Origin of the sequence: Desulforhabdus amnigena (assembly GCF_027925305.1) — a bacterium.
Classification (GTDB): domain Bacteria; phylum Desulfobacterota; class Syntrophobacteria; order Syntrophobacterales; family Syntrophobacteraceae; genus Desulforhabdus; species Desulforhabdus amnigena.
This window is the reverse complement of the sequence record NZ_BSDR01000001.1, coordinates 3610172-3667842: the sequence shown is the minus strand read 5'-3', so window position 1 is coordinate 3667842 and position 57671 is coordinate 3610172. Positions and strand designations below refer to the sequence as shown.

Sequence of the window (57671 nt, the reverse complement as noted above, 5' to 3'; positions counted from 1 at the left end):
TCCCCGACGAAATAGAGGCTTTCTCCTTGACGATTCCCAACCATGTACAAATCGTGAAGGTAGAATGGATCATTGACGGCAAGGTATGGGGAGTGACGGGAATAAATGAGCATCGTTTTGTCTGGCCCGTTTCCAGAGGGGTTCATTTCGCACAGGCCCGGGTGTGGCGCTCCGAAGCGGTGGAACCTTCAATGACACCGAAAGTGAGATTCTTTGTGAAGTGAAGGAATTCTACTTTAGTGGTTGTGCCTGTAACACTCTGTTCACTAATCCTTTACATCCACACTCGATCTCCCGTAAATTAGCTGCCATGCGCAAATACAGGAGCCCAGCGGGAAAGGCAATGAGGCAGATTCGCTTGTCCGGGGAAAAATTCTTGCTCTTTTGCCACGCCGGGTCGGGACTCGAGACGCAAATGCCGGAGCATCCGGACCCGTACTCCGTTTCATTGTCTGGAACCGAGAACGGATCAGTCAAAGAAGGAACTAAAATAGAATGACTGCAAAAAAACGCCCGTGGCAGGAAACTGCGGGAATACATCTTATGGTGGGCTTCCACGGCACCAACATGGACGAAGAGTTGAAATTCATCATTCGCGATTTCAAAATCGGGGGAATCGTCCTTTTCAGGAGAAATATCGAAAGCCCTGAGCAGCTCCGAACCCTGCTGACGGAAGCCCAGTCATTCGCCGGTGAAACTTTGGGACGATCCCTGCTGGTTTCCATCGATCAGGAAGGGGGGCCGGTGCAACGCCTGGAGGCGCCGTTCACTCAGCTTCCCTCCGCGCGAGATCTGGCTTTGGAAGGCCCCGAAGCCATCGTCCATTGGACGACCAGAGCAGCGGATGAACTGCGGCAAACAGGCATCCAAATCAATCTGGCTCCAGTCCTGGATGTCTTCTCCGGCACCCCCTCACACTTCATGGAAGCCCGCTGCCTGGATTCAAACCCTCAAAAAGTGGCCGCCCTCGGAAAAATATGGATTCAAACTCTCCAGAAAAACGGCGTTTCCGCAACGGCCAAGCATTTTCCAGGATTGGGGCTGGCGGAATCGGACCCTCATCATTTCGCACCCGTCATCCATTGGACTGACGATGCATCCATGCAACGGGACCTGTTACCCTTCAGGGAAGCCATCCGGGATGGAGTCCACTGCGTCATGACATCCCACGCACTCTACCCCTACCTCGATCCAGATTGGCCGGCAACTCTCTCCCCGAAAATCAACAATGAATGGCTCCGCGGCAAGCTGGGATTTGAGGGAGTGCTTTTGAGCGACGACATGGACATGGCGGCGGTTTCGCAAAGGTATAGCTGGGCCGAAACGGTCTTCCAGGGAATGGCATCCAGTATCGACTTTTTCCTCCTCTGCCAGCAGACGGAAAACATCGCTCCCTTCCATCAGGCTCTGAGCAGCGCCTTGGAAGGCGACACAAACCTCCAGGATCTGCATTACAGGTCCCTCCAGCGCATAGAACGGCTGCTTCAGCGCCATGTACGGGAATGCTGATTCATCACGAAGGTTAAAATTCCTATCTACCACGGAGGCACAGAGGAATCCTTAAGAATTCCAAAATCTTCTCCGTGTCCTCCGTGGTAAATAACAGGATATTGGAATCCGCCAAATCCCTAAGCGGTTTGAATTTTTCTGAAATCAGCCACACCGGAAAAGAGATTCCGGATGCGGGTGAGGAGAGCCAACCGGTTCCGCCGAACGGCCTCATCCTTGTCCATTACCAGGACGGAATCGAAGAAGGCATCGATGAATCCCTTGAGGCGGGACATGCTCTCGAGTGCAGCGTCGTAGTCCGCATTGGCCAGGCAACCGGAAACCACCCCTTCCGTATCCCAGAGGTTTGCAAAGAGCGCCTGTTCTTCGGCGTTCTGGAGGAGCTCCGGAGCCACAGGGATCGTTTCGGGCTCTTTGATGATATTCACCACCCGCTTGAAGGCGACGGCCAGGCTTTCAAAATCCGGACGCAACTTGAATGCGGCCAGCGCCCTGGTGCGCGCCACGGCATCCACCAGATCGTCGATGCCCACCGCGAGGGAAGCCTCCACCACATCGGAGCTGAACCCTTCCTGGCTGACCAGGTAATGGTGCAAACGCCCCTGAAAGAATTCCAACACCGCCTTCTTGACCTCTTCGGCGGGCGAGGTCAGTTTGCTGCTGAGAAGGGGCAACGCCTGATCGATCATGCCCGAAAGGGAGACGATGAAAGGTTTCTCCAGAATGATGCGGATGATTCCCAGGGTCTGGCGGCGCAGGGCAAAGGGATCGGCCGTTCCACTGGGGATGAGTCCCACCCCGAAACAGGAGACGATGGTATCCATTTTGTCCGCAATGCTGAGAAGAGAACCTTCCATGCTTTCAGGAACGGGTCCTCCCGCGCGATTGGGAAGGTAATGTTCGAAAATCGCCTGCGCCACCGCTTCCGGTTCACCCTGCAGCCGCGCGTAGGCCCGGCCCATGACGCCCTGAAGTTCCGGAAATTCCCCCACCATTCCCGTCACCAGGTCCGCCTTGCTCAAATACGCCGCCCGCAGGAGGCTGTCCAGGCACTCGGGTGCCAGCTTTTCGCCGAGCCACCGGGCCAAGGCGGTGAATCGCTCCACTTTTTCCCAACTCGTGCCCAGCTTGGAATGAAAAACCACGCCCTTCAATTGCTCCGTGCGGTCCTCCAGGCGGACCTTCTGGTCTTCCTCGTAGTAGAAACGGGCATCTTCCAGGCGAGCCCGCACCACGCGCGCGTTTCCCGCCGCCACCACTTTCACGTCCCGTGGAACCGTGTTGGCCACTGTGACAAAATAGCGGAGCAGGTTCCCTTTTTCATCGGTTACGGCAAAATAACGCTGGTGCTTCTTGATCACCGTAATGAGGAGTTCCGGGGGAAGCTTCAAGAATTTTTCTTCGAACTCTCCCACTACAGGCTGCGGATGCTCCACGATCTGAGCGACTTCATCCAGAAGCTCTTCATCTTCCAGAATCCGCCCCCCCACACTGCGGGCCGCCTCTTGGATTCCCTTCGCAATGAGGTTCCTGCGCTCTTCCCGGTCGAGGATGACAAAGTGCTTTCTGAGATTTTCCCGGTGGCTCTCGTAATCCGACACGGTCACCCATTGGGGACTCAGGAACCGATGACCGAAAGATTGGTTTCCACTCTGAATGTCGCCATACTGGAAGTGGAGGACTTCTCCACCCAAAAGCGCCACAATCCATCGGATGGGGCGGGCAAAGGTCACATGCAGGCTCCCCCAGCGCATGGACTTGGGAAAGGGAATGTGCGCCACGAAGTCCGGAAGCATCTTCTCCAGAAGTTCCCTGGTGGGAACGCCTGTTTCCTCGCGCACAACGCAGAGATATTCCCCTTTGGGGGTCTTCTTGATCCGAATATCCTCCACCGCTACACCCTGCCCCCGGGCAAACCCTTCCGCAGCCTTCGTGGGGCGGCCTTCCGCATCGTAGGCCACCTGTCTGGGAGGCCCCATGATTTCGGTGGTGCAGGCTTCCTGATGCAGGCCCACTCCGGCTACCTTCAGAACCAAACGCCTTGGAGTGCCGGTGGTGAACGGTTCTCCATGGGGGATACGGTTTTCGTCCAGGAAGCGCACCATCTGCGTGGACATGGCTTCCAAGGCCGGCAGGATGTATCCCGCGGGAATCTCTTCACTTCCTATTTCAAGATAAAGTGCTTCTGCCATGGTTTCCTCTATTCGGTTATTTCCGGTCCCATTTGTGGAGCATTGGATACCCCATCCCTTCACGCTGCGCCGCATAGGCATGCGCCACCAACCGCGCCATGTTGCGTACGCGGGCGATGTAGTTGGTTCGCTCCGTTACACTGATGGCCCCCCGGGCATCCAACAAATTGAACACGTGGGAACACTTGAGAGTGTAATCATAGCTGGGAAGAACCAACCCCTTTTCGTTGAGGCGCAGGGACTCGGCTTCGTACATGTTGAAAAGCTGCAGCAGCATGTCCACATCAGCTTCTTCAAAGTTGTAATGGGACCATTCCACTTCACCCTGATGGTGAACATCTCCATAAGTGATGTCCCCCGTCCAGGCCAGGTCATAAACGTTATCGACCCCCTGAAGGTACATGGCGATCCGTTCCAGTCCGTAGGTGAGTTCGACGCTCACGGGGCTCAGGGAAATTCCCCCCACCTGCTGGAAGTAAGTAAACTGAGTGATCTCCATACCGTCGAGCCATACCTCCCAGCCCAGCCCGGACGCTCCAAGAGTGGGGGATTCCCAGTCATCTTCCACGAAACGGATATCGTGTTCCAAGGGATCGATCCCGAAGCTCTTGAGACTTTCCAGGTAAAGCCCCTGAGAATCGGGCGGAGAAGGTTTGATGACGACCTGATACTGGTAGTAGTGCTGAAGCCGGTTGGGATTCTCCCCGTAACGGCCGTCCGTCGGCCGGCGGGAAGGCTCTACGTAGGCCACCTTGTACGGCTCGGGTCCCAACACTCTCAAGAAGGTGGCAGGATTGAACGTACCCGCTCCGACCTCCAAATCGTACGGCTGTTGGATAACGCACCCGCGCTCGGACCAAAACTTATTGAGTGCAAGGATCAGTTCCTGGAACGTCATGGATAGCTCCTTCAATAAGGATTTGAAAAAGAAAAAAGTCAGATTCCAAAATCTGAATCACCGAAAGGCTGTCTGAAAATTCCTCTGCTTGGGAGCCGAACCTGCTTCGATTCCCCCCTTGAGGGGGGGCAGGGGGGTGTTTTCGGACAACTTCTGAAAGAACATATGAAACTTCAGCCGAAAAACCGGCTGATCTCATCAAAAATAGCTGTAAATTTCGGTGTATAGACGTTGAGGCTTTCCATTGTCAAGAAAAAATACGGGGAGGATGCTCATTGAAAGGCCGGTTGAAAATGAAAGAAACCGCCGGCCCGGAGAGTCACTCAAATGGGAGAAAGCCGGGCAAAATCTTTGTCACCCTCCTTTTCCTGCAGCATGGAGCATTGACAATGGATGTCTTGTGATTAAAGTATCTTCGTAAAATGAAAGGATTGGGAAATAAAAAATAATGACTCTCACCAAAAAGAGAGGAGTTCAATATGTTCGAAGTAGATATTTCCGAACTGAGAAAGCAGGGTCGTCCTCTTTGGATGAGCAACTTCCCCCATGAGTCCTATGCCGATTTGCTGGGTGGGGGAGGTGACATTTACACCGATCGTCTCCATCCGGAATGGATGAGGGATTTCGGCAAAGAGGAAGAAGAAGAAAAATAAAAGAGCCGGAAAAATCCAAAGTTTAATTTATTTGGATTTTTAAATATATACAGTACAAAAAAAGCAGGGAATTTACCCTGCTTTTTTTGTATCCTTGAACTCCGAAACCTGCATATTCGAGACAGCCCTCTCCATTGCAACCACTTCCCGGAACAAAACAGGGGGCCGCCGCAAGAGTAAGGGGCGGTATTCCGGCGACTCCATCCAACCGGACCGCCTGGAATGAAGCACCATCATTCCGACTGTTTTCAGCCCTGCCTGAGACACACTGCCCGCACATAATATTGGCAGGTGAAATCCCCCCAGCCTGCAAACCCCAGTTCCCCATCCACATACCATGCAGCAGTGAAAGAACGCCGATCACAGCTCCAGAGCCACTTTTTGCTCCGGTCAAATACCGGCTCCATGCAATCGTCCTCTCCATGGGCAACGGGCTTTATGAGAGAAAGCAATTCATTTACGGTGGGAAGCCGCCATGTGGAACATCCCCCGAAGTGTTCCTCGTTGAGGTTTCGCACGTAGTCATGCGCATTCTCCCACTCCAGGGGATCAGGGGACCCTCCTTTCTGCCAGAAGAGATTCGTTGCCCTGTCGAGAACGATTCCTTTATTTTCAAGGATCTCAAAATCATTGGCAAGGGAATGAAGCGGACGGTAAAGACTGTCGCACCGAAAAATTTCGGGAGCCTCCCGAGGGCCCACCTTGGCGGGGGCGGCGCGCAGCGAGGCAATCATTTCCTGTTTCGGCTCAATCACTTGCGTTGACCTCTCGGGAAACGAGCGGCAGATATCCCGTTTTTTTTCCTCCCAGGCTTTGCTCAGCACATCGAGCCTTCCCAGCATCTCTTCAGCACGGTTGAAACGATTTTCCCTCAGGGGCGCAATGGCTTTCCACACAAAATCATCCCAGGAAGGATCCACGTCCGGATGGCATTCGCTCGGCGGGAGCATTTCCGCTTCAGGCAACCTCCCCGTCAGCATGCGATAGAAAACTACCCCCACACCATAAAGGTCCGCCCTCCCGTCCACTGTCTCGGGGTCCCTTTCCTGTTCGGGAGCGGCATAATAGGGAGAACCCACCATGACATTGGGCGGATTGCGGAAGTCTTCCCCCCGTAACTTGGAAAGGCCAAAATCTCCGATCTTCACCTGATCTTCATCGGTAATGAACAAATTATAGGGTTTGACGTCACGGTGCACCATCCCTGCACGATGCATTCTCCCCAGCCCCAGAAGGATCTGGCGCGTATAGCGGATGGCCTTGTCGAGGCTGAGCATACGGGTGGGCTCTTCCACCCGGGCACTCTCCCCGATGAGCATCCCCAGATTCTGATAATAGTATTCCATCGTGAAGAAAGGTGAGCCTTCGTCATAGTCGAAGTCCAATACTTTCAATAGATGCGGATGGCGCAATGCCGCCATCGCGACCGCTTCAGCGATGAAGCGCCGCTCGACTTCCTCCCTTCCCAGGGAATGCAGGAGATGCGGATGAGGCGCCAGCAGTTTCAGCGCCACCATTTTGTTGACGACGGGAAGGCGGGCTTTGTAGACCACTCCCATTCCACCTCTTCCCAGCAAGCCGCATACTTCATATTTGCCAACGGTCTTCATTCATGTTTCTCTTTTTCTCGCGTGCTACCAGAGACGCCGGGCATTGATCTCGGGAAACCCTAGGTCCAGGATTTTCTTCACCGTTGCTGCGATATCGTAAGGGATAAACCGAACATCCAGTGTCCGCGCTTCGCCGTCCCAGATGACGTACTTGGCCCGATTGTCGCCGTCCCTTGGCTGTCCGACACTTCCCACGTTGATGATGTACTTTTCACCTTTGGGCAGGAAAATAATCCCTTCTTCCAGGGGGATTGCATGATGTTTCAACCCCTTCGAAACGACCAGCGCCAGTTCATGAGTGTGCCCCACGAAGCAGATCTCCTGCTGAAGTTCCAGAAAGGCGCGGTGCATGAGGCTTTCAGAAACCTGGAAGAGATAGGTATTGATGGAATCGGGAGGAAAACCATGAACGCACAAGCAATCACAGACGACGCGAGAAGCCTTGAAGGTCTTCAGGTATTCGATGCTCGCGGGTGAAAGGAGCCTCCGTGTAATCTCCAGGGAGAGGCGCGCGGAAGGGTTGAAACGGGGAAGAAAAGATGGATCGACAATCCCCAGTTCGTGGTTCCCCATGACGGAAGGGATGTTCCGGGCTTTCAGAAGTTCCAGAACCTCTTCCGGTTCGGGGCCATACCCGATGTTGTCCCCCAGGGAGGCCACACAATCCACCCGGGTCTGATCCAGGTTTTTCAGGACCTCCCGGAACGCTTCCAAGTTCCCATGAATATCGGATATCACCGCGATGCGCATCTCTTTTAACATCCTGCCGGCCGGATATTCTCATACCCGATGTTTAAGTACCTGAGCAGAAGTTATTTAACATTCTTGAGCCTTATTGATTACGTCATTCCGGCATGCTTTTAGCCGGAATCCAGCCCCACGGCAAATTCTCTGGATACCGGCTTTCGCCGGTATGACGGTATGAAAATGCCAAAAAATATGTGCTCAGGTGCTTAAGGGTTCAAAGATCGTGATGGCTTCCAGCAAACGATCGACTGCACCACCCCCACAGGAAAGCCTTGAATCGTCCTGAGAGTGTAGAACGATCGAACTGTTTCTTGAACTGTTTCCCGGGGTACGGCATGGAATCGTAAGCCGGATCACCGGGCCCATGGAGGGACGTGGCTTTGTGCAGCGTTCACACCGGCGTCCAGGACTCTATAGCGAGGTTCCAGTTTGGCAACGGAGGCCCAAAAGCTTGGCGAGTGATTGAGATGGATGGTGTGGCAGAGCTCATGAATCATGACATATCGCACCAATTCCGAAGGAAGAAAAAGCAGCTTGCAGTTGAGGCTTATGGTTCCCTTGCTGGAACAGCTTCCCCATCTGCTTTTCTGTTCCCGGACCTGGGTTTTTTGAAAAACGAGGCCTGTTTCCTCACCGATCCTGTGGAGCCATGGAACGAGGTGCCGATGCCCCTGGTGTTTGAGCCAGAGGCGCAAAAGTTGCCTGCACATTGCGGAGTCATTCACATTGCCTATGAATTCCAAATGTGAATCGGGTGATTCGATGAGTTCCATCCTCGAGGCTGGCCCCGGTCTGTATTGGACGGTGATGAGTCGGTCGACCGCCTTGAGGTTCACCACTTGCGGCAGGCTCGGAGCGCTTTCCGCCAGGTATTGCCCCCGCATCCGAAACTTGTTGAATACCTCTTCAATCCATTCCTTTTTTTCATGAATGATGGAAGGGATGTGTTTGCGGTCAAACCCCTTGGGAATCACCACTTCCAGGCCCTTTCCCGGGAATATTTTAAGGATCACTCTCCGGGCCCTCTGGCTCTCCCTGACAGAAAACGGCGGCAAATGCTCTGAATCTTTCATGGATACAATATTCCCCTTCGCTGCACACAAAACGGAACCTGATCCGTCTCAGAAATTAACTCCCATGACCGGAACGACCACAACACAAAATAAAAAAAGCAAAGAGACAAGGGGGATGGAGGATTCCAATATCCCGTTATTCACCACGGAGACATGGAGGACACGGAGAAGATTTTGGAATTCCTCTGTGAGCTCTGTGCCTCCGTGGTAAATGGGGATTTCAAGAGCGGCTCACTCCCTAAAAGCCAACAAGAGAAGCGGGAAACGCTCTTGAAAAACGATGTTATCACGAGCCATGAACTATGAACCATGAGCCCTTTTTCATATAAAAAGGTCACCGGTGCTCAAATTCCGACGTTTTCATTGATCAGGACCACTTTGATGCGGCCCTTGGGGAAGCTCTTTTCGGTGATCGCCCAGGAATTGCATATGCGCTCGGGGCTCTTGCATTCTTCGCAATAGGAAGTCTTCACACAAGGGGTCTTCATCTCCAACCGCATGGCGTTCGTCGGAGCCACATAATCCTTGATGCGCAGCATGGCGTCTTCCAGGTCGGGCACGATTTTATTGCGTCCCAAAAGGATCACCACGTTTCTCGGTCCAAAGGTGATGGCCCCGACGCGGTTGCCGATCATATCCAGGTTGACAAGCTTTCCCGTTTCCGTCACGGCATTGGTGCCGGTAATGAAAAGGTCCACCAGGAGGGACTGCCGGCGGCGTTCCATCACCTCTTCCCTGGAAATGGTTTTATCAAAAGTATCGATAACTTCCAGACCGGGTTTCGCCTTGACGGCCTCGATGAGTCCCGAAGACACAAGGGTCATGGACCCTCCCCAGGAAACACTTTTGGCGCCGGATTGGGGCAGAATTTCATCCAAAACGATCTTCCTGGCTTCACCGAGATCCTGTGCCATAAAAACCTGGAAGTTGTTTTCTTCCAATGCTTCCTTAAGATTTCTCAATCGAATCTGCCAGTAATTTTCTATCGGTTTTTCCATGGGTCATTTTCCTCCTTTGGAAACGAAAAGAAAAATTCCGGTGCCTCCCCCAGACATCTTTTTTATCCGGCTATCCTCCTGCGCCGGTCTTCCAGAAGTGCAATGTGCCTGCGCTCCTCATCCTGGATCCTTTGGACATGTTTGAGCGTTTCCGCATCGCTGACAAAGGATTCCATAATCTCGTAGAACGCAATGCTGTCCTGCTCAAACCCTATCGCGATCTTCAGCAACTCGTCTTCATCGGAAATGGAACTGAAATCCACTTCCTCCAGTGAAAAGGCATGATCCGAAACAGCATCCTGCAAAATAAAGCCACTCATTTGATCCGCCAAATCATCTTTCTCCCTGAGTGCGATCATTTTTTTCATTCGAATGAAATAATCTCTATGCGCAACTTCTTCATCGGCATTCCAGCGTAAAAGTTCTTTCAAAGACCTATCGGCAACATTCTCGATGGCTTCCCGATAAAAGCGCTCACCGTTTTCCTCGATGCGAATGGCAAGATCGAGAATTTCAGCGCCAGTAAACATAAAACCTCCTTTTTTGTTTCTATTGATATTCCAAGGAGATGCTCCCTTATCCTCTTTCCCCCATCAACCCGAGCATCACGATGAAGCATGAAATCCCGGCACAGCAATGAATCGACTTTAACATAATTTCCCGCACCGTGTACTTCCCCTTTTCTGAACCCTTTCGCCCGCTGCCAAACTTTTTTCTTACCCTTTCCTCAACAGCCAAGGCCCACACCCCTTTTTCAGCCATTCTCTTTTCGAAAAACTTTAAATACCCAGGTGTAAGTTCTTTATACTCCGCACAGGGGAAAATTCCCGGGAGAAAGCCCCCCCTTTGTGAAGGTCGCAAATATAAATATTATCAAAAGCATCCAATATTGAAATCACTGCGATATTTCCCGCATACCTTGATTTTTGACAAAAAATTTATAGAATTTCGCCCGTATTGCTTTCGGCACGGTCAATCGACTTTGCACCAGGCATACATGGGAGACTCACTGAGAATCTTTTGCGGAGGAAGAAACTGAAAATGGCAGTCGATGTGAAGAAAATCGGCGAAAGGGTTCAAGAAGAAAGCAGGACGATTCAGAGGCTTCGGTCCGAAATTCAGAGCGTCATCGTGGGCCAGGCGGAACTCATCGACCGCCTGCTGGTGGGCTTGCTCTGCAACGGACACATTCTCATCGAAGGAGTTCCCGGGCTGGCAAAGACCCTCACGGTCACCACTGTGGCAAAGGCCATGCAGACTTCCTTCCAGCGCATCCAGTTCACCCCGGACCTCCTGCCGGCCGACCTTGTTGGTACGCTCATCTACAATCCCAAGACCGGGGATTTCAACGTCAAGAAGGGTCCCATTTTCCACCAGATCATTCTGGCCGATGAAATCAACCGCGCTCCAGCCAAGGTACAAAGTGCTCTGCTGGAAGCCATGCAGGAACGTCAGGTCACCATCGGAGACACGACCTTCCCCCTGGAAGAACCCTTCATGGTCCTGGCCACGCAAAACCCCATAGAACAGGAAGGGACATATCCTCTTCCCGAAGCCCAGGTGGACCGGTTCATGCTGAAGATCAGGGTGGCCTATCCCACCATGGCCGAAGAGCACCAGATCCTCAAACGCATGGCCAAATCGTCTCCGGACACGCAGGTCACTCCGGTCCTTTCCCCGCCGGACATCCTGCGACTGCGGGAATTGAGCGACGAAGTCTACATGGATGAAAAAATTGAAGAATACATCATCAATATCGTTCAGGCGACCCGGACCCCCGGCGACTATGGAATGCAAATGGGGGACTTGATTCGTTACGGGGCTTCACCACGGGCGAGCATAGCCCTTTGCATGGCCTCCAAGGCCTATGCTCTGCTTCAGGGCCGCGGGTATGTGACCCCTCAGGACGTAAAGTCCATCGGCATGGATGTACTTCGACACCGGGTCATCATCAGTTACGAAGCCGAAGCCGAAGAGAAGACATCGGAAGATTTGATTCAGCAGATCTTCGGCACAGTTAAGGTTCCATGATTCCCAGAGAACTCGCACAGAAAATCCGCTATCTGCAAATTTACACCAGCAAGGCCGTCAATGATGTCCTGGCCGGTCAGTACGAAAGCGTCTTCAAAGGCCGGGGGATGGAATTTGAAGAGGTGCGCGAATATACGCCCGGGGACGACATCCGCGCCATCGACTGGAATGTGACCGCACGCACAGGAAAGCCCTTCATCAAACACTTTCGCGAAGAGCGGGAACTGACGGTGATTTTCCTCGTAGATCTGAGCGCATCGGGGAACTTCGGAAGCACCCGGCAGCTCAAGAACGAAGTGGCCGCAGAAATTTGCGCCCTGCTCGCTTTTGCCGCCATCAAGAACAACGACAAGGTCGGGCTGATCGTTTTCACCGACCAGGTGGAAATGTTCATCCCTCCCAACAAGGGGACGCGCCATGTGTTGCGAGTCATCCGGGAAATCCTTTCTTTCAAACCCAAACGCGGCAGGACGGATATCGCTCAAGTCTTGGACTACCTGGGACGTGTGCTCACCAAGCGGGCCGTGGTGTTTCTCATCAGCGATTTTCAGGCGAAGGGGTTCGAGCGTTCCCTGCGGGTGATCGGACGCCGCCATGACGTGATCGCAGTCACCGTCAGCGATCCCAGGGAAGTGCAGCTCCCCGATGTGGGGCTGATCGAACTGGAAGACGCCGAAACGGGTGAAACGGTGCTCCTGGACACCGGAAGTTCTCATGTCAGAAAAGAGTACGAGCGCCTCAACGAGGAAGGGCTCTCCAGGCTGCACGAGCTTTTTCGTTCTACTCGAATCGATGAAATTCGCATCCAGACAGGTAAAAAGTATACACTCGATCTGGTGCGGTTTTTCAAGAATCGAGAGAGAAGAAAATAGGTTTTTCTCATAAAATGACGCAACCAAGACATGTATCTACGCAAATTCCATTACGGCGTCCTGGGTCGATTTGGGGATTTGAGATATTTCCCTTGAAATCAGTCCTGATCATCATGTCCGTACTGTTGTCTCTTCATGCCTGTAAAAGCGCCGGGTCCGAAGAATCCCAAAAGCCGCCCCAGCCGGTGAAGACAATCAAGAGGGTATACGAGGAAAAGCCCCTCTACGTGAGGCTTTCTGTCGATAAGGATACCATAAGCGTTGCCGAACAGCTACATCTCACTCTCGAAGCCGACGCACCGGAGGGATATGAAGCCCGGTTTCCGGATCTCGGTCAAAAGCTGGGTGAATTCAGAATCACAGACTATAAAATCGACCCGCCCCAACTCAGCGCGGAAAATCTTGTACGAACAAGAAGATTTTACACCCTGGAACCCTTTCTTGCAGGGGAATACCACATTGCTCCCATGGAAATCGTTTTCCTCACCAAGTCCAATGCCAAAGCTGATTCCTCAGATCTGGAAACCCATACCATTCGCACAGAGGAATTGACCGTCAAGGTCCATTCCCTGCTCGGTGAAGATCGAAACAAGCTGGAGATCCACCCCATCTACGGCCCGGTGGAGCTTCCCCGCTCCCCGATACCCTTGAGTTACATCCTGGCAATGCCGGCAGCTATCCTCTGCATCGGCGGATGCGGGTTCTGGTGGTTGAAGATGCGCAAGAAAAAGAACGGAGGCGAGGCATCACCTCCCATTTCACCTCATGAGTTTGCCTACCGGCAGCTACAGGAAATCCTGGAGGAGAATTTTCTGGATCGCGGCGAATTCAAACTGTTCTTCTCGCGCATTTCAGATGTCGTTCGATATTACATTGAAAACCGTTTCGGATTGCATGCCCCAAAACTCACCACCGAGGAGTTTCTGGCAACCGTCCACAGAAAGAACCCTTTTTCTCCGGAACATCAAAGACTGCTGGATGATTTCCTGAATCATTGCGATCTGGTCAAGTTTGCAGAACATCATCCCACTGGAGAAGAGGCTCAAAAGAGCATCGAGGCCTGCAAGGCTTTCATCGATGCGACCAGACAGGAGAAAGTGAGAGATGACTCGGAGTTCATAGCAAATCGATGAGGACTGCTCACTTCCGCTCAGACAAAGTATTTTATGGCTGCAGGCACAAACGCATCGGATGAAATGCGATAAGGCTTATGAGATTTGAATTTCCATGGGCTTTTCTTCTTTTGGCAGCCCTGCCCTTCTTGATCCGGCAGGCCCGCCATGGCAAGGGAAGCGCCGCATTAAGATTCTCTTCCGTGAAAAATGCACGATCTTGTGCGCCGTCCTGGAAAATGCGTTTCAGACATCTGCCGCTCCTGTTGCGCATCCTGGCCATTCTCCTTTTAACGATCGGCCTTGCAAGGCCTCAAGAGGGGAGAGAGGAAGTGCGGGACGTGCGCCAGGGCATCGCCATCGAAATGGTCGTAGATCGTTCGGGCAGTATGGGCCAGGAACTTTATTATGAGGGACATCAGTTCAACCGCCTCGAAGTTGTAAAGAAAATCTTCAAAGAGTTTGTCCTGGGGAACGAAAAAGACCTCAAGGGACGCCCCAACGACCTTATCGGCATGGTGACCTTCGCCCGCTATGCGGACACCGTATGTCCCCTGACCCTGAGCCATGGCGCCTTAGACCGGTTTATCGAAAACATCCGGATCGTGACTCGAAAAAACGAAGATGGAACGGCCATCGGAGATGGACTGGCTCTGGCTGCTGCGAGGCTCAAAACCGCCGAAGACCGTCTGAAAAAGGGAAATGCAGCCCCTTCCTCCGAGACATCGGACCATTCGCTTTTGTCACAACCCGCAGACTCCGCAGCGGACAAGGACTATCGGATCAAAAGTAAGGTCATCATTCTGCTGACGGACGGGCAAAACAATGCGGGCAAGCGCTCCCCGGAGGAAGCCGCCCGTTTGGCCAGGGAATGGGGAATCAAGGTGTATGCCATCGGCATAGGCGGCCGGGAGTCTTTCGTGACCCTACAGACCCCCCTGGGCGCCTACAGGGTTCCCGGCGGCCCCGGCGTCGACGAAGCCACTCTCAAGGCCATCGCGGAGGAAACCGGCGGCAGCTACTGGCTGGCTGAATCTGCCGATAAGCTCCACTCTATTTACAAAGAAATCGACAAGATGGAAAAGACCGAAATCGAATCCGTTCGCTACATGGATTATGCTGAAAAGTTTTCCCCTTTCGCTCTTTCGGCACTTTTGCTGCTTTGCTCAGAGCAGTGGCTGCTGAGCACCCTTTTCAGGAGGATTCCATGAACGAAATGCATCTGGGAAGCCCTGAAATGCTTTACCTGCTCTGGCTCCTTCCCTTCCTTGCTGGAATATACCTCTACAGATTCCACAAGAAGGACGAGGCTCTCAAAAAGTTTGCCGAAATTCCTCTTCTGAAGCACATCAATGCCGCAGTCAGCCGGGGCCGGCAGTGGGGAAAAGGGGTTCTCGTCCTGTTCGCTGTGCTCTTCATTGTCGCGTCTCTCACCCGCCCGCAATGGAACCCACGGCCGGAAAAAATCGAACGCAAAGGCCGGGATGTGGCCATTCTTCTGGATGTTTCCAAGAGCATGCTGGCTGAAGACCTCAAACCCAACCGTCTGGAACGCTCAAAACTCGCCATCCAGGATCTCTTGGATCGCCTGCAAGGAGATCGCGTAGCTCTCATCGCCTTCGCTGGCAACGCGGCGGTGAAATGTCCCCTCACACAGGATTATGGTTTCTTCCGCCTCATGCTCAACGACATCGGTGTCGAAAGCATCGAACGGGGGGGAACGCATATCGGTGATGCCCTGCGGAAGACCCTGGATGAAGTCTTCAGCGATCGCCTGAAGCGATTCAAAGACGTGATCCTCATCACCGACGGAGAGGATCACGACAGTTTTCCAGTGGAAGCCGCCAAGGAAGCAGGAGAGCGAGGGATTCGCATCATTGCCATCGGCCTCGGAGACGAGAAGGAAGGCCAACGCATTCCCATCCTCAACGAAAAGGGAGAGCGTACCTTTCTGCGTTATCATGGGCAGGAAGTGTGGACCAAACTCGACGCCGAAACCCTGAGAAAGATGGTAGATGCAACTCCCGGTGGACGCTATCTCAATGTGGCGACCGGGACTTTCGACCTGGGAAGCATCTATGAAAAACTTGTGGCCGGCGCAGAAAAAACACAGCTGGAATCTGTCACCATCAAACGCTACGAAGAAAAATTTCAGATCTTTCTAGCCGTGGCTCTCGTGCTGCTCTTCCTGGAACCCTGGATCAGCGAACGCAGAAGAGAGGATCATAAATAGCTCATGGCTGGAGGGTTCATTTCCGATGAAAGAATTCCTTTGCAAAGATAAATGTGGATCAAAGATATGGCAGACATTCGGCAGATGCTCGCTGGGATGCGTGCAAAAACGGTAGGGAAAAGAAGGAATTATTCTGGAAAGTTGTTCCCGCACCTGACGATTTGTTTCGGGCTTTTGCTTCTGGCTGCCCTCTTTCCCGCGCATGAGGGGTACCCCGAGTCGGCCCGCAGCCTGACGGCCGATGGAAACGCCCTTTATTCGGCGGGAAAATATGACGAAGCCTTGAAGGCTTACGAACAGGCAGCCCGGGAGCGACCCGAAGCGGGAGAAATTTTCTTCAACAAGGGAAACGCCTATTTTCAAAAGGGGGAGTACGAAAAGGCGAAAGAAGCCTATGAGGCTGCAGCGATTCATACCCGAGACCCATCCCTGGAAGCCAGGTCCCAGTTCAACCTCGGGAACACGGCCTTTCTCCAGGGCAGCCGGAAGCTGCAGAGCGATCCCAAAGAGGCTCTCGGTCTCTATGAATTGAGCATCCGTCACTACCAGAACGCTCTGAAAATCGATCCGAAGTTTGAAGACGCAGCGGAAAATATCGAAATCGCCCGGTTGAAACTCAAGGATCTGATGGACCAGATCGAGAAGCAGAAAGAGGCGGCCAAAGAACGCGAAAAACTTCAGAAAGAAATGATGCAACAGCTTCAGGAAGCGGTCCAAGAACAGGAATCGGAAATAAAAGACAATCAGTCCCTGAGGGGGAAAAAGGCCCAAAATCCAACCCAGAATTTCGGGAAGGAACATGAGAGGCTATCGGAGCGTCAGCGGAAGACCATGGAAAAAACCGGCGAAGTGGCACAAAAACTGAGTGAACTGCAGCCCCAGGACACTTCCTCGGGACGGAAGGCTCAGGAGCAGTCCGTTCAGGAGCATCTCAAAAAAGCCATGGAAGCACAAAAGACGGCTGCAGAAGAAATCGGAAACCAAAAACTGGACAGTGCGCAAAGCGAACAGGAAAAAGCCCTGGAACAGATGAAAGAAGCTCAGTCGAAGCTGCAGGATTCTCGACAAGAGAGTGAATCCAAATCAAAACCCGGGCAGAATGAGGAGAATAAGGGGGACAAGGGATCTCAAACCCAATCCGACCAGGAAAAGAATCAGGGGCAGGGATCCTCGCAACCCGAGTCGCCACAGCAGCCTGAACAGCAGCAGACTCGGGCGGGAGAACAACAGAAGAGTCCCGCTTCTCTGCGGGAAGGCAAAGAACAGCCGGAAGATCTCCGGAACGGCCGGGCCGTAATTCAGGAACAGGCACAAGATATCCTCCAGGAAGAAAAGGAGAACCGGCTGCTGTTTCAAGAGTCTCACAAAGGAGAGTATCGAGCTGTGGAGAAGGACTGGTGATGACAATTCAAAAGAGCCGCGCATTCGGTATAGCGCTGGGATGCTGCCTGATCTTTGTGGCGGGAGCTTTTCATTGGGCTGACTGCGCTGAGAACATTTCAGTGAGGGCCATGGTGGAAAAGGAAACCGTCGCCCTCGGCGAGTCGTTCATGTTCCAGATCGAAGTGGAGGGGAATGACTTGTCGTCAAGCACGACGCCCCTGGATATGAGTCCTCTGAAAGACTTTACGGTGGAATCCATGGGGAACCGGAGCAACAGCAGCTCTTCCATCACCATCATCAACGGACAGATGAACAAAATCGAAACTCATGGATATGTCATGAGCTACCGACTGACTCCGAAAAAGCTGGGACAAACAGTCATCCCTTCTCTTTCGGTTCCGGTGGGCTCCCAGGTCTTCAAGACAGAGCCCATCGCCCTCCAGGTCGTTCAACCCGAGACCACGCAAGATTTTCATCTCAAGGTCTCTTTTTCCAAGACGAGATTCTATACGGGGGAACCCATCCTCATGACGGTAACCTGGTATCTCGCCAAAGACATTAAAGATTTTACTTTTCATCTGCCGATTCTCGAAAACCCGTCCGTAACGCTTTCCGATCCCGAGGTGGACCAGAATTCCGGCCAACAATACTATCAGATCCCTCTCGGCCAGGGCTCCGCTATCGCACAAAAAGGGACGGACAGCTTCAACGGCAGGGATTATACGACACTCTCTTTCACCAAAGTCCTCTCAGCCTCAAAACCCGGCGTGCTCGAAATCCCTGAATCGACCATCTCATGCAAGGCATTGGCGGGATTTTCCAGAACACAGCGAAGGCGGAACAGCAGTCCCTTTGACGACTTTTTCAACAACGATTTCTTCGGTTCCGGTATCAGGGAAGTCTACAAGACGTTTGTCGCCCGCTCGGAACCCGTTTCCCTCACGGTACTCCCTCTGCCGGAAGAAGGGAAACCGGACGATTTTTCGGGATGTATAGGCCACTTTCATATTGAGGTGACTGCCACTCCGACCCAGGTGAGCGTGGGTGATCCCATCACTTTGACTACATCCATCAGGGGATCGGATTATCTTGAAAACGTTCAGCTGCCGCCCCTTTCCAAAAATGCGGAACTGGCAAAAGATTTCAAGATCCCCAACGAAATGGCTGCGGGAATCGTAAAGGACGGAGCCAAAGTATTCACTCAGACAGTCAGGGCAAAAACCGATACCGTAACGGCCATTCCCCCCCTCCGATTTGCCTACTTTGATCCGGACCTCGGTAAATACCAGGTCGCTCAAAGCCGGATGATCCCCATCGAAGTCAAGGCGACGCGTATCGTTACGGCCTCCGACGCGGAAGGACCTACATCCCCTGCAGTGAGGAACGAACTGGAAGCCTGGTCTCAGGGCATCGCGTACAATTACGAAGGGCCCGACGTTTTGGAGAACCAGCGCATTAGATTTTCATCTCTCATTCGCTCCCCCCTCTGGATGGGTGCTCTCCTTCTTCCTTTTTCGATTTACCTGGTCCTGCTGCTTTTTGTGCGCATGCGTCAGGAGAGAATCGCCGACCCGGATAAATTTAGATCCAAAAAGGCGTTCACGACATTCAAGCAGAATATGAAAACCCTGGGGAAGGAGCAGGAAAATGAGGCTGAAACTTACGAGCATCTCCTCAGAGCCATACGCAGCTACCTTGGAGACAAACTGAAGATCGAAGGGGCGGCTTTGACATTCAAAGATGCCCAGGAATTCCTGAAGGACAAGGGAGTTGATACCGAACTCATTCAAAGTTTGGAAGAACTCTTCAGCCGGTGCGAACAGGGGCGATATGGCGGAGGCAGTGCCGCTCCGGAATTTTTCGATGCTTTGGAGAGCAGGGCTTTTGAGACGATTCAGGCCCTGGAACGAAAAATCTGAAATAGAAGGGATTGGGCGGGAACCAGGCATTTCATGTTCCTGCCCTGAGGCTTCGGGAAAAAATAAGGTAATAGAAACCATATGGTTGTTTCACAAAAAAGAATACAGCGTAACATCATGGGAAAGTATCTTTTTCTAATCATGGTGATATTTTTTTCTCTGCCAAATCCGGTGAGGAGCGCAGGGTTGGACCAGACAGGTCTCTGGAATCTATACCGAAACGGAGAAGCTGCCTTCCGGCGGGGAAACGAACTTCTCAAAAGCCGGCCGGAACAGGCAAAAGGCCTCTTTCAGAAAGCGGCTCTTTCTTTTGAAAGCATCGTGAGGGAAGGCGATATCGAAAACGGAAAGCTCTATTACAACCTGGGAAATATTTACTTTCGCCTGGGAGACCTGGGAAAGGCTGTTTTGAACTATCGGAGAGCGGAAAAATTCATCCCAAACGACGTCAATCTTCAGCAAAACCTGGCGTTCGCCAGGAGCCGCTGTTTGGACAAGATCGATGCAAAGCCCCAGACCCGGCTGTTCCATGCTCTCTTTTTTTGGCATTACGACATGAGTTTATTCACCAGGGGCTTGATTTTCCTTGTTTTTTTCAATCTGATCTGGCTTTGCTCTACCATCTATCTTTTCAGAAAATCCACCTGGCTAAAACGCAGCGTTTCGGCTTTTGCCGTTTTGAGCATCCTCCTCGCCGGTTCCATCGGAGTGGAAGCTTTCGAGCAATCCCGCATTCATTCGGGCGTCGTCCTTGCTGAGGAAGTCATCGCCCGCAAAGGAGACAGTACGACCTTTGAACCCACATTCAAGGAACCGCTGCACGCAGGAACGGAATTCAAACTCATCGAAAAGCGCATCGGTTGGTATCACATTGAACTCAACGACGGACGGCGCTGCTGGATTCCTGAATCAGCCGCCGCCCTCGTGTGAAAATATCGAGTGCCTCTCTGCCCCCCCCTTTTACTCTCTCAGGCGCTTTTCTGTTCCTTGTCTTTTTCCGCCTCCCAGTAGGGATGGCTCAGATCTTCGTAGATAGAGAGGGCCGCTTCTGTGCCCTGCCCTATGGCGGTGACGATCTGCTTGTAACCGCCCTCCACGTCGCCCGCCGAATAGATTCCTCTTATGTTGGTCCGATGATGGGAATCATGTTTGATAAATCCGTCGGGAGTGAGTTCGATCCCCGTTTTTTGAGCCAGATCCACGGTGGGGTTGTAGCCGATGGCGATGAACACTCCGTCGGTTTCAAGGCTTTTGGTTTCCCCCGTTTTGTTGTTGTACAAAATGACTTCGCTGACCCGCTCCCTCCCTTTGATCTCCTTAACCTCTGTATTCCAGAGAACAGGAATATCGTTGAGTGGAATGTTGCGGGCGAGATGCTCCTGAGCTCGAAGCGTATCCCTTCTGTGCACCAGCGTGACTTCCACACCGATGTTACGCAGATACAGGGCTTCCGTGACGGCGCTGTTTCCTCCCCCTACCACAACGACTCTTTTCCCCTTGAAAAGGGTGCCGTCGCATGTCGCGCAATAGCTGACGCCACGTCCTGAAAGTCTGGATTCTCCGGGAATTCCGAGATGCCTGTAAGTGGCTCCCGTAGCGAGCATCACCGCACGGGTCAGGAATTTTCGCCGGCTCGTTTTCACTTCTATGGTTTCCCCCGGGTTGATTTCCAGGACTTCTTCTCCCTGAAAGATTTGCACGTACTCCAGGGCATGACTCACCATGATATCCACAAGAGTCTTCCCCGGAACGCGTGTGAATCCAGGATAGTTTTCCACGATGGGCGTCGTGGCCACCTGCCCTCCCAAAGGCCCGCGCTCCACCACAGCGGTCTTGAGCCCGCTGCGAACGGCATAAATTCCCGCAGCAAGGCCTGCGGGCCCTCCGCCCACGATGACCAGATCGGTTTCGATGGTTTCCCCCTCGATGTCAGGTATGAAAATGGTCTGGGGTTCCAGTTTCTGCAGGGAGGAAACAAAAAGCTCTTCCGGTTGAGCCCCCTGGGCAATGAGGATATCGTTGGCAAAAACCTGGGGCACACTGAAGGCCGAATACTTTGTGGCCAGATCGGGATTGGCTTGGATATCGATGATTTGCAGGGAAATCAACTCCGGCTTTTCGATGGCCGCCTTTACGGCATGCAAGGCCTGGTCGGGACAATAGGGACAGGTAGGGCTGACGAAGACCTTGATCTCTCTGGGAGCATCAATTTTATTCACGACATTGATGGACTGTTCCGAAAGATTGCTCATCTGGAGCCCCAACAGGATGAGCATCTCTAGGAACGTTCGTCCCTCCTCCCCGTAGGGCGCACCTAAATAGCGGATGGAATAACGGTCGGGAGCGAAAACAATGGTCGGAGAACCATGCACTTTCCACTCTTTGGCCCGTTTGTCACTCAGTTCCAGTTCTTTCAATTCCACCTTGGAAGAGAGTTGCGTGAAGGCTTTGATGACCTCTCTTGCCGCCTGGTTGAGAATGTCGTTCTCCCCTTTTCGGGTAAAGAGATATATGGGGATGCTATGAGGCAATCCTTTGAACATTTCCTTGAGCTGTTTTTCGAGTTCAGCCCCTAGAAAGCCTTCATTTCTCGAAGACACATTTTCTCGCCTTGGCATGATGTCACCTCCCAAGAATTCGTCTATTTCGTCATTCCCTCAGCCCGGTCGCAGGTGCTCTTAAAATTCCAAAGCCCCTTCCCCGAGGGAGGTATTATTGACAGTGACAGAATGTCCAGTCATTCTATTTATGAGTGCCCACCAAATGTGTCAATGCTCAACACTCCGTGTTCCTTTTTCATCTGATTGTGATCTTCCAAATCGGTGGAGGACAGGATGATGAAAAGTGCCCATTGCGTTCAAAGCTTCAAACCTGGATCAAGGCATCGTATCACAATGTTTTTTCGAAAATATCTCAAATAAAAATAATGCGATCAGTGCGTGTGACCGATTATGAAAAAACGGGATCCCTGGCATGACCGGCTGGGAATCTCCTTATCAGCTTGCGGGTCGAATTCATTTCTTGCTCCTGTTTGGCGGTTTCCACCGAATAGTGAAAGATTTCCGGGAAGCATATTTTTCGCATCGAGATCAATGGAGTTATCGGCATGAGATGGTTTTTCAAGAAGTCCACACCCGTTTTACCCCCCTCGATCTATGAACTGGGCCCCCAGGAAGTCCATATCCTCCACGATACCGGAAAAATCAAAAATTATGAAACCGGTGAGTTTCTATTCAGAGAAGGGGATAAAGATTCCACCATCTATCTGGTGCTTAAAGGTGCTTTCAGAGTCACCGGCGAGAGCAAGGACGCTCCGCGGCAGTTTGTGACTTTCACAAAGGGAGATTGGATCGGCGAGGGAGTCTTCCTGAAAACTCCCAAGAAGGTCGCTTCCGTCATTGCAAAAGAGACTTCCACGGTACTGGCCCTGGATGATACCGCATTGAGGATGCTGGACCGGCCGCTTGAGACGTATATCCGGAAGAAAGTCAGCGACCTGGCGCACTCCGAAAATCACAAGTTGAGCCGCGATCAGGAAACTCTTTCCACAAGAAACGAATACCTGGCAAAGTACATCGTCACATATATGGATCAGCAGAGCCGACCGTATGACAAGTCTGAAATGATTCTGAACATGTTCAAGAACTTGCCCAGCCTGCCCCTTTACACCAACAGAATCATTCAACTCATTACCGACGATGAGAGCTCTGCACGGGAAGTGACCGAATCGGCCAAGGAAGATCCTTCTCTTGTAAGCCAGATCCTGAAGACCATCAATTCCGCATATTACAGCCTGAGTCAGAAGATTTCAGACATTCAATACGCCATCACTTATCTCGGGTTCAACCAGGTGTACCAAATCGTCGTCTCCAACGGCCTGCGCAAAACGATGCCCAACACCCCGGAATTCCGGCAACTGCATGATCACTCGGTCATCATCTCCCACCTGGTCTTCCTGATCGGCCAGCATTATGACCGCAGAAAAGCATCCACAGCCAGTACGATCGCACTGCTCCATGACATTGGAAAAAGCGTCACCCTTTTGTTGAAAAAGCAAAACCCCAAAATGGCTTTTTTCGTAGATATGCTGGATACTTGTAAAATTGGAGCCATTCTGTTGAGAGCATGGAACCTTCCTGAAAACATCTGCCAGAGCATCGAGTATCAACGATTTCCGGAATTTGCCCCTCCATCGTCACTCCCCACGGAATACAAGGAAAACATTGCCCTGCTCTATATAGCTCATGCAGCCTACGAGTACCTGGATGGAAACACGGAGAACTCCTTGAAAAACCCCTTCCTGGCCGAATACATGAGGTTGGTAAGATTTTCAGGCGTCTCTATTGAAGAATTGGTGCAAAGATGTATCCTGTCGAATACCGATGCAAAGGTGAATACCCTACCGAAGCATGTTCGTTCCTTTATCATGGCCAGGCAAAAAAATCCCTTGCAAAATATCGCCTAGCACCGGCGGCCCCCCCTCTCCCCGGCATAACCGGGTGAAGCAATGGTTGAAAGCCTTGAAAATTCGTTCTGAAAATGCTAGGTCTTCCAAGCATTTCACCTTGGATAGCATAAATACAAGTAAAAGAACCCAAAAGGCACCACCGTTCATACCCAAATACGGTGCGAGAGCAAGCGCCCCCTCTAATCTATGCGAGGTAAGATAGACTCATGGCAGAAATCAAAAGCACCCTTGACCTTGTCATGGAACGGACAAGAAACTTGACCCTGACCGAAGAGGAAAAGCGGGAGCAAGCCCTTTCTGAATTCAGGGACAATCTGAAGGGACTGCTCCAGAAGTACCAGGATAAAATCCTGACAGTGGAGCAATTCAAAAGAGAACTGCATTCTCTCAAGGAATCGTCAACGGCTTCCGACAACACCACAGTCATCCGGCTGATAGCGGGTCGTCTGGACCCGGACCGGGACAATCACATGCTGCTGACGCTCCTCTCCGATGTTTGCAGCCTCGATGTTCATGGAATAATATCCATCTTGGAGGATTACCGGAAGCATCTTGAGTCTGCAGCTCATGACATCATGGCCGGTATGGTGAAAGCCCTCTCCACAAAAGGGATTTCCGGGACAGCCGTCGTCCCCAATCTGGATGCCTCTCCGGAGTGGCCCAAAGCACAAATTGAAGGCCGGAAGAGGTTTGAGGCAATGCTCGACAGGGAGATCCGCCGGTTGAGCAGCATCACATAATCCGTTTCGCTGCTCGCGGATAAACCCGGCCGACATGAAACATGCGTAAATCCGACAACATCGCCCATGCTTCATTGTCTGTTGGGTTTCATTCCATTCAACGCAACCTACGGACTCGATGTAGAGAAGACGGGATCTTGGAAAGCACGCAGGTCGCGTTGAGCCTTGAAACGCGACATGTCATTCCAGGAACAGGGTTCGCTCCCGTTCTTGCCTCAGATAAAGCCGAACCAGTACTTCTCCACCCGCTCAAAATTCGACTGGACCCGGTCGGCGCCCGAAATGAATCCGCCGTGGCCAGGAAACATCCATTCAGCATCCAATAAAGAGAGCCTTTTGATGCTTTGCTTGAGAGTCTCTCCGTTACCACCCGGAAGGTCCGTACGTCCAAGACCATCCTTAAAAATCACGTCTCCCGTAAAAAGCGCCTTGTGTTCCGGCCAGTAAAGAGAAATGGAGCCGGGAGAATGCCCGGGCGTATGAACCACATGAAATTCCATCCCCTTGACCTTCAGATCGCCTTCCGTCAGAAAAAAGTCAGGCGCATAAGAATCCACGTCCGAAACCGCACCCAGATAGGCCCCCATCTCTTTCACCAGGGCCCAGTCCTTTTGGTGAATGGCGAAAAGTGTGGGGTAATTTTTGAACAGCTTTATGGATTCGAGATGATCGGGGTGAGCATGGGTCGTGATCACCAGATCAATATCACCAAGCCCCAGCCCTGCTTCTTCGAGCCCTATCGCTACGTGCTCAAACAAACGCAGATGCCCGGGATCGATGAGCACACGGGCAGGACCGTCAATGAGGTACGTATTGCAATTGTTTGCCGCCATCGAATTCCAGAGGAATCCATACAGTCCTTCAAAAATCTTCATTTCTCTCCTTCCCTCTATTTGCAAAACCGGCTGCCACAAAAGAGAATGGGAGCCCGGCATTGATAGGATAGAAGAATATGCTTTAAAACAGAAAAAGCCGGAGGTGACTCCGACTTTTTCATTATTCAAGATATTGTATTATCTCTCAGAAAATCATTAGAGCTTTCTCACTCTGACCGCCTGAGGCCCTTTGGCGCCCTTTTCCTCATCAAAGCTCACCCGTTGGCCTTCTTGCAAGCTCTTGAAGCCTTCGCCCTCAATAGCGCTGAAATGCACAAAAAGATCTTTCCCGCTGTCATCCGAAATAAATCCATAGCCTTTTTGGTCGTTGAACCATTTCACCTGGCCTTGAGCCATCTTTCAATTCCTTTCAAATCTTTTCATTCTTGTTTTGTTTTTGTGCGTTACTTTGAAGCTCATCGGGAAGCGCTCTCTTCATAGGCGAAAGACCGATTTCCTGCATACCCCAAAATACCGTACTTCTTGGACTCCGATGATTGTAAACTTAAAAAATCAAAAGGCAAGAAAACAATCGAATCATTTTTCTATAAATGAACAAAAACCTGTGCCGCAAGATGCATCAAATAAAAAATATAGTCAAAAAAAAAATCCTCCAATATTCACATTCATACCATCCGACACATTCCAGCACCTCAGGCACTACAGGCCAGATCCTAAAGAATTTCCCTGACGGCCTCAATCAATTTCTCCTCATCGGGAATGTAGAACCTTTCCAGAGGAGGACTGACGGGTACGGGGATATCCGGACCAGTGACCCGTCTGAAAGGGGCCTTGAGACTGCTGAAGGCTTCTTCCGTGACGACGGCGCAGATTTCTCCTGCAAATCCCCCGGTCCTGGTCGCTTCATGAAGTACGACCAACCGCCCCGTCTTGCGCACTGACGAAAGTACGGTCTCCTTGTCCAGGGGCACCAGCGTGCGTAGATCCACCACTTCCACCTGCACGCCCTCTTCTGCCAGACGATCCGCCGCTTTCATGGCAACTCCGAGCATCTTGGACCAGGTGACGATGGTCGCGTCTTGGCCCTTGCGCTTTATGTCAGCCTTTCCCATGGGGATGAGATATTCCTCATCGGGAACGGGCCCCGGTGCGAAATAGAGCATCATGTCTTCGATGAAAATCACGGGATCATCGTCCCGAATGGCCGATTTCAAGAGCCCTTTGGCATCGGCCGGCGTGGAAGGCATCACCACCTTGAGCCCCGGGCAGTGGGCCACCCAGGCTTCCAGGTTGTGCGAGTGCTGACATCCCGCACCGAAACCGGCTCCGCTCTTGATGCGGACCACCAGGGGAAAGGTGGATTTTCCTCCGGACAGGTACCGGAGCTTGGCGGCATGATTGACGATCATGTCCGAGGCAAGGGTAAAGAAGGGGTTGAACATGATTTCCACCACGGGCCTGAGCCCTGCGACTGCTGCACCCACAGCGAGGCCTGCAATGGCGGCTTCTGAAACGGGAGTGTCCTTCACCCGGCCGGGTCCAAATTCCCTGAGCAAACCGGCCGTAGGAAGCATCGGGTTATCGTGTATGCTCACCCCGACGCCTTCGCCGGCGATGAAGACATCGGGATTACGAGCCATTTCTTCTCTCAAAGCCTGATTCACGGCCTGTCCCATTCCTAGTTGCTGCATGGCTTTATCCTTCTTGCAAAGATCAAAAGTGTGCGCACTCTTCTCACGAGACATACACATCTTCCAAGGCTTCCTCCAGGTCGGGCCAGGGGCTCTCTTCTGCGAACCGCACCGCGTCCGCCACCATCTTTTCGATCTCTTTTTCCAGCTCTTGCAGCTCTTTGTCGGTGATCCACCCCTCCGAGAGCAGCTCGCCACGAAGCCTTGGGATGGGGCATTTTTCCGTCCATTCCGCAATTTCATCCTTGGGCTGGTAATGCTGAGGATCGGCCTCCCCATGCCCCCTGCAGCGGTAGGTCTTGCATTCAATGAGGGTAGGCCCCTGTCCTGACACGGCACGTTCCCTGGCTCTTCGAGTCGCTTCAAAGACCGCTACCGCATCATTGCCGTCGACGATCTCTCCGGCAATGGCGTAGCCCACCGCCCGATCCGCAATGTTCTTCACCTTTGTGTGCTCTTCGTAACGTTGAGCTCCGGCATAGAGATTGTTCTCACAAACAAAGATGACCGGAAGGTCCCAAAGGCTCGCCAGGTTCAGAGCCTCATGAAAGGACCCCTCATCGGCGGCACCGTCTCCGAAGAGACAGACGGTCACACTCTTTTCATTTTTGTATTTCTGAGCGAAGGCCACACCAACGGAAATGGGAAGCCCTCCCCCCACGACGGTGCTCGTACAGGGAGCGTTGATCTCGGGCACGGCCAGGTGCAAGGTTCCGCTCTTGCCTTTGTTGCAGCCCGTCTTCTTGCCGTAGATCTCGGCCATGAGCGCCTTGGGATCCGCCCCCTTTGCAAGAAGATGGTTATGGCTGCGATGGTTGGAGATGATCACGTCTTCCGGATTCAAAGCAGAGCAGACACCCGACCCCACCGCCTCCTGCCCCGTGCAAAGGATCATCATCCCGGGAATTTTTCCCTGGATTTTGCAAAGCTCCACAAGGGACTCTTCAAACCGGCGAGAGAGGAGCATGGAACGGAGCATCTCAAGTTTTTTCTCTTTGGATACCTGCATACGTTCTCCCTTTGTCGCTATAGACTGTTCTCGTTCGGAATACCGGGCCCACTATAATACTCTTTTGCCTGTAAGGGGGAAAAAACCGGAATTGCAGAAACTTCTTTTTCCCTTGACACCACACTGTCACCTTGTTAAGATTTTCACCCGAAAAGCAAGCTCTTATCTCCTTCTCATCTCCCCTATCCTCTCCTCTTCGAGCGCTTCTCCAGTTCAAAACAGGACAGAACATCCAAGCCAAGCTGGGTGGTGAAAGAAGTCCTTGCCTGAACCTCCCAGCTTTGCAGGTCATTCTGGTTCCCGCTAAGTTGTTTCGGAAAAGTTCCTGTAGACACGAGAAAAAAAGACGCATCCATACCGGGCCATCCGCGCTAAAGACCTGGTTCTCCGATTCCTTCTCAGGCCCTTGTCCTGGGCCGACCGCGCGGGAACTGACACCATCGGAAGGTCAATTAGCTTGACATTGTCAGATTTCATCTGAACCACGGAGACACGGAGAACACAGAGATTTCATTTGGAAGTCTTTCTGTATGCCCTCTGTGGTTTATATGGAAAAAACGGTGAATCGGTGAATAGGCTGACCCGTTCGCCCATTTTTCATACGTCGTTGTGACACCCGGTGTCATGGAAGTTAATGTGACGGTGTCGCATCAGATCACGAGAATTTACCCATACCTGCATCGCCCTGTCAGTCTTCAGGCTCGGGCCGGCCGAAAGGGCGCAAGAGAATGTGCTCAAGGAGAAAGATATGATATCTGAGGTCCTGGAATACAAGCCCGACACGAACCAGTCCTTCCTCGAGGAGGTCATGGAACGTTCCGGGCAGAACCTCCTGGCCTGTTATCAGTGCCGCCGGTGCGCGGCCGGTTGTCCGGTGGGTGACGAAACCCAAGGGGTCACCCCGGACCGACTCATCAGGATGATCCTGTTGGGAGACCGGGATCAGGCCCTGGAAAACCTGCTCGTCTGGCGGTGTGTATCCTGTTACACCTGCGGAACCCGATGCCCCAACAATATCCAGACGGCCCGGATCAACGAGACGCTCAAACAGATGTCCAAGGAGCGGCATCTCGATCCCCTCAGCACCAAGGTTGCCGCCTTCCACTCGGCCTTTACCACGGCCACCGGTCATTTCGGCCGGCTCAACGAACTCGAGTTCATGGGCATGTACGAACTCCAGATCAATCTGAAGGATTTGAAAAACCGCAATTTCAAAGGCCTGTACCAGGAGATGAAGGAGCAGGCCGAGCTGGGCCTGACCATGAAAAAGAACCGGCGCCTGCACTTCGGCCTGCAGAAAGTCAAAGGTCTGGATGAAATCAGGCGCCTCTACAAGAAGGCAAAATTGAAAAAAGCCGACCGCGTCAAGGTCGCTGAAGAACGTGGTGGGAGATAGATCATGGACATCCTCTACTATCCTGGTTGCTCGTTGCGCTCCTCCAGCGAGCTTTACGACGCCCAGACGAAGATTGTGCTGGGAAAATTGGGAGTAAACCTTCAGGAACTCGAGGACTGGAACTGTTGCGGCGCCACTTCGGCGGCCAAGACCGATGAATGGCTGGCCATTGCCCTGCCGGCCAGGAACCTGGGCCTGGCCGACGCCTCCGGACTCTCGTCCATGGTTATTCCCTGTTCGGCCTGCTACAGCCGCATGCTGGTGGCTCAGAAAAGACTGGAAGGAAACGACAAGCTGCTGGCGGAGATCAATGCGGAGCTGCAAAAGAAAGTCCGGAACAGTGTCCAGATCATGAGCATCCTCGAGGTGCTTCGCCCTTTGGCCGAATCCGGGGATTTGGTTCAGAAGGCATCCAGGAAGCTGACCGGCCTCAAAGCGGCCTGCTACTACGGCTGTCTTCAGACACGGTTCCCACTGGACGTCCCGGTGCCCGATGACGTGGAAAATCCTCAGGGCATGGAGATCATCTGCAAGGCCCTCGGCGCTGAAACGCTGGACTGGAGTTACAAGACCGACTGCTGCGGCGCGTCCGCTTCGGTCAACGACCCCGATGCGGCTCTCAAGCTCATGTCCAAGATCATGAAGGACGCCTTGGCCAGGGGGGCCAACTGTTTTGTCTGCACATGTCCCATGTGCCAGCTCAATTTGGACGCTTACCAGAACCAGGTGGTCGAGAAATACGGGATCGACCGGAAACTGCCGGTCTATTTCATCACCGAACTGGTGGGGGTAGCCATGGGCCTTTCCCCCAGGGACCTCCAGATTGACCGGCATTTTGTTGACTCCATGGGACTCTTGAAGGAGTTGGAACTGATATGAGTGAAAACACGTCTCCCCAGACCCATAAGCGCGGTTCCGTCGTCATCGTCGGCGGCGGCATCGGTGCGATGCAGTCCGCCCTGGACCTGGCCGACAGCGGATTCAAGGTGCACATGGTCGAGAGGAACTCGTCCATCGGCGGGACCATGGTCATGCTCGACAAGACCTTCCCCACGGGCGACTGCGCCATGTGCATGATCTCACCCAAGATGGTCGAAGTGGGCCGCCACATGAACATAGACATCCACACTCTGGCGGAAGTGGTGTCCGTGGAAGGCGAGCCGGGGGATTTCAAGGTGACGGTCAAGGTGCCGCCGCGCTATGTAGATCCGGACAAGTGCACGGGCTGCGGCATCTGTGAACAGAAATGCCCCAAGAAGGTCACCAGTGAATACGAACAGGGCCTGACCACTCGCAAGGCTATCTTTTCCCTGTTCCCCCAGGCGGTACCCAACACCCGTGTCATCGACCGCGAAAACTGCCTCTATTTTCAAAAGGGTAAGTGCCGGGCCTGTGAAAAGTTCTGCCCGTCCCACGCCATCAATTACGAGGATACGGAGAAGATACTGGAACTCAATGTCGGGGCCGTCATCCTGGCTCCGGGTCTGGATCGGTACAACCCCAGGGTCCGGGGCGAACTCGGTTTCGGCCGCTGGCCCAACGTGGTGACCTCAGTCCAGTTCGAGCGCATTCTCTCCGCTTCCGGTCCGTACAAGGGAGAGATCAAACGACCCAGCGATGGGCACCATCCCGGGAAGGTGGCCTGGATTCAGTGCGTGGGTTCCCGGGATCAGCACAACGCCAACCCGTGGTGTTCCTCGGTCTGCTGTATGTATGCGACCAAACAGGCCATCATCGCCAAGGAACACGACGGCAACATCGAGCCCACCATTTTTTACATGGAAATGCGGGCCTTCGGGAAGGATTTCGATCGCTACGTGGACCGGGCCAAGAACCAGTACAACGTGCGGTACCAGCGGGCCATGATTTCCGCGGTCCGGGAAGATCCGGCCACGGGCAGCCTGATTCTGCGCTACGCCAATGAAGACGGGACGCTGGTGGACGAAGTCTTCGACCTGGTAGTCCTCTCCATCGGTTTCCAGCCCCATGCGGACGTGGGCGACTTCGCCCGTACTTTCGGCATTGAACTCAATGAGCACCGCTTCGCCAGGACCACCCAGTTCGAACCGGTGAACACCAGCCGTCCGGGCATGTATGTGACCGGTATCTTTCAGGGGCCAAAAGACATCCCTGAGACGGTCATGCAGGGCAGCGCCGTGGCCGGCGCGGCCATGTCCCTCCTGGGTGAGGCACGGGGCACGGAGATCGTCCACAAGGAACTCCCCCCGGAAAGGGACGTTACCGGCGAAGAGCCTCGCATCGGGGTCTTTGTCTGTCACTGCGGCATCAATATCGCTCAGACCATAGACGTACAAAAGGTGGTAGAGGCGGTCAAGGATCAGCCGGGCGTGGTGTACGCGAGCAACACTCTCTACGCCTGTGCCCAGGACCAGCAGGAAAAGATCAAGGAGTTGGTCCGGGAACACAACCTGAACCGGGTGGTCGTGGCCTCCTGCACCCCCCGTACACACAACCCCCTCTTCATGGATACCATTCGCGATGCCGGCCTGAACAAGTACCTCTTCGAACTGGCCGACATCCGCGAACAGTGTTCCTGGTGCCACATGGGCCGGAAGGAAGAGGCAACCAGGAAGGCCATCGAAATCGTCAAGATGAACATCGCCAAGGCCAGGCTGCTCCAGCCCGTGAAAACGGACTCCGTGAGCGTGACTCCGGCGGCCATGGTCATCGGCGGCGGCGTGGCCGGAATGACGGCGGCCCTCTCCCTGGCCGACCAGGGGTTTGATGTCCATATCGTGGAGCAGCAGGCAGAGCTGGGCGGGCTGGCCCGGAACGTTTACCGCACCCTGGACGGCAGCGACGTACAGGCCTTCGTCAAGATGACCGTCGAGAAGGTCGGCAAGCATCCCAGGATCCATGTCCATACCGGAACGGAGGTGAAATCCACCGACGGCTTTGTCGGAAACTTCAGCACAAAGCTCGCTGACGGCACAGCTTTCGAGCATGGAGCCATCATCCTGGCCACTGGGGGCACCGAGTATCAGCCCACGGAATCCGACTACCGCTGGGGGCAGAGCGACCACATCATCACTCAGCGGACCCTGGAAAAGAGGCTGGCTACAGGCGACGGCCCCAAAGCCGGCGAACGGTACGTCATGATCCAGTGTGTAGGGTCGCGCGAAGAACCGGTCAACTACTGTTCGCGGATCTGCTGCCAGGACGCCATTAAAAACGCCATCGCCATCAAGGAAAAGAACCCACGGGCCCAGGTCGTCATTCTGTACCGCGATATCCGGACGTACGGTCTGCGGGAAGACTACTATTTCAAGGCCCGTGAGCTGGGGGTGGTCTTCGTCCGGTTCATGCCCGAGCGCAAACCGGAAGTGGAGATGGCGGGCAACAAGCTGAAGGTCCGGGTCTACGACTACATGCTCAACCGGGACCTCGTGCTGGACGCCGACTGGCTGGTCCTCTCCACCGGTCTGCGGCCCCATCCCGACACCCACAAGGTCGGGGAGATGTTCAAAGTCACCCGCAACATTGACGAGTACTTTCTCGAAGCCCATGTCAAACTTCGCCCGGTGGATTTCCCCAGTGAAGGTCTCTTCGTCTGCGGACTGGCCCATGCTCCCAAAAACCTGGACGAAACCATCACCCAGGCCCTGGCCGCTGCCGGCCGTGCGGGGGTGGTTCTGTCCCACGACAAACTGGCCGTTTCCGGCATCATCGCCAAGCACAATCCGGACATCTGCATGTCCTGCCTGACGTGCTTCCGGGTCTGCCCGTACGGTTCACCCTACATCGACGAGGACGGCAAGGTCAGGCACAACGAGGTCAAATGCATGGGGTGCGGCATCTGCGCCGGCGTCTGTCCGGCCAAAGCATTTCAGGTCAACAACTTCCGTGATGAGCAGATTCTGGCCATGATTGACGCTCTGGCCGATGCCAGGGCCTAGAGAGGTCTGTGAGTCCGAGGCAAACTCCGGGTGTATCCCGGTGAGGATATTCAGATTCCAACAAGCCTTAAAAAAGTTATCTAAATCGACAGATGAATAGTTGTTGCCATATCATAAGGAGGATTGAGAATGGCCATGGCTGAACAAGCAGTTGCGGTGGCGCCGGAGGAAGAACTTTCCTCCGTCGAGAAGCCGCAAGAAATTCCGCCGGACTGGGAACCCAATATCCTGGCCTTCGCCTGCCACTACTGCGCCTTCGCGGCAGCGGACCTGGCCGGAGTGATGCGGCTTTCCTACCCGACGAACGTGAAAATCATCAGGCTTCCCTGCACGGGCAAGCTGGATGCCATTTACATTTTACGAGCGTTCGAAAGGGGGGTGGACGGCGTTTTCGTTGCTGGGTGACTGCCCGGACAATGTCATTTCCTGGAAGGAAATGCAAATGCCAAGAGAAGAGTCGAGAACCTCAAGACCTTGTTGCCCCAGGTCGGCATAGACCCCCGGCGCGTGGAAATGTACAACCTCTCGGCGGCCATGGGTCCGAGATGGGCGGAGATCTGTACGGAGTTCACGGAGAAGATCCAGAGGCTGGGTCCTTCTCCGATTTGGCTGGCAGCGCGAAAAAAACGCCCCGGGAAGGAGTAGGTCAATATGATTGTCGGTCAACAGAAGCCGTTGGAAGAAATATGGGAAATGATCAAGGGCTACAAAAAGGTCCTGGTCTTCGGATGCAATACCTGCGTGGCGGTTTGCCACGAGGGCGGCAATAAGGAAGCGGAAATTCTGGCCTCGATGTTGCGCATGAAGGCCACTCAGGAAGGCGTGGACATAGAGATCAAGAACGGCGGCATCGAGCGGCAGTGCGAGCACGAATATTTCGTTTCCGCGGCCGAGCAAATCGACTGGGCCGACGCGGTGCTCTCCATCGCCTGCGGCGCCGGAGTTCAGTTTACCAATGAAAAGTGGCCGGAAAAGGTCGTCCTTCCGGGTTTGAACACCACCTTTATCGGCGTGGTGGATGAACCGGGGATGTTCACGGAGCGCTGCCTCATGTGCGGCGACTGTGTCCTGCATCTCACCGGGGGCATCTGCCCCATTGCCCGCTGTTCCAAGTCCCTCCTCAACGGGCCGTGCGGCGGCAGTGAAAACGGCAAGTGCGAAGTGCGGCCGGATATCGCCTGCGGTTGGCAGCTGATCTATGACCGGCTCAAGGCCCAGGGGCGGCTCGAGTTGCTCGATGAGGTCATTCCGGCCAAGAACTGGGTCAGTGCCCGTGACGGCGGACCACGCAAACTGGTCCAGGATCATCTGTTGAAGAAGGAGGCGGCCGATGTCGGTGCAGAGTAATCTCGAACGAGTCCTGAACGAAGGCACTTTTGCCGTCACCGGTGAACTGGGCCCCAAGCGGGGCGTGGACACCGTGCACCTGCGGGAGATGGCACAGCTCATCAAGCCCTATTGCGACGCCTTCAATATAACGGACAACCAGACGGCGGTAGTGCGCATGTCCTCCATTGCCACGGGAATCATGCTCAAACAAATGGAAATGGACCCGGTCATCCAGATCGTCACCCGGGACCGGAACCGCCTGGCCATCCAGGCCGACGTGCTGGGCGCGGCCGCTTTCGGCGTCATGAACGTCCTGGCCCTCTCCGGCGACCATCAGACCATGGGCAACCATCCCGGGGCAAAGAATGTCTACGATCTCGATTCGATGCAGCTCATCCAATGCCTGGTGGGGTTGCGTGAAGGTCGTTTCATGAACGGTGAGGAACTGGAAACCGACCCACCGCACCTCTTCGTCGGCGCGGCGATCAACCCGTTCGGACACCCCATGGAATTTCGCGTCACCAGGCTGGCCAAGAAGATCAAGGCCGGGGCGCAGTTTGTCCAGAGCCAGCCGGTTTACGCCATGGATATCTTCAAAAAGTACATGGAAGACGTGAGAAACCGCGGTCTCCATGAGAAGTGCCATATCATGGCCGGCATCATCCCCATCAAGAGCATCGGCATGGCCAAGTACATGCGGGACAAGGTCGCCGGCGTGATCGTACCCAATGAGAAGGTCGAGCGGCTGCAAAAGGCGGCCGATACGGTTTCCGACAAGAAAGAGCGGATCATCAAGGTCCGTGAAGAAGCCGTGAACATGGCCGTGGAAGAGATCCACCAGTGCATGGAGATTCCAGGCGTCCACGGCGTTCACATCATGGCCGTCGCCTGGGAAGAAATTATCCCCGAGGTGCTCAAGAAGGCCGGCCTGGACAAAGAACGGCCCAAGTACAAGAGTTAAGCCGCGCGTGGCCTGGCCACGCGCGGCTTAGAGCCTATCCGAAAACCTACCTCGGCAGCGGACACCCCCTTTAATTCCCCCCTCGAGGGGGGACCAAGGGGGGTGTCGCAAAGTCCACAGGTGGTTTCTGGATAGGTTCTTAGGCCCAATGGATTTGAGCCGGAGGTCCGGGAGCCTGTCTCCCACCTCCGGCTTTTCTTTTTCGTGCCGACCATGATCGGTCAGATGAGAGAGACCGAGGAAAGGCCTTTTCAATAAGCCTTTAAAATCAATGGGATGTGGAGCAACGCCCAGATCATATAGCGAATCAGGGTTTCTTTGCGCGCCGTTTTCGCCAGCGTTCCAAAGTAAATCCCCTTGAACACGGTGTTGCTCATGGTGGAGATGAGAATCACCGAAACCATGATGGGTTGTACAGACGAGGGGCCACGGACAAAAGAAAGGACGTAAGGATCGATGTCGGTCACGCCGACAACCGCTGAAAGAATGAGCAAACCGGAACTTCCAAAATTCCAGGTCACCCATTTCGTGATCATGGACAAGAGTGCGAAGAGGAGGGCAAAAAGCAAGGCGGGACGGATTTCAAAGGGGTTTTGCGAGGGTGTGATGGAATCGATCGACGCCGGTGTATCTCCCTTGATCAGCCGAATGGAGAGCAAACCTCCCACGGCAGCCAGCAGAATGAATCTCCAGGTAAGATAGGGAAGGAAAACTGGATTGATGATCAAAATAAGGGCAAGGAGGCGCAGGTACATGACACTGCCGGCCAGGATGGAAGCCTGCAAGGCATTTCCGCTCTGCTCAGGATTCTTTTGAGCGATCCTGCCGACAGCAACACTCACAGCGGTGCTGGAGACAATTCCTCCCAATATGCCGGAAAACCAGAGCCCGAGCCTGCTGCCAAATCTTTTTGAAAGAAAATACCCCACAAATCCCACTGAAGAGACCATGATCAGGATCTCCCAGGTACGCGCAGGATTGAGGCTGAACCTGGTATATTCCGCATCGGGCAGTACGGGAAGGATGATTAGAGTGACAAGCAGGAACTTGATCATGGCGAGAAATTCCGCCTTGTCGAGCCTCTCGACGTAGCTTTCAAGTTCCGATTTTTCCGAGAGCAGAAAGAGGTTGACAATTCCGACAGCGAGAGGGACCCAGATATCCGCAAGCAAAGAAAGGGCGCCGACGGCAAAGGTGAGAAGAGCCGCGATTTCACTTGTCCAACCCAGCCGACCCGCCTGGATCTTGGCGAAGTATTCCATGCCCACGAGGACGGTGACGGCCAGAAGTCCGGCCGGGAGGGCAAGCCGCACCTTGAGACTGAACAGCCAGGCACAGGAAAAACCAAACAGGCTGAGGATGGCATAGGTACGAACGCCGGCCCGGAACCTCTGTTTCCGGTTGAGTTCGGCTCTTTCACGCTCCATGCCCACCAAAAGGCCGAGGGTCAGCGCCACACAAAACCGCAGAGGATGAGACCATTCCAGATTTTCCAATAGCAACATGGTATTGCTCCAAATAGGGGGTCAGTGGCGCCTTCTGCGAACTCCTCCGGACTGGAAACGGCAGAAAGAGAGATCAGAAAGGCCCTGATGAAAACTTTCTCGTCCGCCGGGATCATCCAGGTTCCATACTCATCGGCAAAGACGATCTCGTCTCCATCTACCATTTGTCAAGCAGTTCATAAAGGATTTTGAAGCACTCGACAGCAAGCTCGTGGCTGCCTTTCTCACTGACTTTGGCAGTATCTCCCAGAATACCTCATGCGCTGATTGGTGGTCAGCGTATCGAAAGCCACATTCAGCAACTGCAGCAAAGTGGACGCATCTTGTTTCTCCAGAAAATCAAAAAGATATTTCTTATTCACTCTGTATGGCCTCCATGCCTGCGAACGATTGAAGATTTATTCTATTCCCTCATGTCGGAATAATACACGGTTTCGAGGGTCCTCTGAGGTAAATGGAGGCATTTATCGTTCCTTCAGCCGGGTATCTTTCTCTCAAGATCGATGTAGATCGCTTCCCAAGTCCAAGAAAGCGACAGAAACCTGCTCGTTTCCGATGGGGTCACAAAGGCTTTTTATCCCGAAGAGGCCGCCGCAGTTGTGGAGCGATACGATGACAGATGCCGGGCAGGCACTGAAATCGTTTAACGGTCTAGAGCGCGCGGGTCCGCCGACGATATCACCGCCCTCCTGATCGAGATCGAGGGCATATAGCCGAAGCACAGCAGTTGCCTGTCAAGATGCTACGCAGAGCTTCTCGATTTCACGAATCAGGATAGGCAGGTTAGCGGAAGTGAAGCTCATTTCGGGAGCAGGAATACACTCTGCGCCCCAGGTAAAATCCATCCCGGTCCAGGCGGTGCACCCGGCCATGAAGACCATTGACCTCATGCAGAACCGATAGGAACTGCCGAAGACAGAGGGCATAATGACGTGGACTGTTTTCCCGAGAAGTCAAAGGGAGCTCTTTCTGATGAAAGAGCGGGTTGTTTTCGATACAGTCTTTGTGAGGAATAGAGCACATGGGACAGGCATGGCTGCAAGTCCCGGAAAACGGGCACCCATGCCCCTCGGGGGCACAGGCCATGAGAATGCGTTGTTGTATCAGGTTTTCAGTTGCCCGGGGACTCAAGAGAGCATGGAGTTCCTTTTCACTAGGTTCTGTTGACATTTCACCTCAACCAGATGAGAGCTGCGACAAAGCCAAGAAAGCCCAAGAAGCTTCTGTCGAGCTTGTCGAATCTGGAGAAGATGCGTCTGAAATGTTTGATCTTGCTCATAAAGCACTCGATCAGATGTCGTTCGCGGTAGCGGCATTGGTCGTATTCACGGGGCTCTTTGCGATTGGACCGGGGTGGAATCACAGCAGTAGCTCCAGATTGGGTGATCGCCTGGACGAAGGCATCCGAATCATAGCCCTTGTCTCCCAGTGCATGAGCGAAGGTGAAACCCTCGATAAGAGCCGGTCCCTGTTCGATGTCACTCTTCTGACCGGGAGTGAGAATGAACCTCAGGGGATTTCCCAAGCCATCTACCGCTACGTGGATCTTGGTGGAAAAACCTCCTCGGCTGCGCCCGAGAGCCTGTGTCTCTTGTCCACCGGATCTTTTGAGGGCTCCGGCAGCACAGGGATGGGCACGAACAATGGTGCTGTCAAACATGAAGTTCTCCATATCGGGATCATCTATGAAATGCTCGTGCATTCTGGAGAAGATACCCTTGTTACACCAGCGGGCGAATCGTTTATAGACACTGTTCCAGTTACCGAATTTCTCCGGGAGCAGTCTCCACTGAGCACCACTTCGTGTAATCCAAAGGAGTGCCTCAATGAAAAGACGGCAATCACCTTCTTCTCCTACGTAAACATCCACACAGGAGCGAAGGAATTGGAGGATCTTCAACCATGTTTCATCTTGTAGTAGTGCTGTTGACATCTGTTAATTAGAACCCAAATGTCAACAGAACCTAAGAGCCTATCCAAAAACCTACCTCGGCAGCGGACACCCCCCTTTAATTCCCCCCTTGAGGGGGGACCAAGGGGGGTGTCGCAAAGTCCACAGGTGGTTTCTGGATAGGTTCTAAAGACCGGATGGGGAAATTGTTCTAGATGTTCCAGAAACCGACTCATCATAGTAAGCAATACGCATGGGCACGGTGAAGTTCATGCTACTACAGGTTCTATGGGACAATCCACTGATCTCGCGTGATCTTTTACCGGCAGAGGAGAGTCACCCTATTTCACTTGAGGAACATGGGGCTTCCAACAATCAAACCTATTGAAAAGTATTGTGTGCTTTGTCCTTTAGATTTTGAATCACGAACCGTTGCATGATAACATTTATAAAATAATCTAATACAATGCATAGATACATAGAACGCAAGTCAAGTTTTTTTGATTTAAAAATCAAAAAGGGGATACATGTCTCTTGCTGAGAGGCTCACAAGACTGCGAACCCGATTGTCTCTTCACCCCAGAGAAATGGCTGAAAAAATGGGTGTGACCGAGCGGGTTTACCGGAAGTACGAAAAGCAGGAATAGGTTCCTGGATCGGACAAGATCATCCATCTCCTGGAAGAACTAAAAGACATCAACCCCACATGGCAAAATTGGATGGGGACATTTCTGAGTGGCCGCAAGAGACCGCCGTGAAGCCTTCTGAGATTCAATCCCTCCGAGATGGCGCCTCGCTCAATCATACCTATTTTATTTCCCATGACAATGATGCTCTTTACGTGGCCGGGGACGTCTCCGATTCCCACCCAGAGCATCCCGGAGAAGAGTGGGCTTGGACAGGCATTCATTGGAACCAAGGAGGGCAGGTGAAATGAACCGTTTCTCACTCACCTACGTGGCGTACTTGGCAGTGATATTGCTCTTCACAACAACGTGGGAAGCCGCTGCACATGCAAAAATGTATACCCTTACCATAACCGGCGCCTCTAACGGTGTAACCGAGCGCAGCATTGGAGCCACCAAGGGATGTGCCGATTTTAACATCGATGATCTAGTGGACGTCGGTCTGCGCAATTACCGAATCTGGGGCGGGATGAGTCGTCTCGAGCCTCAAGACGATGATGGCGTGTATGGCTGGCCAACCATCGACGTGATAAAGGCCGAGCCAAACGTGATCAATTGGGAAGCTTGGGACACGCAATTCAACAGGCCGGATTCATACCATTTTTCGCCTGGCGGCTCTTGTACAACGGACGTCAGTCTTTACGAAATGCTGAAAGCATTGAAAGACAACGGCATTGCTCCGGTGATGACCCTGAGAAACGTGGACGACAACAGTCAACCATCGTGGGCCAAGCAATTGAATCCGCCTTGGACGGCTGAAGACTGGAACGAGTGGTGGGAGCACGTTTTTGCCACGGTGTATTGGGTCAATGTGAGAAACGGTCTTGAAGTGCACGACTGGCAAGTGCATAACGAGCCCGATAGTATCAAGCAAGGGTGGGGAGGCACTCTGCAGGACTACATTCTATTCACTCGCTATACCCGCGATGCGATCCAATTTGTCTACGACAACTACCTGGAGGGTAAAACCTTCCGCTTGCATGCACCGGTAACGACGGGCGTGAATTCCTGGGTGGAGGAGTCGTTGATTCAGAACGACCATGTCGTCGATGTGGTGGACTGGCACAACTACAGCAGTTCGCATTACGCGGGCGCAGTGCAGGTCAACGAGTGGATTGCCCTATACTCAGATGGAGACGGGAAACATGAGGATACCTACATCTCGGAGTGGGGGTCCTATCGCAGCGCATATGGTTTTAGTAACGCTCTTTCCTACGCCAAGATATTGATCGAGCACAGCCGGGATAACGCTGGCTATGTGACCGGCAGCGCTATCTTTCCTTTTTACGACTGGCAGACCATCGGGGCATAGTTCACGCAAATGGGACGAAGACGCCGACATATTATGCTCTACGGTTGATGATACGGGGATTGCAGGGTGGCAAGACCCGATATCCCATTTTCCACGATATACCAAGCAATGTTGATATTCAGCCGATCGCGGCCGTGGATGAAAAGAGCAAAACTCTGTACGTGGAAGTGGTCAACGCCACGAGAATGGGGCATATGATGGCGTTGGATGCCGGCGCCCTCCCGCTTTCTGGAACAGCCACGTTTCGACGTTTCTCAAACGGGGTCAATGACGTACCGATCGGCGCCGGGGTCTTCAACGGCGGTCAAGTCAATTTCGAGCTACCCGCGTTGTCGATCATTCAGGTCATTGTACCGTTGGACAGTTCTACATCGCCGGCCAGCGAGACCCACGTAAGTGGCATCGCGATGTCATATCAGCAAAAGGGTAAGAACTACCGCGCCGCAGCCACCGTGACCATTGGTGATGCCAAGGGGGGCTCCGTATCTGGAGCTACCGTGCATGGGATGTTCAGCGGTGCGACCAGCGACAGCGTCAGCGGAGTGACCGACGGCAGCGGGCAGATCACCCTGAATTCGTCAAGCACAAGGCAGAGCGGAACATGGACTTTCTGCGTAACTGATGTCGTTCGAGCGGGCTGGACCTATGACCAGTCTGCCAATGTGAAAACCTGCGACAGCATTACCACGCCGTAATGTTTATTCCTATTTCGACGCTCACGGAAAAAGAGTTCTTCAAGCTCATCAAAGTCATCAAAGGGTTGCTTGTGTCCATCAGTGGGTCCCTATTCGACGTTTGTAAAACTCCCGCTAGTCTTGGCGCCTTGCTGCGCTGCGAAGGATTGTATCACTCAAACCTCGCCACCTGGCGACGGCAGCGGAATGCGGACACCCTGGGGGCTTTGGAGCCAAGAAAACGGGGACCCAAAGCCAAAGAACCCGATCCTCTGGTGATCGAGATGGGCAGACTGCGCCAGGAAAACGAACGGCTTCAAAAACGCCTCAAGCAGGCGGAGCTCATCATCGATGCTCAAAAAAAAATCTCTCAGATATTGGGCATAACACTCGAAACCCAGGTGCAGAGCGGGAAAGACTGATGGATGCCACAGAAGCGCTCGCCCTTGAAATAGGCACCCGCCGTGCCTGTGAAGCCCTCGTGGTTCCGAGGGCCAGCCTGTATCGGCGGAGAGCCGGGAGCAAAATGAAGGCTGCGGAGTGCGGCGGGAAATCTCCTTCGCCGCGTGCTCTGCAACCAGAAGAAAAGCAGACGGTGCTCGATATCCTGCACTCGGAGCGCTTTGTCGACAAGGCTCCTCATGAAGTCTATGCGACCTTGCTCAATGAGGGAAAATACCACTGCTCCATCCGTACCATGTACCGGATCCTTGAAGATCAAAAGGAGGTGAAAGAACGCAGAAACCAGTTGCGCCATCCTGTTTATGAAAAACCCGAGCTTCTGGCAACGGGACCCAACCAGGTCTGGTCCTGGGACATCACGAAGCTTCTTGGTCCCAGCAAATGGACCTACTTCTATCTCTATGTGATTATTGACATCTCCAGCCGATACGTCGCCGGATGGATGGTGGCAACCCATGAATCGGCGCAGCTCGCAAAACGCTTCATTCAGGAAACCTGTTCCAAACAGGGGATAGTTCCGGGACAGTTGACGATTCATGCGGATAGAGGATCTTCAATGAAATCGAAACCTGTGGCCTTTCTGCTCGCAAACCTTGAGATCACCAAGACTCACAGCAGACCCTATACCAGTGATGATAACCCTTACTCCGAATCCCAGTTCAAAACGCTTAAGTACAGACCTGATTTTCCCGAACGCTTTGGAGCCATCCAGGATGCACGCAGTTTCTGCCAGGATTTCTTTCCCTGGTACAACCAGGAGCACCGTCATACGGGGATCAGCCTGCTCACCCCCGAGATGGTTCACTTTGGAAATGCCCCTGAAGTCTTACAAGCCAGAGAACGGGTCTTGATCCGCGCATACCAGGATCACCCAGAAAGATTCGTCAACAAGGTGCCGACTCCAAAGCCTTTACCGACAGCGGCTTGGATCAATCCCCCCAAGCTTGTAACGACTGATGGAGAGTTACAATAAATTGTGCTCAAGGGTGTCTCAAAGTTATTGACACATTCCGCCCCTGGCATCGAGAATCGTTTCCCGCTGCCACCTCCAGGGTATCACACGAGAGGACATGGACCGCTACCTCAACCACCATCTCAAAATCAGCGGAGTCTCCCAGCAGCTCTTTGCCGATGCGGCCGTTACCGCCATCCAGCAAGGCTCGGGGGGATTGCTCAGACGAGCCAATCATCTCGCCCGGGGCGCCCTCATCGCTGCTGCACATGAAAAAAACCAGATCGTTTCGGCCGAGCACGTGCGCATCGCTTCAACCGAGCTCATTTGATGTGAAAACCGGCAAGGCGTCTGCCCGGGGCGCCTTGCCCCCCAAAGGAACCTCTCCCATGGAAAAGCTCTTTCAAAAGATGGCCCGATACTTCCTCAACCTTTGGCAACTCGGCGTCCTCGATCCACAAAAGGGACTGTGGACCGTAAAACCGGCTCTCGAGAAGATCGCCTACCTCAGATCCCAAAATGCCCGGGGCTGCCACATACTCATAAAGCCCCTCTGCATCGACCATTACCTCCTGGCCGACGACATTGACCGACAAACCCTTCTGCGACACCACTGCTTCCCCTCCGGACAGTGGAAACCCGCTCGAATGATCGTTGAGACCTCACCGGAAAACTTCCAGGTATGGGTTCACTCCAGCAGAGCATTGTCCCTGGAAGAAAAACGCATGTGGCTTGAAAGAATGCGAAGCGATCCGGCAGCACACCCCAAAAACCGCTGGGGGCGCTGTCCCGGCTTTCGCAACACCAAGGAAAAGCACCGCTCCCCTACGGGACGCTTTCCCCTTGCAAGGCTCATCTGGATCGACTGGGACTCGCAGGCCGACATCCCCCTGCTTGTCCCGGAATCAAAACCATCCCTCCTTTCCCATCCCTCCCGAAGGGGGTCTGTGTGCAGGGCAATCGCATGACTTTCGTTGTGAAATCAAATTAATAGCTGCATTCTCCGCTTCGTTGTTGTATAGAGATAGTCCTTGACATTAATCAGAAAAGATTTGAGAGGAACGATGAGAGCAGGGACTATCATGGAACATTTCTCCGAGCTGGAAGACCCAAGGAAACACACTAAAAAGATTCGCCACAAGCTGATCGACATCCTCGTTATCGCCATCTGCGGTACTATCTGCGGGGCCGACGACTGGATGGGGATCTCTGATTTTGGAAAAGCCAAGTTCAAATGGCTGCGCACTTTCCTTGATCTCCCCAATGGGATTCCCTCTCATGATACTTTTGGCCGGGTGTTTTCCCTGATCCGCCCCGAGAAATTCCAAGAATGTTTTGTAAGCTGGATCCAATCGGTTGTCCAGATCTGTGAGGGAGAGATTGTACCCATTGACGGAAAGACGCTGCGCCGCTCCCACGACTCCAAGTCCAACACTGCGGCCATCCACATGGTCAGTGCCTGGGCCAATAGGAACCGACTGGTGTTGGGGCAGGTAAAAACGGAGAAGAAATCCAATGAGATCACTGCCATCCCGGAGCTTCTCAAGGTCCTCGATGTCCATGGGTGCATCGTGACCATCGATGCCATGGGTTGCCAGAAGAAGATCGCCGGACAGATCGTCGAGCAGGGAGGCGATTACGTGCTGGGGCTGAAAGGAAACCAGGGCACTCTGCTCGATGCGGTGGAAAAGACCTTCTCCGAGGCCAAGCAAGAGGACCTGGATGGCCCGGACTTTGATTTCCTCCAGACGGAGGAGAGCGGTCACGGTCGCCATGAGGTTCGCTCCTATTTCACAACTTCCCTTCTGAATCAGCTCCCCAATCCTGAGGAATGGAAAGGGCTTCAAACCATTGGAGCCGTCCTCTCCGAGGTGACCCGAAATGAGAAAACCACAATCGAGTGCAGATACTACATCGCGAGCATCGAAAACAACGCCAAGCTCTTTGCCAATGCCGTGCGCTCTCACTGGGGAATCGAGAACTCCTGCCACTGGGTTCTCGACGTAGCGTTTCGAGAAGACGAGTCGAGGGTCAGGAAAGATCATGCTCCAGAAAACCTTGCCCTCTTGCGCCATATTGCTTTGAATCTCCTCCGTGAAGAAAAGACAGCTAAAGTCGGGGTGAAAAACAAACGCCTCAAAGCGGGCTGGGATAACCGCTATCTGGCTAAGGTCTTGCTCGGAAAATAAAAGTCATGCGATTGCCCTGCTCTGAGGGCTGATTTTAGTGCTCGGGATTTGGGCCACATAAGTGTTGGACAGGTTGTGTCCACAGTTGTACGATAACCTGGATTTTATCAGCCATAATCCGGGAGGTAAGTACAATGATCAAAATACACATCCTCAGTGGCAGCGGCGGCGCATCTCGGTGGGCGGGTGCGCTATGAGTCCGGAGACCAGATACAAAAGGAGCCGGGATAACTGGAAACAGAAAGCCGCGTGCAGAGCTGAGAAGAACCGCTACCAGAGCAAAGAGCTGGCCCGAGTCAAGGCGGAGCGCGACAAGTTCAAAAAAGAGCTCAAGGAGAGCCGGGCTCGTGTACACCAACTGGAGAGCCAGGAACGGGTGATTGTCCTCCAGAGCAAGGTGGATCTGGTCTTCTTGGCCCTGCAGCTGTTTGTGGTGGCTCGCATCGGGTTCCGGGCCGTGAGCCGGGTGTTGGGCATAATGATGGGAGCCATGGGTTTAAAAAAAAGTCCCTTGTCCACAGACCATCATCAACTGGGTGACCAGGCTCTCTCTGGTGCGCATCCGGTCCGCCCCGATGCTACAGGGGCTGCCAGTGGCGAAGGCACCGTTTTGTAACGGACTTATCTGGATGATCGACATGAGCATTGGTCTGGGAACGGGTAAGATTCTGACTGTCCTGGCTCTCAACGCTCATCACCATCAACTCTGTCCAGTTGCCCCCGGGCTTCAAGATCTCCATTGCATGGCGGTATCAGTGGCCGATTCCTGGACGGGTGAGTCTATTGCGGCCTTCCTCGATCGCCTCATCGCCTCAGCGGGACGCCCGGCTGCTTACCTCAAAGACGGAGGCACCGATTTGCAGAAAGCCATCCACCTACTCGGTGCGCAAGGACTGGCAAGCCCGTGCATTGACGACATCTCCCATGTCATTGCCAATCTGCTCAAGTGGTGGTATCAGGATCATCCGCTCTTCGAAACCTTCCTTTCTGCCTGTGGCCGGGTCTCGGGCAAGCTCAAGCAGACGGTGCTCGCGTGCCTGGCTCCCCCGAAGGTGCAGACCAAAGCGCGCTTTATGAATGTGCACCGCCTTATCAGATGGGCAGAACAACTGCTCAGACTCTCTCCTGCCGGAGGTGCCCGGAAGGGCTCCACCCTCTCAAAGCTGCGAGCTTGTCTGGACCGGCTGCCCTCATGCAGGGCTTTCATCAAGCGATTCCGAGACGATGCCGTACCACTGCTCGAGTGCCAGAAGATTTTCAAGGCTCGAGGGCTAAGTCACTCCACGATAGCCCAGTGCGAGCCATTTATCCAGGCCATCGGCTCAAGCCCTGTTCGTCGTGAGTTCGTCGCCTACCTGCAAAACCAACTCCAAATCGCTGCCAAGCTTGGTCTGGATCATATCGGTCTGCCAGTGACCTCCGATCCAATCGAGTCGCTCTTCGGACTGGGAAAGTTTCACGGCACGGGAGAGATCAAGGATGCCAATCGTATCGCCCTTCGCCTGCCCGCCCTGTGCGGCACTCCCACCCGGGCCGAAGCGGAGCAGGTGATCAAGATCAGCGTTGCCGAAGAGCAGCAGATCACTGGCCGCTTCACCTCTTTGGTCAAACAGAGACGAGAGGTGCTCCCACATCCTGACCGTCTCGAGAGCTTGAGCACAGAGCAGGCTGGGACTCACCTCGAACTCATTGCCAGTGCCAAAAACCGGGAAAATAACGGAAAAATACTATATATTCCAATATCTTACAAGGAAACCCATGGCCCGCAGCTACAGTGTCAAACAGGGCATGGCTAGGCGCAAAATGCCCACACATGGGCCATTTTAGAATGGTAGGAGCATTGCTTCCCAGTGCCGGGGGTCAAAAACCAGTCAATGGGCGTTCGCCGATTTGGACGCCCTAAGATAATACCCGCTCTCGTGGCCAGCTTTTTCCTTCACCAGAGGATAACAACTGACTATCATCATCTGGGTATGGGTAATACAACAGGATACCGCAGTTACTGCATTTTGCAGTGTGTGCAAATACCACCAGTGATTGGCTGCCGCAAATCTTACATTTTTGCTGTTCCATTTGTTCCTCGATTGTCGATTTTGTACGCATAGCGGGGCAGCGAGATGAGCCACCGTCGGCTGGGTGCGGAAATTGCGCAAGCAATTTTCCGTGCTAGACGACCGAGCGGAGCGAAGCCCCTCAAACTCCATCAAAAACCATCGCGAGCGCTCAGGCGCGGCGGCCAGGGGCTGTGAAACTTGCATCACGGGCGTGGTCCGCCGTCGCCTGCAGTTCCCTGGTGTACGCCCGGCATGGGCGTGAACTTATGGGGGGGTATGGTTCCCCCCAAAGTCTAGACAAAAAATAGTCCAAACTAAGTAGTATTCACTGATTTTCCCATCCAGCGCCATTTCGCAACGCTGGCCATGTCCATGGTCGTTCGGCGCATGCGGCTGAAAAATGGGTCATCAGCGGCCAATTTCATGAATCTGATTCCGATTTGCCTCAGATTCAGGCAAGAATATCCCTTGCCCTCAGAAATCCGAATCCAGGTTTCCAATGCTAAAGAGCTCTAAGTACCCCAACGCGCTAATTAATTTTGGGTAAACCCCCGGCTCTGCCGGGCGACTCCCAGAGTTTGACATTTCCGGGAGTATACGAAAGCTTCCCTCCTGTGAACCGCTCAAAGTTTACAGAAAGGAAAGCTTTCGTATGGACGAATACCAAAGCCTAAGCCACACGGCGTGGGACTGCAAGTACCATGTGGTATGGATTCCCAAATACCGAAGGAAGACCCTCTATGAAGAGCTCCGAAAGCATTTGGGGCAGATATTCAGAGAGCTTGCGATGCAGCGTGAGAGCAAGATAGTGGAAGGTCATCTGCTGGTGGACCATGTCCACATGCTCATCAGCATTCCACCCAAGTACAGCGTTGCCCAAGTGGTGGGTTTCATCAAGGGCAAAAGTGCCATCCACATTGCAAGGAGCTTCCTTGGTCAGAGGAAGAATTTCACTGGCCACAATTTCTGGGCGCGCGGATACTTCGTGTCCACGGTGGGTAAAGATGAGAAGATGATCCGCGAATATATCAAAAAGCAGGAAACCGAGGATCGCAGACTCGATCAACTGCATATGTTCAAGTAGCCGCTACCTTTAGGTGGCCAATGGTTTACAACCGCTTTGAGCGGTCCATATTTTCAAGCCTCCGGCTTTGCCGGAGGTATTTGACTACGCGGCCATTTGCACGGATTTTGGAGCAAACTTGGCCACGAGCTTTGTTTTCGTATAGGTCCACTTTATGGGTTTTGGATGTCTGTTGAGCTCATCAAAGTAGCCCATAAGTATTTGTGAAAGCTCCTTTTTGTCGTTGAAGTCGTTGGGAGTGAGTACATCCCTTGTAACCTTACTGAAGATGATCTCAACCTGATCGAGCCAACTGGCATATGTGGGAAGCCAGTAGATACGAACATTAAAAGAAAGGTTGAGAGAAGCAATCCATTTGCCCAGTTGTTTGGGTGCATGCGTAGAGCCATTGTCCAGAATGAGATCAATAACCTTGAATCCCTTGACAATGGCTGAAGAAAAGAAACTCAGAAGAAAGGTTTTGAACTCCGCGAAGCGCTTGCGAGCGAAGGTACGGGCGAAGGTGATTCCATTGGCGACGATAAGAGCACAAAACAGCTGTAATGCTCCCATCCGTTTGTATCGGGATGCCACGTGAACGGGGTGTTCGGCTATGGCGGGTTTGGTCTCGTGAAGAGGTCTTCTTGCTTGAATGGAGGTCTTCTCATCGATACAAACGGAAGCTTCACCCTGCTGGAACAACTGGGGAGCGTTCTCATAGAGATCCAGGACTGGAGACGCTTTCTCAACGAATTTTGGATCAGGAGATTTTTGCCATAGATGATATTGCCAGGGTTTGATCTTGTCCTGTTTCAGCCAAAGACGAATAGTGCTCGGGGCAATGTGGCTGACGATTCCTTTTTCTTTGGCGACTTGACAAAGCTTCTCTCCAGACCAGCGTTGCCATGGCTTGCCATGATCACACGGTTTCGAGCAGGCCAACAAGGTGATCTGAGCCCTCACGGCAGAAGGATGCTTTCTTGGGGCTCCGGGTCGGGGGTGGTTTTTGAGGCTACCTTCATTGACCCATCTGTTGCGGAACTTCTTAACGGTGGATGGCCTGCATCCGACTTCATCAGCGATCTGCCGGATGCTCCATTCCGGATGCTCATGCGATAGGAGGAGGATACGAGCCCTTACAACCTCCGCATAGGGTTTTGTGTAGCTCACGCTCAGATGTTTCAATACTTTCCGTTTCTCTGGAGGAATGTAGATGCAGTATTTGTGTTGAGGTCCAGGCATGGTTGTACTCCTCTCCTGTTTGTTGCCTTTTTATTTAATTTTAACATGCCTGGAGCCTCTTAGGGTTGAACAAATCTGGTTGCGTAATTATCGCGCTGGAGTACTTAGTACTGGTCTTCGTAATTACGCAGCCGTTTACCCAGGGCAATCGCATGACTTTTATTTTCCGAGCAAGACCTTAGCCAGATAGCGGTTATCCCAGCCCGCTTTGAGGCGTTTGTTTTTCACCCCGACTTTAGCTGTCTTTTCTTCACGGAGGAGATTCAAAGCAATATGGCGCAAGAGGGCAAGGTTTTCTGGAGCATGATCTTTCCTGACCCTCGACTCGTCTTCTCGAAACGCTACGTCGAGAACCCAGTGGCAGGAGTTCTCGATTCCCCAGTGAGAGCGCACGGCATTGGCAAAGAGCTTGGCGTTGTTTTCGATGCTCGCGATGTAGTATCTGCACTCGATTGTGGTTTTCTCATTTCGGGTCACCTCGGAGAGGACGGCTCCAATGGTTTGAAGCCCTTTCCATTCCTCAGGATTGGGGAGCTGATTCAGAAGGGAAGTTGTGAAATAGGAGCGAACCTCATGGCGACCGTGACCGCTCTCCTCCGTCTGGAGGAAATCAAAGTCCGGGCCATCCAGGTCCTCTTGCTTGGCCTCGGAGAAGGTCTTTTCCACCGCATCGAGCAGAGTGCCCTGGTTTCCTTTCAGCCCCAGCACGTAATCGCCTCCCTGCTCGACGATCTGTCCGGCGATCTTCTTCTGGCAACCCATGGCATCGATGGTCACGATGCACCCATGGACATCGAGGACCTTGAGAAGCTCCGGGATGGCAGTGATCTCATTGGATTTCTTCTCCGTTTTTACCTGCCCCAACACCAGTCGGTTCCTATTGGCCCAGGCACTGACCATGTGGATGGCCGCAGTGTTGGACTTGGAGTCGTGGGAGCGGCGCAGCGTCTTTCCGTCAATGGGTACAATCTCTCCCTCACAGATCTGGACAACCGATTGGATCCAGCTTACGAAACATTCTTGGAATTTCTCGGGGCGGATCAGGGAAAACACCCGGCCAAAAGTATCATGAGAGGGAATCCCATTGGGGAGATCAAGGAAAGTGCGCAGCCATTTGAACTTGGCTTTTCCAAAATCAGAGATCCCCATCCAGTCGTCGGCCCCGCAGATAGTACCGCAGATGGCGATAACGAGGATGTCGATCAGCTTGTGGCGAATCTTTTTAGTGTGTTTCCTTGGGTCTTCCAGCTCGGAGAAATGTTCCATGATAGTCCCTGCTCTCATCGTTCCTCTCAAATCTTTTCTGATTAATGTCAAGGACTATCTCTATACAACAACGAAGCGGAGAATGCAGCTATTAATTTGATTTCACAACGAAAGTCATGCGATTGCCCTGGCCGTTTACCCCTACGTTTTCGTAGGAGCGGCATCCTGCCGCGACAAGGTGTGCGGTTGCCGGTTCCTGTCACGGCTGGAAGCCGTTCCTACAAAGAAATGGCCGCGTATTTACAATCTTCGGTACTTAGAAAGGGATGCGCGACAGCGTTACAGTGAGCAACACCTACCCTGCTCTGCCGGGGGTATAAATCCAAAAAGGTGGTACAGGGGTGGTACAAAAAGGCATTTTTGCCGATACCGATAAAGAGCAATCCCCGTAGAATGGTGCCTGGGGCGGGACTCGAACCCGCACAGCCTTGCGACCGAGGGATTTTAAGTCCCTTGTGTCTACCGATTCCACCACCCAGGCGCCTGAGATAAGATCATTTTTTATCACAAACCGAAAATCCCTTACAACAAAAATCAAGGCATCCTTTTCCCTTGACAAAAGGAGAACGATCTTTTTATAAGAAATTTCACTCACAATTCAATCAACAAACAATCGAGACAAAAGGATGGGCGGAACCGATGGGCCGGAAAACGTTCGAAAGAGTCTTTTATTGCTTCTATTACGCTTACCTCAGGCGGTCTGCCCCTGCATCCTTATGCCTTTGAAATCGAGGCCGTGGGCGGACCGCAAAAAGGGATTCGCCCGCGGCTTTTTTTATTGTCTGAAGCCGTGGTTTTGCATCCACGGCTTTTTTTTATGGCTGAGGGAAAAGAGTGGATTCTAACTTACCGAGAGGAGTAACCATGAGACGCTTGAAGCAATGGATTGGGGTAACGCTTTCCTTTTCATTCCTGTTGGGAGCTGTTTTGAACGTGGCTTGCAGTTCCAGCGTATGGGCAGGTGCGGAGCCCTACAAGATCGGGGCAGTCTTTTCCATCACGGGTGTGGCGTCCTTCCTGGGAGAACCCGAGAAGAAGACCGCGGAAATGATCGTGGAAGAAGTGAACAAGAAGGGCGGCATCAACGGGCATCCCATCGAACTCATCGTGTATGACGACGAGAGCGACGCCACCAAATGCAATCTCGCGGTAAAAAAGCTCATCAAGCGGGATCAAGTACCTGTTATCATTGGACCTACCCGAAGCGGTGAGAGCCTCGCCGTCCTGAGCGTTGCGGAAGAGGCCCAGATTCCCCTCATTTCCTGCGCCACGAGCTATAAAATTGTCACTCCCATCGAAAGCCGCAAATGGATCTTCAAAGTTGCCGGTTCCGACAAACACGTGGTTGGAAAACTCTATGATTACATGAAGGCCAAAGGCATTCAAAAAGTCGCCATCATGACCGATTCCACCGGCTACGGAGCGAGCGGGCGGGAAGAACTGCTGGGACTCGCACCCGAATACGGCATCACCATCGTGGCAGACGAGCGCTTCGGCCCTCAGGATACGGACCTGACTCCCCAGCTCACGAAAATCCGCGGCACACAGCCCCAGGCCATCGTCAACTGGTCCGTCGGCCCCACGCAGATCCTGGCCATCAAGAACTGGCGTGATCTCGGCATGGATGCCATCCCCCTCTACCAGAGCCACGGCTTCGGCAGTCTGAAAAACCTGGAACTGGCCGGCAAGGCCGCTGAGGGGGTCCTGTTGCCTCTCGCCCGCGTCAACGTCGGCCCCCTGCTGGCGGACGATCAACCCCAGAAGAAGGTCATCATGGAATACACCAAGGCCTATGAAGAAAAGTACAAAGAACCCATTTCTTCTTTCGGCGGGCACGCCTGGGACGCCACTCAGCTTGCTCTCGCCGCACTGCAGGCCGTGGGCCCCGACCCGGCCAAGATCCGAGATCACATTGAAAACACTAAAAATTTTATCGGAATGCACGGAATTTTCAACTTCTCGCCTCAGGACCACAACGGCTTGAGCAAGGAAGACCTGGAAATGGTCATCGTAAAAGACGGAAACTGGGCCCTGGCTCCCTGGTAAGAATCGGGCGTCTCACTGCCCTTGCACATTGCCTTGAAGTTCAGCAGACTTTTCCGGCAGATCCCTGCCCGATCCCCCTTTGCCAAAGGGGGATCGGGCAGGGATCGACAGGCCCCCCTTTTTATCCCTTGAATGAAAAAGCATATTTCCTTCAAATTCCTCTGGACTGAACTTCCCAATGACTGGTAAGAGACAGAGGTTCGGCATACAGTGAAGGCGGGAGACAGCCGATCCTTGTGGAATTTAGATTTGCGCCTTTGCGGGGGGGGGGGCGGATCCATAGAGACCTGGAAAAACCAAGGAGACTGCGGTAACAGTGGATGGGTTCATGTTGGGCACGGATTTATTACAATACACGGTGAGCGGGCTCACCATCGGGGTCATCTATGCGCTGGTGGCCATCGGTTACAATATCATCTACAACGTCACGGAAATCATCAACTTTGCGCAGGGCGAATTTGTGATGCTGGGCGGCTTATTTGCCGTTTTTTTTGTGGGAACGCTTCATCTGCCCATTTTCATCGCCTTTTTTGCGGCCGTTTTCATGACGGGGATCGTCGGATATGCCATGGAGCGGTTCGTGATCCGCCGAACCAGGGACTCGAGTGTTCTCTCCCTCATCATCATCACCATCGCGGTTTCCATCCTGCTCCAGGGTTCCGCCATGTACGTGTGGGGAAAAGACCCTTACAGCCTGCCCGCCTTCAGTTCGGGAGGCCCCATCATGGTCGGTGGGGCGGCCATTCAGCCGCAGGCACTGTGGGTTCTCGGCGTGAGCGCCCTCGTAGTCGTCTGCCTCACGGTGTTCTTCCAGCGCTCCGTCTACGGGAAGGCCATGCTCGCCTGTGCCGACAACCCCAACGCAGCCCGCATGGTGGGCATTCCCGTTCGCCAGATGGTGCTGCTTTCTTTCGTGCTGAGCGCCGCCATCGGAGCTGCCGCCGGAGTGATCATCACTCCCATCTCCCTCATGCAGTACGATCGTGGGGCGCTCCTGGCATTGAAAGGTTTTGGAGCGGCGGTCCTCGGAGGTCTAGGCAATTTCTTCGGAGCTCTTGTGGCTGGAGCCCTTTTGGGCCTGGCCGAATCCTTTTGCGCGGGGTATCTCTCTTCCGGTTACAAAGATGCCGTGGCCCTGGTCCTGCTCCTGCTGGCCCTCTTTTTCAAACCCGAAGGGCTCTTTGGAAGCGGCGAGGCGGCGAAGCTCAAAAAATTCTGAGAAGGTTTTCAAGATGAGTAAGAAAGAATGGTGGATCTTCCTGGGATTTGGATTGTTCATAGCTGTTTTCCCCTGGTTGGTCCAGCCCGTCAGAGCGATTTCCCATTACATAGATGTCATGGTTTTCGCCGGGATTTTCACCCTCGTGACCCTGGGTCTGAGCATGCTCATGGGTTATGCGGGCCAGATTTCTCTGGCACAAGCCGCCTTTTTCGGTATAGGCGCTTACAGCTCCGGCATTTTGACGGGGCATTTCGACATGAATCCCTGGGCTGCGATGCCCGTCGGAGCCTGCTTGGCCGCCTTTGTGGCGTGGATGCTCGGCATTCCCGCTCTGCGCCTCAAGGGACACTACCTGGCCATGGCGACGATGGGCTTTGGGGTCATCGTGCATATCATCCTCAACGAGGAGATCGAATGGACAGGAGGGCCGTCCGGAATGGTGGACATTCCGGGGCTCAGCATCGCAAATTGGAAAATCACCAGTGAAATCGCATGGTATTATCTCATCTGGGGGATTGTCTTTCTGGGGCTCCTCTTCTGCTTTCATATACTGCATTCCCGTGTGGGGCGGGCGCTGCGCGCCATTCATGAAGAAGAGACGGCAGCCGAAGCCATGGGTGTTCCTACGGCCCGCTACAAGGTCCAGGTGTTCGTGCTTGGGGCCGTCTTCGCATCCCTGGCGGGGAGCCTCTACACCCATTATGTGACCTTTCTCAATCCCGGTTCGTTCAACCTCATGTGGTCCGTCCGCTTCATGCTGATGGTCATGGTCGGCGGCATGCAGAGTCTTTGGGGAGCTGTCCTTGGAACGATTCTCCTCACCTTTATCGGCAACGAATGGCTGCAGGTTTTCGCCGACTTTGAAATCCTGGTCTATGGCGCTATCCTTCTCATCGTGGCGCTCTTTTTGCCCAAGGGGTTGATCTCCCTCGTTCCCCTCGCGATCGGTTCCCGAAATTCCCGTGCTTCCGCAATGAAGGAAGGTGGCTCATGACAGAGAATTCAACTCCATCATCGGCTCCTCTGCTGGAGATCCAGGACATCCAGATGCAGTTTGGAGGCATCACCGCTCTCAAAGGCATCAACTACTCCGTTCCCCCGGGAATCATTCAGGCGGTGATCGGCCCAAACGGCGCAGGAAAAACCACCCTCTTCCACTGTATCAGCGGGCTGCTCACTCCGACTGCGGGGCAGGTGCGCTTCGACGGCAGGGAAATCAACGGATCGCTGCCTCACCAGATCGCCCGCTACGGGATCTCCCGCACCTTTCAGCATGTCGCCCTGTTCAAGTCCATGAGTGTTCTTGAAAATATAATGGTCGGACGCCACCCCAAGACTCGAAGCGGCTTCTGGTCCACGGGGCTTCGTTTCCCCGGCATGCGCCGCGAAGAAAAGCACATCAGGGAAGAATCCCTGTCGCATCTCGAATTCGTGGGACTCGCCGCGGAGGCGCAACTGCCCGCGGGCACACTTCCCCTCGGCAAGCAGAAAATTCTCGAAATCGCGAGAGCCCTGGCCACGGAACCCCGGTTAATCCTTCTCGACGAACCGGCGGGAGGGCTCAACATGCGTGAAACGGAAGAACTGGGGGAACTGGTTCAACGCATCTGCGGGCGGGGCATTACGGTCATGCTCGTGGAACACGACATGAACCTCATCATGGACATTTCCCACCGCATCCTGGTGCTCTACTACGGGGAACCTCTGGCGACGGGGACTCCCGAGGAGATCAAAGAGAATCCCGCCGTCATCGAGGCGTATCTCGGCGAGGGGATATAAGAGTCTATCCAAAAACTCGCAGTGTCATCGAAACAACCCCCTCACCCCCCTTGGGGGGAATAAAAGGGGGGTGTCGGGCTATTGAGGAGTTTTTAGAATAGGCGCTAAGCGGCGCAAATCCGATAGGGATCAGCGGCTTCAACCCGAACGAACGAATGAACACGTGGTGACGTGGTGAAGTCATCGACGAAGTCTCATCCATACATATGGTCAAGCGATATTCATGTTAAAAGTTAAAAGTGTTCATACCTATTACGGAAACATTCATGCCCTGAAAGGGGTTTCTCTCCATGTGAAAGCTGGGGAAATGGTGGCTCTCATTGGAGCCAACGGCGCGGGGAAGAGCACTCTGGTCAATACCATTTGCGGGTTGAACCGGGCTCAAAAGGGCACGATAGAATTTCAGGGACAGGCCATTGAAGGGCTTTCACCGGAAGATATCGTGCAGCGGGGCGTGGCTCTCGTCCCCGAGGGGAGACAGATTTTCTCGACCCTTTCCGTGGAAGCCAACCTGGAAATGGGGGGGTTCATCCATCGCCGCAATTCCCGGCAGCTCAGAGATGACATGGCCCGTATGCTGGAGCGTTTTCCCATCCTGCGGGAGCGGAGCACTCAACTGGCGGGGACCCTCAGCGGTGGAGAACAGCAAATGCTCGCCATCAGCCGGGCCCTCATGTCCCGGCCTCAACTCCTGGTGCTCGACGAACCCTCCATGGGGCTGGCCCCTCTTGTCATCAAGGAGATTTTCAAGATCATCCAGGAACTGCGCAAGGAAGGCCGAACCATTTTGCTGATCGAGCAAAATGCACGCGCGGCCCTCCAGATCGCGGACCGGGGATATGTTCTGGAAACGGGAAAAGTGGTGCTCCAGGGCGAGGGGGCCATGCTGCTGGAACACCGGGAAGTGCAGAGAGCGTATTTCGGAAAGGGCGCCAGGCAGATCGTGGATGCCTGATGGCGCCGGAAAAGTGACCAGGCTTCCACCCATTGTAGCTCATGGCTGAATGGTTCATAACTCATGGCTCATAAAAAAACGACTTGTTGCCGCCGGGCCGTAGATCATTGTTCCAGTGGCGTTCAAGCCTCAAGCCGTGAGTCAAAAAACATGAGCTGTGGTCTATGACACATAAACCATGAGCTATTCCGAGGGAATACACCATGCCCATTTGGGAACCGGACAAGGAATGTATGTCGAGAGACGAACTGGAGCAGCTCCAATTGGAGCGGCTGCAGGCCACTTTGAACCGGGTCTACCGGAACGTCTCTTTCTACCATCGCCGTTTCAAGGAAATTGACTTCCGTCCCGAAGATGACCTGACGGAACTCAAGGATTTGCAGCGATTGCCCTTCACCACCAGTCAGGACGTAAGCGACAGCTACCCCTATGAAATGTTTGCCGTGCCCCTGCGCGAGGTGGTGCGTGTCCACTCTTCGTCGGGCACCATGACGAACCCGCGGGTGGTGGGGTACACCCGGGAAGACCTCAAGAACTGGAGCGCTCTGGTGGCGCGTATCCTCAGTGCCGGGGGGGTCACGGAAGACGACGTGATTCAGGTCACCTTCGGATACGGCCTTCTGACCGGAGGTCTGGGGATCCATTACGGCGCAGAACGCATCGGTGCTTCCGTTCTGCCCACATCGGTCGGCCACACGGAACGGCAGATCAAGATCATGCAGGACTTTCGGACCACCGTGCTGGCTTCCACTCCCTCCTATTCGCTCGTGGTGGCCGACAAGCTTCAGGAAATGGG

At 53.4% G+C, this 57671-nt stretch carries 51 protein-coding genes, 1 tRNA gene and 1 pseudogene (2 of these 53 running past the window's edge); 34 read left to right on the top strand and 19 right to left on the bottom strand.

The window, feature by feature from the left end; genetic code table 11:
• Positions 1-224, top strand: the 3' portion of a protein-coding gene (locus QMG16_RS15600) for a transglycosylase domain-containing protein (protein WP_281795728.1). It extends 2113 nt beyond the left edge of the window; 224 of the gene's 2337 nt are visible here — the last part of the coding sequence; the start codon falls outside the window, past its left edge; it ends in the stop codon at positions 222-224.
• A gap of 271 nt (positions 225-495) precedes the next feature.
• Positions 496-1509 carry a glycoside hydrolase family 3 N-terminal domain-containing protein gene (locus tag QMG16_RS15595; protein ID WP_281795727.1) on the top strand — a complete coding sequence of 338 codons (1014 nt, stop codon included), beginning with the start codon at positions 496-498 and terminating at the stop codon, positions 1507-1509.
• Between the two features lie 119 nt (positions 1510-1628).
• Here the strand turns inward: QMG16_RS15595 and glyS are convergent, their stop codons facing one another.
• Together glyS and glyQ are read right to left on the bottom strand one after the other, a co-directional pair.
• Positions 1629-3701, bottom strand: a complete 2073-nt coding sequence (gene glyS / locus QMG16_RS15590) for a glycine--tRNA ligase subunit beta (RefSeq protein WP_281795726.1) — start codon at positions 3699-3701, stop codon at positions 1629-1631.
• 16 nt (positions 3702-3717) lie between these two features.
• Positions 3718-4599 (bottom strand): glycine--tRNA ligase subunit alpha, encoded by an 882-nt coding sequence (gene glyQ / locus QMG16_RS15585; RefSeq protein ID WP_281795725.1) that lies wholly within the window; start codon positions 4597-4599, stop codon positions 3718-3720.
• A 479-nt stretch (positions 4600-5078) separates the two neighbouring features.
• On the opposite strand from glyQ, the gene QMG16_RS15580 reads away from it, so the two are divergent.
• On the top strand, positions 5079-5252 hold the full coding sequence (locus tag QMG16_RS15580) for a hypothetical protein (protein WP_281795723.1): 174 nt from the start codon (positions 5079-5081) through the stop codon (positions 5250-5252).
• A 248-nt stretch (positions 5253-5500) separates the two neighbouring features.
• Here the strand turns inward: QMG16_RS15580 and QMG16_RS15575 are convergent, their stop codons facing one another.
• The 5 genes from QMG16_RS15575 to QMG16_RS15555 form a co-directional block, all read right to left on the bottom strand.
• Entirely contained in the window at positions 5501-6862 is a 1362-nt protein-coding gene (locus QMG16_RS15575; RefSeq protein ID WP_281795721.1) for a protein kinase domain-containing protein, read from the bottom strand.
• Positions 6863-6886: 24 nt separating this feature from the next.
• Positions 6887-7612: a metallophosphoesterase family protein gene (locus QMG16_RS15570; protein ID WP_281795720.1), complete on the bottom strand. Its 726-nt coding sequence runs from the start codon at positions 7610-7612 to the stop codon at positions 6887-6889.
• A 350-nt stretch (positions 7613-7962) separates the two neighbouring features.
• On the bottom strand, positions 7963-8682 hold the full coding sequence (locus QMG16_RS15565) for a M48 family metallopeptidase (RefSeq protein ID WP_281795719.1): 720 nt from the start codon (positions 8680-8682) through the stop codon (positions 7963-7965).
• Positions 8683-9026: 344 nt separating this feature from the next.
• Positions 9027-9680, bottom strand: coding sequence for a lactate utilization protein (locus tag QMG16_RS15560; protein WP_281795718.1), 654 nt, complete (start codon positions 9678-9680; stop codon positions 9027-9029).
• Between the two features lie 62 nt (positions 9681-9742).
• A complete protein-coding gene (locus QMG16_RS15555; RefSeq protein WP_281795717.1) occupies positions 9743-10210 on the bottom strand; it encodes a ferritin-like domain-containing protein in 468 nt (155 codons plus the stop codon).
• Between the two features lie 511 nt (positions 10211-10721).
• Between QMG16_RS15555 and QMG16_RS15550 the strand changes: the two genes are divergently transcribed.
• From QMG16_RS15550 to QMG16_RS15515, 8 genes are all read left to right on the top strand, one after another.
• Positions 10722-11711, top strand: coding sequence for an AAA family ATPase (locus QMG16_RS15550; RefSeq protein ID WP_281795716.1), 990 nt, complete (start codon positions 10722-10724; stop codon positions 11709-11711).
• A complete protein-coding gene (locus QMG16_RS15545; RefSeq protein WP_281795713.1) occupies positions 11708-12583 on the top strand; it encodes a DUF58 domain-containing protein in 876 nt (291 codons plus the stop codon). The genes QMG16_RS15550 and QMG16_RS15545 overlap by 4 nt, the downstream gene beginning before the upstream one ends.
• A 92-nt stretch (positions 12584-12675) precedes the next feature.
• Complete coding sequence (locus tag QMG16_RS15540; protein WP_281795711.1) at positions 12676-13716, top strand: BatD family protein; 1041 nt, start codon at positions 12676-12678, stop codon at positions 13714-13716.
• 77 nt (positions 13717-13793) lie between these two features.
• Positions 13794-14906 (top strand): vWA domain-containing protein, encoded by a 1113-nt coding sequence (locus QMG16_RS15535; protein WP_281795710.1) that lies wholly within the window; start codon positions 13794-13796, stop codon positions 14904-14906.
• Positions 14903-15928: a vWA domain-containing protein gene (locus tag QMG16_RS15530; RefSeq protein ID WP_281795709.1), complete on the top strand. Its 1026-nt coding sequence runs from the start codon at positions 14903-14905 to the stop codon at positions 15926-15928. The genes QMG16_RS15535 and QMG16_RS15530 overlap by 4 nt, the downstream gene beginning before the upstream one ends.
• Before the next feature lie 66 nt (positions 15929-15994).
• Positions 15995-17329 carry a tetratricopeptide repeat protein gene (locus QMG16_RS15525; RefSeq protein ID WP_281795708.1) on the top strand — a complete coding sequence of 445 codons (1335 nt, stop codon included), beginning with the start codon at positions 15995-15997 and terminating at the stop codon, positions 17327-17329.
• Complete coding sequence (locus QMG16_RS15520; RefSeq protein ID WP_281795707.1) at positions 17329-19230, top strand: BatD family protein; 1902 nt, start codon at positions 17329-17331, stop codon at positions 19228-19230. Before QMG16_RS15525 ends, QMG16_RS15520 begins: the two co-directional genes overlap by 1 nt.
• A gap of 186 nt (positions 19231-19416) precedes the next feature.
• Entirely contained in the window at positions 19417-20160 is a 744-nt protein-coding gene (locus QMG16_RS15515; protein ID WP_281795705.1) for a tetratricopeptide repeat protein, read from the top strand.
• A 38-nt stretch (positions 20161-20198) separates the two neighbouring features.
• Here the strand turns inward: QMG16_RS15515 and QMG16_RS15510 are convergent, their stop codons facing one another.
• A complete protein-coding gene (locus tag QMG16_RS15510; protein ID WP_281795704.1) occupies positions 20199-21848 on the bottom strand; it encodes an FAD-dependent oxidoreductase in 1650 nt (549 codons plus the stop codon).
• A gap of 488 nt (positions 21849-22336) precedes the next feature.
• On the opposite strand from QMG16_RS15510, the gene QMG16_RS15505 reads away from it, so the two are divergent.
• Together QMG16_RS15505 and QMG16_RS15500 are read left to right on the top strand one after the other, a co-directional pair.
• A complete protein-coding gene (locus QMG16_RS15505) occupies positions 22337-23695 on the top strand; it encodes an HDOD domain-containing protein (RefSeq protein ID WP_281795703.1) in 1359 nt (452 codons plus the stop codon).
• A gap of 209 nt (positions 23696-23904) precedes the next feature.
• Entirely contained in the window at positions 23905-24438 is a 534-nt protein-coding gene (locus tag QMG16_RS15500; protein WP_281795702.1) for a hypothetical protein, read from the top strand.
• 215 nt (positions 24439-24653) lie between these two features.
• Here QMG16_RS15500 and QMG16_RS15495 read toward each other — a convergent pair whose 3' ends face one another.
• The 4 genes from QMG16_RS15495 to QMG16_RS15480 all read right to left on the bottom strand — a co-directional run bounded on the left by QMG16_RS15495 (position 24654) and on the right by QMG16_RS15480 (position 27974).
• Entirely contained in the window at positions 24654-25313 is a 660-nt protein-coding gene (locus QMG16_RS15495) for an MBL fold metallo-hydrolase (RefSeq protein ID WP_281795701.1), read from the bottom strand.
• Between the two features lie 156 nt (positions 25314-25469).
• A complete protein-coding gene (locus QMG16_RS15490) occupies positions 25470-25670 on the bottom strand; it encodes a cold-shock protein (RefSeq protein WP_281795700.1) in 201 nt (66 codons plus the stop codon).
• 317 nt (positions 25671-25987) lie between these two features.
• A complete protein-coding gene (locus tag QMG16_RS15485; RefSeq protein ID WP_281795697.1) occupies positions 25988-26965 on the bottom strand; it encodes an alpha-ketoacid dehydrogenase subunit beta in 978 nt (325 codons plus the stop codon).
• A gap of 43 nt (positions 26966-27008) precedes the next feature.
• On the bottom strand, positions 27009-27974 hold the full coding sequence (locus QMG16_RS15480) for a thiamine pyrophosphate-dependent dehydrogenase E1 component subunit alpha (RefSeq protein WP_281795696.1): 966 nt from the start codon (positions 27972-27974) through the stop codon (positions 27009-27011).
• Between the two features lie 748 nt (positions 27975-28722).
• On the opposite strand from QMG16_RS15480, the gene QMG16_RS15475 reads away from it, so the two are divergent.
• The 6 genes from QMG16_RS15475 (at position 28723) to QMG16_RS15450 (ending at position 35577) form a co-directional block, all read left to right on the top strand.
• Positions 28723-29370 carry a 4Fe-4S dicluster domain-containing protein gene (locus QMG16_RS15475; protein WP_281795695.1) on the top strand — a complete coding sequence of 216 codons (648 nt, stop codon included), beginning with the start codon at positions 28723-28725 and terminating at the stop codon, positions 29368-29370.
• A gap of 3 nt (positions 29371-29373) precedes the next feature.
• Complete coding sequence (locus QMG16_RS15470; RefSeq protein WP_281795694.1) at positions 29374-30249, top strand: CoB--CoM heterodisulfide reductase iron-sulfur subunit B family protein; 876 nt, start codon at positions 29374-29376, stop codon at positions 30247-30249.
• Positions 30246-33287 carry a CoB--CoM heterodisulfide reductase iron-sulfur subunit A family protein gene (locus tag QMG16_RS15465; RefSeq protein ID WP_281795693.1) on the top strand — a complete coding sequence of 1014 codons (3042 nt, stop codon included), beginning with the start codon at positions 30246-30248 and terminating at the stop codon, positions 33285-33287. The genes QMG16_RS15470 and QMG16_RS15465 overlap by 4 nt, the downstream gene beginning before the upstream one ends.
• 201 nt (positions 33288-33488) lie before the next feature.
• A complete protein-coding gene (locus QMG16_RS15460) occupies positions 33489-33932 on the top strand; it encodes a hydrogenase iron-sulfur subunit (protein ID WP_373878751.1) in 444 nt (147 codons plus the stop codon).
• Positions 33933-33938: 6 nt separating this feature from the next.
• Entirely contained in the window at positions 33939-34634 is a 696-nt protein-coding gene (locus QMG16_RS15455; RefSeq protein WP_281795691.1) for a methylenetetrahydrofolate reductase C-terminal domain-containing protein, read from the top strand.
• A complete protein-coding gene (locus tag QMG16_RS15450; protein ID WP_281795690.1) occupies positions 34618-35577 on the top strand; it encodes a methylenetetrahydrofolate reductase in 960 nt (319 codons plus the stop codon). The genes QMG16_RS15455 and QMG16_RS15450 overlap by 17 nt, the downstream gene beginning before the upstream one ends.
• A 251-nt stretch (positions 35578-35828) precedes the next feature.
• Here the strand turns inward: QMG16_RS15450 and QMG16_RS15445 are convergent, their stop codons facing one another.
• The 4 genes from QMG16_RS15445 to QMG16_RS15430 all read right to left on the bottom strand — a co-directional run bounded on the left by QMG16_RS15445 (position 35829) and on the right by QMG16_RS15430 (position 39015).
• Positions 35829-37082: an MgtC/SapB family protein gene (locus tag QMG16_RS15445; protein ID WP_281795688.1), complete on the bottom strand. Its 1254-nt coding sequence runs from the start codon at positions 37080-37082 to the stop codon at positions 35829-35831.
• Between the two features lie 224 nt (positions 37083-37306).
• Positions 37307-37444 (bottom strand): hypothetical protein, encoded by a 138-nt coding sequence (locus QMG16_RS15440; protein WP_281795687.1) that lies wholly within the window; start codon positions 37442-37444, stop codon positions 37307-37309.
• A gap of 421 nt (positions 37445-37865) precedes the next feature.
• Entirely contained in the window at positions 37866-38252 is a 387-nt protein-coding gene (locus QMG16_RS15435) for a hypothetical protein (protein WP_281795685.1), read from the bottom strand.
• 1 nt (position 38253) lies between these two features.
• Positions 38254-39015 carry an IS5 family transposase gene (locus QMG16_RS15430; protein ID WP_281792066.1) on the bottom strand — a complete coding sequence of 254 codons (762 nt, stop codon included), beginning with the start codon at positions 39013-39015 and terminating at the stop codon, positions 38254-38256.
• A gap of 891 nt (positions 39016-39906) precedes the next feature.
• Here QMG16_RS15430 and QMG16_RS15425 point away from each other — a divergent pair.
• From QMG16_RS15425 to tnpA, 9 genes and pseudogenes are all read left to right on the top strand, one after another.
• On the top strand, positions 39907-40971 hold the full coding sequence (locus QMG16_RS15425; protein ID WP_281795684.1) for a hypothetical protein: 1065 nt from the start codon (positions 39907-39909) through the stop codon (positions 40969-40971).
• A 59-nt stretch (positions 40972-41030) separates the two neighbouring features.
• Positions 41031-41666: a hypothetical protein gene (locus QMG16_RS15420; protein ID WP_281795682.1), complete on the top strand. Its 636-nt coding sequence runs from the start codon at positions 41031-41033 to the stop codon at positions 41664-41666.
• Between the two features lie 95 nt (positions 41667-41761).
• Positions 41762-43080, top strand: a pseudogene (locus tag QMG16_RS15415) (IS3 family transposase); the annotation flags it as partial.
• A 97-nt stretch (positions 43081-43177) separates the two neighbouring features.
• Positions 43178-43390 (top strand): hypothetical protein, encoded by a 213-nt coding sequence (locus QMG16_RS15410; protein WP_281795681.1) that lies wholly within the window; start codon positions 43178-43180, stop codon positions 43388-43390.
• Between the two features lie 58 nt (positions 43391-43448).
• Positions 43449-44027: a DNA-primase RepB domain-containing protein gene (locus QMG16_RS15405; protein WP_281795680.1), complete on the top strand. Its 579-nt coding sequence runs from the start codon at positions 43449-43451 to the stop codon at positions 44025-44027.
• 96 nt (positions 44028-44123) lie between these two features.
• Positions 44124-45248, top strand: a complete 1125-nt coding sequence (locus QMG16_RS15400; RefSeq protein ID WP_281794807.1) for an ISAs1 family transposase — start codon at positions 44124-44126, stop codon at positions 45246-45248.
• Positions 45249-45309: 61 nt separating this feature from the next.
• Positions 45310-45864: a hypothetical protein gene (locus QMG16_RS15395; RefSeq protein ID WP_281792399.1), complete on the top strand. Its 555-nt coding sequence runs from the start codon at positions 45310-45312 to the stop codon at positions 45862-45864.
• A 22-nt stretch (positions 45865-45886) separates the two neighbouring features.
• Entirely contained in the window at positions 45887-47044 is a 1158-nt protein-coding gene (locus tag QMG16_RS15390) for a hypothetical protein (protein ID WP_281795678.1), read from the top strand.
• A 910-nt stretch (positions 47045-47954) separates the two neighbouring features.
• Positions 47955-48386, top strand: a complete 432-nt coding sequence (gene tnpA / locus QMG16_RS15385) for an IS200/IS605 family transposase (RefSeq protein WP_281793253.1) — start codon at positions 47955-47957, stop codon at positions 48384-48386.
• A gap of 84 nt (positions 48387-48470) precedes the next feature.
• Here tnpA and QMG16_RS15380 read toward each other — a convergent pair whose 3' ends face one another.
• The 3 genes from QMG16_RS15380 to QMG16_RS15370 all read right to left on the bottom strand — a co-directional run bounded on the left by QMG16_RS15380 (position 48471) and on the right by QMG16_RS15370 (position 51354).
• Positions 48471-49607, bottom strand: coding sequence for an IS630 family transposase (locus QMG16_RS15380; RefSeq protein WP_281795675.1), 1137 nt, complete (start codon positions 49605-49607; stop codon positions 48471-48473).
• 159 nt (positions 49608-49766) lie between these two features.
• Complete coding sequence (locus tag QMG16_RS15375; RefSeq protein WP_281794807.1) at positions 49767-50891, bottom strand: ISAs1 family transposase; 1125 nt, start codon at positions 50889-50891, stop codon at positions 49767-49769.
• Positions 50892-51267: 376 nt separating this feature from the next.
• Positions 51268-51354, bottom strand: a tRNA-Leu gene (locus tag QMG16_RS15370).
• Positions 51355-51737: 383 nt separating this feature from the next.
• Between QMG16_RS15370 and QMG16_RS15365 the strand changes: the two genes are divergently transcribed.
• From QMG16_RS15365 to QMG16_RS15340, 6 genes are all read left to right on the top strand, one after another.
• Positions 51738-52919: an ABC transporter substrate-binding protein gene (locus QMG16_RS15365; RefSeq protein ID WP_281795674.1), complete on the top strand. Its 1182-nt coding sequence runs from the start codon at positions 51738-51740 to the stop codon at positions 52917-52919.
• Positions 52920-53235: 316 nt separating this feature from the next.
• Entirely contained in the window at positions 53236-54138 is a 903-nt protein-coding gene (locus QMG16_RS15360; RefSeq protein WP_281795672.1) for a branched-chain amino acid ABC transporter permease, read from the top strand.
• Between the two features lie 13 nt (positions 54139-54151).
• Positions 54152-55135, top strand: coding sequence for a branched-chain amino acid ABC transporter permease (locus QMG16_RS15355; protein ID WP_281795671.1), 984 nt, complete (start codon positions 54152-54154; stop codon positions 55133-55135).
• Positions 55132-55920, top strand: coding sequence for an ABC transporter ATP-binding protein (locus QMG16_RS15350; protein ID WP_281795670.1), 789 nt, complete (start codon positions 55132-55134; stop codon positions 55918-55920). The genes QMG16_RS15355 and QMG16_RS15350 overlap by 4 nt, the downstream gene beginning before the upstream one ends.
• A gap of 223 nt (positions 55921-56143) precedes the next feature.
• Positions 56144-56875, top strand: coding sequence for an ABC transporter ATP-binding protein (locus QMG16_RS15345; protein ID WP_281795668.1), 732 nt, complete (start codon positions 56144-56146; stop codon positions 56873-56875).
• 203 nt (positions 56876-57078) lie between these two features.
• On the top strand, positions 57079-57671 hold the beginning of the coding sequence (locus QMG16_RS15340) for a phenylacetate--CoA ligase family protein (RefSeq protein ID WP_281795666.1). Its footprint extends 727 nt past the window's final position; only the first 593 of its 1320 coding nucleotides appear in the window; the start codon lies at positions 57079-57081; its stop codon lies beyond the right edge, outside the window.

Excerpts from the sequence above, each read along its gene's own strand:
- QMG16_RS15595 (WP_281795727.1), top strand. The coding sequence starts at position 496 with ATGACTGCAAAAAAACGCCCGTGGCAGGAAACTGCGGGAATACATCTT.
- glyS (WP_281795726.1), bottom strand. The coding sequence starts at position 3,701 with ATGGCAGAAGCACTTTATCTTGAAATAGGAAGTGAAGAGATTCCCGCG.
- glyQ (WP_281795725.1), bottom strand. The coding sequence starts at position 4,599 with ATGACGTTCCAGGAACTGATCCTTGCACTCAATAAGTTTTGGTCCGAG.
- QMG16_RS15580 (WP_281795723.1), top strand. The coding sequence starts at position 5,079 with ATGTTCGAAGTAGATATTTCCGAACTGAGAAAGCAGGGTCGTCCTCTT.
- QMG16_RS15575 (WP_281795721.1), bottom strand. The coding sequence starts at position 6,862 with ATGAAGACCGTTGGCAAATATGAAGTATGCGGCTTGCTGGGAAGAGGT.
- QMG16_RS15570 (WP_281795720.1), bottom strand. The coding sequence starts at position 7,612 with ATGCGCATCGCGGTGATATCCGATATTCATGGGAACTTGGAAGCGTTC.
- QMG16_RS15565 (WP_281795719.1), bottom strand. The coding sequence starts at position 8,682 with ATGAAAGATTCAGAGCATTTGCCGCCGTTTTCTGTCAGGGAGAGCCAG.
- QMG16_RS15560 (WP_281795718.1), bottom strand. The coding sequence starts at position 9,680 with ATGGAAAAACCGATAGAAAATTACTGGCAGATTCGATTGAGAAATCTT.
- QMG16_RS15555 (WP_281795717.1), bottom strand. The coding sequence starts at position 10,210 with ATGTTTACTGGCGCTGAAATTCTCGATCTTGCCATTCGCATCGAGGAA.
- QMG16_RS15550 (WP_281795716.1), top strand. The coding sequence starts at position 10,722 with ATGGCAGTCGATGTGAAGAAAATCGGCGAAAGGGTTCAAGAAGAAAGC.
- QMG16_RS15545 (WP_281795713.1), top strand. The coding sequence starts at position 11,708 with ATGATTCCCAGAGAACTCGCACAGAAAATCCGCTATCTGCAAATTTAC.
- QMG16_RS15535 (WP_281795710.1), top strand. The coding sequence starts at position 13,794 with ATGAGATTTGAATTTCCATGGGCTTTTCTTCTTTTGGCAGCCCTGCCC.
- QMG16_RS15530 (WP_281795709.1), top strand. The coding sequence starts at position 14,903 with ATGAACGAAATGCATCTGGGAAGCCCTGAAATGCTTTACCTGCTCTGG.
- QMG16_RS15525 (WP_281795708.1), top strand. The coding sequence starts at position 15,995 with ATGGCAGACATTCGGCAGATGCTCGCTGGGATGCGTGCAAAAACGGTA.
- QMG16_RS15520 (WP_281795707.1), top strand. The coding sequence starts at position 17,329 with ATGACAATTCAAAAGAGCCGCGCATTCGGTATAGCGCTGGGATGCTGC.
- QMG16_RS15510 (WP_281795704.1), bottom strand. The coding sequence starts at position 21,848 with ATGCCAAGGCGAGAAAATGTGTCTTCGAGAAATGAAGGCTTTCTAGGG.
- QMG16_RS15505 (WP_281795703.1), top strand. The coding sequence starts at position 22,337 with ATGAGATGGTTTTTCAAGAAGTCCACACCCGTTTTACCCCCCTCGATC.
- QMG16_RS15500 (WP_281795702.1), top strand. The coding sequence starts at position 23,905 with ATGGCAGAAATCAAAAGCACCCTTGACCTTGTCATGGAACGGACAAGA.
- QMG16_RS15495 (WP_281795701.1), bottom strand. The coding sequence starts at position 25,313 with ATGAAGATTTTTGAAGGACTGTATGGATTCCTCTGGAATTCGATGGCG.
- QMG16_RS15490 (WP_281795700.1), bottom strand. The coding sequence starts at position 25,670 with ATGGCTCAAGGCCAGGTGAAATGGTTCAACGACCAAAAAGGCTATGGA.
- QMG16_RS15485 (WP_281795697.1), bottom strand. The coding sequence starts at position 26,965 with ATGCAGCAACTAGGAATGGGACAGGCCGTGAATCAGGCTTTGAGAGAA.
- QMG16_RS15480 (WP_281795696.1), bottom strand. The coding sequence starts at position 27,974 with ATGCAGGTATCCAAAGAGAAAAAACTTGAGATGCTCCGTTCCATGCTC.
- QMG16_RS15475 (WP_281795695.1), top strand. The coding sequence starts at position 28,723 with ATGATATCTGAGGTCCTGGAATACAAGCCCGACACGAACCAGTCCTTC.
- QMG16_RS15470 (WP_281795694.1), top strand. The coding sequence starts at position 29,374 with ATGGACATCCTCTACTATCCTGGTTGCTCGTTGCGCTCCTCCAGCGAG.
- QMG16_RS15465 (WP_281795693.1), top strand. The coding sequence starts at position 30,246 with ATGAGTGAAAACACGTCTCCCCAGACCCATAAGCGCGGTTCCGTCGTC.
- QMG16_RS15455 (WP_281795691.1), top strand. The coding sequence starts at position 33,939 with ATGATTGTCGGTCAACAGAAGCCGTTGGAAGAAATATGGGAAATGATC.
- QMG16_RS15450 (WP_281795690.1), top strand. The coding sequence starts at position 34,618 with ATGTCGGTGCAGAGTAATCTCGAACGAGTCCTGAACGAAGGCACTTTT.
- QMG16_RS15445 (WP_281795688.1), bottom strand. The coding sequence starts at position 37,082 with ATGTTGCTATTGGAAAATCTGGAATGGTCTCATCCTCTGCGGTTTTGT.
- QMG16_RS15435 (WP_281795685.1), bottom strand. The coding sequence starts at position 38,252 with ATGTCAACAGAACCTAGTGAAAAGGAACTCCATGCTCTCTTGAGTCCC.
- QMG16_RS15430 (WP_281792066.1), bottom strand. The coding sequence starts at position 39,015 with ATGTCAACAGCACTACTACAAGATGAAACATGGTTGAAGATCCTCCAA.
- QMG16_RS15425 (WP_281795684.1), top strand. The coding sequence starts at position 39,907 with ATGAACCGTTTCTCACTCACCTACGTGGCGTACTTGGCAGTGATATTG.
- QMG16_RS15410 (WP_281795681.1), top strand. The coding sequence starts at position 43,178 with ATGGACCGCTACCTCAACCACCATCTCAAAATCAGCGGAGTCTCCCAG.
- QMG16_RS15405 (WP_281795680.1), top strand. The coding sequence starts at position 43,449 with ATGGAAAAGCTCTTTCAAAAGATGGCCCGATACTTCCTCAACCTTTGG.
- QMG16_RS15400 (WP_281794807.1), top strand. The coding sequence starts at position 44,124 with ATGAGAGCAGGGACTATCATGGAACATTTCTCCGAGCTGGAAGACCCA.
- QMG16_RS15390 (WP_281795678.1), top strand. The coding sequence starts at position 45,887 with ATGAGCATTGGTCTGGGAACGGGTAAGATTCTGACTGTCCTGGCTCTC.
- tnpA (WP_281793253.1), top strand. The coding sequence starts at position 47,955 with ATGGACGAATACCAAAGCCTAAGCCACACGGCGTGGGACTGCAAGTAC.
- QMG16_RS15380 (WP_281795675.1), bottom strand. The coding sequence starts at position 49,607 with ATGCCTGGACCTCAACACAAATACTGCATCTACATTCCTCCAGAGAAA.
- QMG16_RS15375 (WP_281794807.1), bottom strand. The coding sequence starts at position 50,891 with ATGAGAGCAGGGACTATCATGGAACATTTCTCCGAGCTGGAAGACCCA.
- QMG16_RS15365 (WP_281795674.1), top strand. The coding sequence starts at position 51,738 with ATGAGACGCTTGAAGCAATGGATTGGGGTAACGCTTTCCTTTTCATTC.
- QMG16_RS15355 (WP_281795671.1), top strand. The coding sequence starts at position 54,152 with ATGAGTAAGAAAGAATGGTGGATCTTCCTGGGATTTGGATTGTTCATA.
- QMG16_RS15350 (WP_281795670.1), top strand. The coding sequence starts at position 55,132 with ATGACAGAGAATTCAACTCCATCATCGGCTCCTCTGCTGGAGATCCAG.
- QMG16_RS15345 (WP_281795668.1), top strand. The coding sequence starts at position 56,144 with ATGTTAAAAGTTAAAAGTGTTCATACCTATTACGGAAACATTCATGCC.